At 44.8% G+C, this 57,671-nt stretch carries 58 protein-coding genes and 2 pseudogenes (2 of these 60 running past the window's edge); 40 read left to right on the top strand and 20 right to left on the bottom strand.

The annotated features are described in order from the left end of the window. Positions 1–151, top strand: the 3' portion of a protein-coding gene (locus tag ACFQU8_RS03940) for an AEC family transporter (RefSeq protein ID WP_382357871.1). It extends 788 nt beyond the left edge of the window; 151 of the gene's 939 nt are visible here — the last part of the coding sequence; its start codon lies beyond the left edge, outside the window; the stop codon is at positions 149–151. Positions 152–273: 122 nt separating this feature from the next. Here ACFQU8_RS03940 and ACFQU8_RS03935 read toward each other — a convergent pair whose 3' ends face one another. The 3 genes from ACFQU8_RS03935 to ACFQU8_RS03925 form a co-directional block, all read right to left on the bottom strand. Further along, positions 274–963 carry an ABC transporter ATP-binding protein gene (locus ACFQU8_RS03935; RefSeq protein ID WP_382357870.1) on the bottom strand — a complete coding sequence of 230 codons (690 nt, stop codon included), beginning with the start codon at positions 961–963 and terminating at the stop codon, positions 274–276. Positions 964–966: 3 nt separating this feature from the next. After that, on the bottom strand, positions 967–2,037 hold the full coding sequence (locus ACFQU8_RS03930; protein ID WP_382357869.1) for an ABC transporter permease: 1,071 nt from the start codon (positions 2,035–2,037) through the stop codon (positions 967–969). A 171-nt stretch (positions 2,038–2,208) separates the two neighbouring features. Further along, a complete protein-coding gene (locus ACFQU8_RS03925) occupies positions 2,209–2,805 on the bottom strand; it encodes a TetR/AcrR family transcriptional regulator (protein WP_382357868.1) in 597 nt (198 codons plus the stop codon). A gap of 380 nt (positions 2,806–3,185) precedes the next feature. Between ACFQU8_RS03925 and ACFQU8_RS03920 the strand changes: the two genes are divergently transcribed. The 7 genes from ACFQU8_RS03920 (at position 3,186) to ACFQU8_RS03890 (ending at position 9,719) form a co-directional block, all read left to right on the top strand. Beyond that, positions 3,186–3,944 (top strand): cytochrome c biogenesis CcdA family protein, encoded by a 759-nt coding sequence (locus ACFQU8_RS03920; RefSeq protein WP_382357867.1) that lies wholly within the window; start codon positions 3,186–3,188, stop codon positions 3,942–3,944. Positions 3,945–3,960: 16 nt separating this feature from the next. After that, positions 3,961–4,533 (top strand): TlpA family protein disulfide reductase, encoded by a 573-nt coding sequence (locus ACFQU8_RS03915; RefSeq protein ID WP_382357866.1) that lies wholly within the window; start codon positions 3,961–3,963, stop codon positions 4,531–4,533. 47 nt (positions 4,534–4,580) lie between these two features. Beyond that, complete coding sequence (locus ACFQU8_RS03910; protein WP_382357865.1) at positions 4,581–5,207, top strand: NAD(P)-dependent oxidoreductase; 627 nt, start codon at positions 4,581–4,583, stop codon at positions 5,205–5,207. A 276-nt stretch (positions 5,208–5,483) separates the two neighbouring features. After that, positions 5,484–6,632 (top strand): NAD-dependent epimerase/dehydratase family protein, encoded by a 1,149-nt coding sequence (locus ACFQU8_RS03905; RefSeq protein ID WP_382357864.1) that lies wholly within the window; start codon positions 5,484–5,486, stop codon positions 6,630–6,632. A 151-nt stretch (positions 6,633–6,783) separates the two neighbouring features. Continuing rightward, positions 6,784–7,938 carry a glycosyltransferase family 4 protein gene (locus ACFQU8_RS03900; protein WP_382357863.1) on the top strand — a complete coding sequence of 385 codons (1,155 nt, stop codon included), beginning with the start codon at positions 6,784–6,786 and terminating at the stop codon, positions 7,936–7,938. Positions 7,939–8,063: 125 nt separating this feature from the next. Continuing rightward, positions 8,064–8,507, top strand: coding sequence for a GtrA family protein (locus ACFQU8_RS03895; protein ID WP_382357862.1), 444 nt, complete (start codon positions 8,064–8,066; stop codon positions 8,505–8,507). A 162-nt stretch (positions 8,508–8,669) separates the two neighbouring features. Beyond that, a complete protein-coding gene (locus ACFQU8_RS03890) occupies positions 8,670–9,719 on the top strand; it encodes an enoyl-CoA hydratase/isomerase family protein (protein WP_382357861.1) in 1,050 nt (349 codons plus the stop codon). Between the two features lie 165 nt (positions 9,720–9,884). Here the strand turns inward: ACFQU8_RS03890 and ACFQU8_RS03885 are convergent, their stop codons facing one another. The 3 genes from ACFQU8_RS03885 to ACFQU8_RS03875 all read right to left on the bottom strand — a co-directional run bounded on the left by ACFQU8_RS03885 (position 9,885) and on the right by ACFQU8_RS03875 (position 11,236). Continuing rightward, on the bottom strand, positions 9,885–10,238 hold the full coding sequence (locus ACFQU8_RS03885) for a SpoIIAA family protein (protein WP_382357860.1): 354 nt from the start codon (positions 10,236–10,238) through the stop codon (positions 9,885–9,887). A 158-nt stretch (positions 10,239–10,396) separates the two neighbouring features. Then, the gene (locus ACFQU8_RS03880; RefSeq protein ID WP_382357859.1) at positions 10,397–10,735 is read right to left on the bottom strand and encodes an ASCH domain-containing protein; all 339 of its coding nucleotides are present in this window, start codon (positions 10,733–10,735) and stop codon (positions 10,397–10,399) included. Between the two features lie 228 nt (positions 10,736–10,963). Continuing rightward, positions 10,964–11,236 (bottom strand): DUF378 domain-containing protein, encoded by a 273-nt coding sequence (locus ACFQU8_RS03875; protein WP_382357858.1) that lies wholly within the window; start codon positions 11,234–11,236, stop codon positions 10,964–10,966. A gap of 356 nt (positions 11,237–11,592) precedes the next feature. Here ACFQU8_RS03875 and sph point away from each other — a divergent pair, with 356 nt between their 5' ends. Then, on the top strand, positions 11,593–12,579 hold the full coding sequence (gene sph / locus ACFQU8_RS03870) for a sphingomyelin phosphodiesterase (RefSeq protein ID WP_382357857.1): 987 nt from the start codon (positions 11,593–11,595) through the stop codon (positions 12,577–12,579). An 89-nt stretch (positions 12,580–12,668) separates the two neighbouring features. Here sph and cls read toward each other — a convergent pair whose 3' ends face one another. The 3 genes from cls to ACFQU8_RS03855 form a co-directional block, all read right to left on the bottom strand. Then, positions 12,669–14,141 carry a cardiolipin synthase gene (cls, locus tag ACFQU8_RS03865; protein ID WP_382357856.1) on the bottom strand — a complete coding sequence of 491 codons (1,473 nt, stop codon included), beginning with the start codon at positions 14,139–14,141 and terminating at the stop codon, positions 12,669–12,671. 278 nt (positions 14,142–14,419) lie between these two features. Then, positions 14,420–15,181 (bottom strand): glucose 1-dehydrogenase, encoded by a 762-nt coding sequence (locus ACFQU8_RS03860; protein ID WP_382357855.1) that lies wholly within the window; start codon positions 15,179–15,181, stop codon positions 14,420–14,422. A 255-nt stretch (positions 15,182–15,436) separates the two neighbouring features. After that, entirely contained in the window at positions 15,437–16,588 is a 1,152-nt protein-coding gene (locus ACFQU8_RS03855) for a glycerate kinase (RefSeq protein ID WP_382357854.1), read from the bottom strand. 271 nt (positions 16,589–16,859) lie between these two features. Between ACFQU8_RS03855 and ACFQU8_RS03850 the strand changes: the two genes are divergently transcribed. Further along, positions 16,860–17,762 (top strand): nucleoside hydrolase, encoded by a 903-nt coding sequence (locus ACFQU8_RS03850; RefSeq protein WP_382357853.1) that lies wholly within the window; start codon positions 16,860–16,862, stop codon positions 17,760–17,762. Between the two features lie 213 nt (positions 17,763–17,975). Then, the gene (locus tag ACFQU8_RS03845; RefSeq protein ID WP_382357852.1) at positions 17,976–19,034 is read left to right on the top strand and encodes an HD-GYP domain-containing protein; all 1,059 of its coding nucleotides are present in this window, start codon (positions 17,976–17,978) and stop codon (positions 19,032–19,034) included. Between the two features lie 32 nt (positions 19,035–19,066). Here the strand turns inward: ACFQU8_RS03845 and ACFQU8_RS03840 are convergent, their stop codons facing one another. Next, a complete protein-coding gene (locus tag ACFQU8_RS03840) occupies positions 19,067–19,936 on the bottom strand; it encodes a LysR family transcriptional regulator (protein ID WP_382357851.1) in 870 nt (289 codons plus the stop codon). 198 nt (positions 19,937–20,134) lie between these two features. On the opposite strand from ACFQU8_RS03840, the gene mmgD reads away from it, so the two are divergent. The 4 genes from mmgD (at position 20,135) to ACFQU8_RS03820 (ending at position 25,325) form a co-directional block, all read left to right on the top strand. After that, positions 20,135–21,244, top strand: a complete 1,110-nt coding sequence (gene mmgD, locus ACFQU8_RS03835) for a citrate synthase (RefSeq protein ID WP_382357850.1) — start codon at positions 20,135–20,137, stop codon at positions 21,242–21,244. A 90-nt stretch (positions 21,245–21,334) separates the two neighbouring features. Beyond that, a complete protein-coding gene (locus ACFQU8_RS03830; RefSeq protein WP_382357849.1) occupies positions 21,335–22,768 on the top strand; it encodes a bifunctional 2-methylcitrate dehydratase/aconitate hydratase in 1,434 nt (477 codons plus the stop codon). A gap of 308 nt (positions 22,769–23,076) precedes the next feature. Beyond that, positions 23,077–23,985: a methylisocitrate lyase gene (gene prpB / locus ACFQU8_RS03825; protein WP_382357848.1), complete on the top strand. Its 909-nt coding sequence runs from the start codon at positions 23,077–23,079 to the stop codon at positions 23,983–23,985. Between the two features lie 236 nt (positions 23,986–24,221). Further along, positions 24,222–25,325: a class II histone deacetylase gene (locus tag ACFQU8_RS03820; protein ID WP_382357847.1), complete on the top strand. Its 1,104-nt coding sequence runs from the start codon at positions 24,222–24,224 to the stop codon at positions 25,323–25,325. 128 nt (positions 25,326–25,453) lie between these two features. Here the strand turns inward: ACFQU8_RS03820 and folE are convergent, their stop codons facing one another. Next, complete coding sequence (gene folE, locus ACFQU8_RS03815; protein WP_382357846.1) at positions 25,454–26,026, bottom strand: GTP cyclohydrolase I FolE; 573 nt, start codon at positions 26,024–26,026, stop codon at positions 25,454–25,456. A gap of 345 nt (positions 26,027–26,371) precedes the next feature. Between folE and ACFQU8_RS03810 the strand changes: the two genes are divergently transcribed. Both ACFQU8_RS03810 and ACFQU8_RS03805 read left to right on the top strand, forming a co-directional pair. Further along, positions 26,372–27,763, top strand: a complete 1,392-nt coding sequence (locus ACFQU8_RS03810) for a hypothetical protein (protein ID WP_382357845.1) — start codon at positions 26,372–26,374, stop codon at positions 27,761–27,763. 184 nt (positions 27,764–27,947) lie between these two features. Next, positions 27,948–29,282, top strand: coding sequence for a diguanylate cyclase domain-containing protein (locus ACFQU8_RS03805; RefSeq protein WP_382357844.1), 1,335 nt, complete (start codon positions 27,948–27,950; stop codon positions 29,280–29,282). Positions 29,283–29,364: 82 nt separating this feature from the next. Here ACFQU8_RS03805 and ACFQU8_RS03800 read toward each other — a convergent pair whose 3' ends face one another. Both ACFQU8_RS03800 and ACFQU8_RS03795 read right to left on the bottom strand, forming a co-directional pair. Next, positions 29,365–29,523 carry a hypothetical protein gene (locus ACFQU8_RS03800; RefSeq protein WP_382357843.1) on the bottom strand — a complete coding sequence of 53 codons (159 nt, stop codon included), beginning with the start codon at positions 29,521–29,523 and terminating at the stop codon, positions 29,365–29,367. Between the two features lie 78 nt (positions 29,524–29,601). Then, positions 29,602–30,717: an NAD(P)/FAD-dependent oxidoreductase gene (locus ACFQU8_RS03795; RefSeq protein ID WP_382357842.1), complete on the bottom strand. Its 1,116-nt coding sequence runs from the start codon at positions 30,715–30,717 to the stop codon at positions 29,602–29,604. A 101-nt stretch (positions 30,718–30,818) separates the two neighbouring features. Between ACFQU8_RS03795 and ACFQU8_RS03790 the strand changes: the two genes are divergently transcribed. Next, on the top strand, positions 30,819–31,325 hold the full coding sequence (locus tag ACFQU8_RS03790) for a hypothetical protein (protein ID WP_382357841.1): 507 nt from the start codon (positions 30,819–30,821) through the stop codon (positions 31,323–31,325). Positions 31,326–31,500: 175 nt separating this feature from the next. Further along, entirely contained in the window at positions 31,501–32,433 is a 933-nt protein-coding gene (locus ACFQU8_RS03785; RefSeq protein ID WP_382357840.1) for a manganese-dependent inorganic pyrophosphatase, read from the top strand. A gap of 245 nt (positions 32,434–32,678) precedes the next feature. On the opposite strand, the gene menC is transcribed toward ACFQU8_RS03785, so the two are convergent. Then, entirely contained in the window at positions 32,679–33,794 is a 1,116-nt protein-coding gene (gene menC, locus ACFQU8_RS03780; protein WP_382357839.1) for an o-succinylbenzoate synthase, read from the bottom strand. A gap of 167 nt (positions 33,795–33,961) precedes the next feature. On the opposite strand from menC, the gene ACFQU8_RS03775 reads away from it, so the two are divergent. The 6 genes from ACFQU8_RS03775 (at position 33,962) to ACFQU8_RS03750 (ending at position 38,957) form a co-directional block, all read left to right on the top strand. Then, positions 33,962–34,561, top strand: a complete 600-nt coding sequence (locus ACFQU8_RS03775) for a Dph6-related ATP pyrophosphatase (protein WP_382357838.1) — start codon at positions 33,962–33,964, stop codon at positions 34,559–34,561. Between the two features lie 31 nt (positions 34,562–34,592). Then, the gene (locus tag ACFQU8_RS03770) at positions 34,593–35,147 is read left to right on the top strand and encodes an SLOG family protein (RefSeq protein WP_382357837.1); all 555 of its coding nucleotides are present in this window, start codon (positions 34,593–34,595) and stop codon (positions 35,145–35,147) included. 136 nt (positions 35,148–35,283) lie between these two features. Then, positions 35,284–35,436, top strand: coding sequence for a small acid-soluble spore protein P (locus tag ACFQU8_RS03765; protein ID WP_382357836.1), 153 nt, complete (start codon positions 35,284–35,286; stop codon positions 35,434–35,436). Between the two features lie 137 nt (positions 35,437–35,573). Then, on the top strand, positions 35,574–36,353 hold the full coding sequence (locus tag ACFQU8_RS03760; protein WP_382357835.1) for an ABC transporter ATP-binding protein: 780 nt from the start codon (positions 35,574–35,576) through the stop codon (positions 36,351–36,353). Between the two features lie 8 nt (positions 36,354–36,361). Then, complete coding sequence (locus tag ACFQU8_RS03755; RefSeq protein ID WP_382357834.1) at positions 36,362–38,104, top strand: putative ABC transporter permease subunit; 1,743 nt, start codon at positions 36,362–36,364, stop codon at positions 38,102–38,104. A gap of 70 nt (positions 38,105–38,174) precedes the next feature. Continuing rightward, positions 38,175–38,957: an HAD family hydrolase gene (locus ACFQU8_RS03750; RefSeq protein ID WP_382357833.1), complete on the top strand. Its 783-nt coding sequence runs from the start codon at positions 38,175–38,177 to the stop codon at positions 38,955–38,957. Between the two features lie 185 nt (positions 38,958–39,142). On the opposite strand, the gene ACFQU8_RS03745 is transcribed toward ACFQU8_RS03750, so the two are convergent. Next, complete coding sequence (locus ACFQU8_RS03745; protein WP_382357832.1) at positions 39,143–39,574, bottom strand: DUF5392 family protein; 432 nt, start codon at positions 39,572–39,574, stop codon at positions 39,143–39,145. A 155-nt stretch (positions 39,575–39,729) separates the two neighbouring features. Here ACFQU8_RS03745 and ACFQU8_RS03740 point away from each other — a divergent pair, with 155 nt between their 5' ends. The 4 genes from ACFQU8_RS03740 (at position 39,730) to ACFQU8_RS03725 (ending at position 42,899) form a co-directional block, all read left to right on the top strand. Further along, on the top strand, positions 39,730–40,062 hold the full coding sequence (locus ACFQU8_RS03740; RefSeq protein ID WP_382357830.1) for a tRNA-binding protein: 333 nt from the start codon (positions 39,730–39,732) through the stop codon (positions 40,060–40,062). 69 nt (positions 40,063–40,131) lie between these two features. After that, positions 40,132–40,518, top strand: coding sequence for a VOC family protein (locus ACFQU8_RS03735; protein ID WP_382357829.1), 387 nt, complete (start codon positions 40,132–40,134; stop codon positions 40,516–40,518). Between the two features lie 41 nt (positions 40,519–40,559). Continuing rightward, positions 40,560–41,942, top strand: coding sequence for an FAD-binding oxidoreductase (locus ACFQU8_RS03730; RefSeq protein WP_382357921.1), 1,383 nt, complete (start codon positions 40,560–40,562; stop codon positions 41,940–41,942). 78 nt (positions 41,943–42,020) lie between these two features. Further along, a complete protein-coding gene (locus tag ACFQU8_RS03725; RefSeq protein ID WP_382357828.1) occupies positions 42,021–42,899 on the top strand; it encodes a cytochrome c oxidase assembly protein in 879 nt (292 codons plus the stop codon). A 51-nt stretch (positions 42,900–42,950) separates the two neighbouring features. On the opposite strand, the gene ACFQU8_RS03720 is transcribed toward ACFQU8_RS03725, so the two are convergent. From ACFQU8_RS03720 to ACFQU8_RS14220, 3 genes and pseudogenes are all read right to left on the bottom strand, one after another. Then, a complete protein-coding gene (locus ACFQU8_RS03720) occupies positions 42,951–43,145 on the bottom strand; it encodes a Spo0E family sporulation regulatory protein-aspartic acid phosphatase (protein ID WP_382357827.1) in 195 nt (64 codons plus the stop codon). Positions 43,146–43,403: 258 nt separating this feature from the next. After that, positions 43,404–44,108: an NAD-dependent protein deacylase gene (locus tag ACFQU8_RS03715; RefSeq protein WP_382357826.1), complete on the bottom strand. Its 705-nt coding sequence runs from the start codon at positions 44,106–44,108 to the stop codon at positions 43,404–43,406. A 175-nt stretch (positions 44,109–44,283) separates the two neighbouring features. Further along, a pseudogene (locus ACFQU8_RS14220) lies at positions 44,284–44,622 on the bottom strand (hypothetical protein). A 120-nt stretch (positions 44,623–44,742) separates the two neighbouring features. Here ACFQU8_RS14220 and rocD point away from each other — a divergent pair. From rocD to ACFQU8_RS03695, 3 genes and pseudogenes are all read left to right on the top strand, one after another. Continuing rightward, a pseudogene (gene rocD / locus ACFQU8_RS03705) lies at positions 44,743–45,874 on the top strand (ornithine--oxo-acid transaminase); the annotation flags it as partial. A gap of 35 nt (positions 45,875–45,909) precedes the next feature. Beyond that, complete coding sequence (locus tag ACFQU8_RS03700; protein ID WP_382357824.1) at positions 45,910–47,181, top strand: Glu/Leu/Phe/Val family dehydrogenase; 1,272 nt, start codon at positions 45,910–45,912, stop codon at positions 47,179–47,181. 227 nt (positions 47,182–47,408) lie between these two features. Next, positions 47,409–48,824 carry a hypothetical protein gene (locus ACFQU8_RS03695; protein WP_382357823.1) on the top strand — a complete coding sequence of 472 codons (1,416 nt, stop codon included), beginning with the start codon at positions 47,409–47,411 and terminating at the stop codon, positions 48,822–48,824. Positions 48,825–48,933: 109 nt separating this feature from the next. Here ACFQU8_RS03695 and ACFQU8_RS03690 read toward each other — a convergent pair whose 3' ends face one another. Beyond that, positions 48,934–49,383: a FixH family protein gene (locus tag ACFQU8_RS03690; RefSeq protein ID WP_382357822.1), complete on the bottom strand. Its 450-nt coding sequence runs from the start codon at positions 49,381–49,383 to the stop codon at positions 48,934–48,936. A gap of 274 nt (positions 49,384–49,657) precedes the next feature. On the opposite strand from ACFQU8_RS03690, the gene ACFQU8_RS03685 reads away from it, so the two are divergent. From ACFQU8_RS03685 to nagE, 4 genes are all read left to right on the top strand, one after another. Beyond that, on the top strand, positions 49,658–50,269 hold the full coding sequence (locus ACFQU8_RS03685) for an SAM-dependent methyltransferase (protein WP_382357821.1): 612 nt from the start codon (positions 49,658–49,660) through the stop codon (positions 50,267–50,269). A 251-nt stretch (positions 50,270–50,520) separates the two neighbouring features. Beyond that, positions 50,521–51,015, top strand: a complete 495-nt coding sequence (locus ACFQU8_RS03680; protein WP_382357820.1) for a PTS sugar transporter subunit IIA — start codon at positions 50,521–50,523, stop codon at positions 51,013–51,015. Between the two features lie 30 nt (positions 51,016–51,045). Continuing rightward, entirely contained in the window at positions 51,046–51,864 is an 819-nt protein-coding gene (locus ACFQU8_RS03675) for a PRD domain-containing protein (protein ID WP_382357819.1), read from the top strand. Positions 51,865–52,003: 139 nt separating this feature from the next. After that, positions 52,004–53,488 carry an N-acetylglucosamine-specific PTS transporter subunit IIBC gene (gene nagE / locus ACFQU8_RS03670; RefSeq protein WP_382357818.1) on the top strand — a complete coding sequence of 495 codons (1,485 nt, stop codon included), beginning with the start codon at positions 52,004–52,006 and terminating at the stop codon, positions 53,486–53,488. Positions 53,489–53,554: 66 nt separating this feature from the next. On the opposite strand, the gene ACFQU8_RS03665 is transcribed toward nagE, so the two are convergent. Then, entirely contained in the window at positions 53,555–54,316 is a 762-nt protein-coding gene (locus ACFQU8_RS03665) for an NRDE family protein (RefSeq protein WP_382357817.1), read from the bottom strand. 348 nt (positions 54,317–54,664) lie between these two features. Between ACFQU8_RS03665 and ACFQU8_RS03660 the strand changes: the two genes are divergently transcribed. From ACFQU8_RS03660 to ACFQU8_RS03645, 4 genes are all read left to right on the top strand, one after another. Then, entirely contained in the window at positions 54,665–56,080 is a 1,416-nt protein-coding gene (locus ACFQU8_RS03660; protein ID WP_382357816.1) for an MDR family MFS transporter, read from the top strand. A gap of 90 nt (positions 56,081–56,170) precedes the next feature. Continuing rightward, complete coding sequence (locus ACFQU8_RS03655; RefSeq protein ID WP_382357814.1) at positions 56,171–56,791, top strand: 3'-5' exonuclease; 621 nt, start codon at positions 56,171–56,173, stop codon at positions 56,789–56,791. Positions 56,792–56,852: 61 nt separating this feature from the next. Then, complete coding sequence (locus tag ACFQU8_RS03650) at positions 56,853–57,452, top strand: short chain dehydrogenase (protein ID WP_382357812.1); 600 nt, start codon at positions 56,853–56,855, stop codon at positions 57,450–57,452. Between the two features lie 95 nt (positions 57,453–57,547). After that, on the top strand, positions 57,548–57,671 hold the 5' portion of the coding sequence (locus tag ACFQU8_RS03645; RefSeq protein ID WP_382357811.1) for a YdbC family protein. 98 nt of this gene lie beyond the right edge of the window; the window shows 124 of its 222 coding nt (coding positions 1–124); the start codon lies at positions 57,548–57,550; its stop codon lies beyond the right edge, outside the window.

Raw genomic sequence — 57,671 nt, 5'->3', positions numbered from 1 at the left:
TGGTATGCCTTCTGCTCCCACGATGTCGCTTTATGCACAAAAATTCGCGGCAGATGCCCATTTTGCCTCAATTGGGGTAATGATCTCCAGTATGTTCAGTATCATCACAATTCCGCTGTTATATGCCGTCGTTCATGTCATTTATATGTAATCCAGATTTATACGAGAAAAGGAGACATAAGAGAAATGATTAATTCTAAAGCTGAGTGACGTTAACATGAGGGGGGGGAGAAGCAACGGTGAGACCCCAGAGTGCGAGCACGAGGAGGCTCATCAGCTCTCCTCGGCACGCTGCTGCTGCAAATGCATGTCACCATCTGTGATCGCATAAACTTTATCGCAATATTCAAGCAGCCGGGTGTCATGGGTCACGACAAGTGTTGTCTTATTGCGTTTCTGGCTTAAATCCTGCAGCATTTTCATCACGTCAAACGCCCGCTCGGAATCCAGCGAAGCGGTCGGTTCATCAGCCAAAAGGATGCTGGGATCTCCGTACAGGGCTTTGGCAATCGCAACACGCTGCTGTTCACCACCGGACAACTCAGAGGGATACTTGGTTCGCAGCGATTCAATTCCCAGTGACTGATAGACATCCAGCAAAGCCTCTTTAGAAAGATTATGTGACTTTACTTTATCCAGCAATTCCATTTGTTCATCAACTGTCAGGAAGGGGACCAGATTGGATGCCTGCAGGATAAAGCCGATTTCCTGCAGACGAATCTGTGATCGCTTCTTTTCTGTAAGCTGTGTTACGTTGCGTCCATTAATGGTCACTTCACCGTGACTGGGTGACTGCAGCCCGCCAGCGATTGTCAGAAAAGTACTTTTGCCGGATCCTGATGGGCCGATCACCACAATCAGTTCACCGCTTTCGGCTGTGAAATCAATCTGTTTCAAGGCCTCAACGACGGTACGGCCTGAGCCAAAAACTTTATCGACGTTATGCATTTCGAGTGCTGGCATCTTTTAACCTCCTATCGCTTGCAATGGATTTATTTTGGCAATTGTCCGGACTGAAATAAAAGTACCGACTATTGATACGGCAATCAAAACCATTCCGTAAAGCAGCATGGTTAAATAATCAAATTGGATCGGGACGGCGGACGGTAAAAAGAATCCGGTCACAATTGTCAGCAGAAAACCGGTCACAACCCCGGCCAGCGCGAGTTGAGACGTCTGGATTATGACGGAATTGGCCAAGTACCGGCCAGGAATGCCTTGGGCTTTCATAACCCCGAACATACTGATTTTCTGAATCGTCAGGACGTATAGGAAAATAGCTAAAATGACAGCACAGATAATAAATAGAAAATAAATCATAAAGGTGAGCGTCAGATTTTGTGCCGTATAGCCTGGAAGATTCTCAATGAACGTTGGGATACCCACAACTTCCAGTGCGTCATCTGCAACTGAAACATCGTCTAAATGATCGTCACGAACAACAAAACCGTTAACCGGCATACCCTGGCTGTCGCGAACTTCTCCTGAACGCACGTGCTGCATTGTTCCAAAGTCTGTGTATAAAGCCGGTGCTGCATTAAAGCGGGCATTATCAGTCAAGCCTGTAATTGTCAGGGTCTCGTCGGATGATGATATGTTTAGTTCATCGCCAATCGAAAATCCTTCATCCAGTAATGAGTCATCCGCAATTACCTCGCCTTCTTTTGCAAACGCTTTGCCTTTAGTAACGTCAGGTGCAATAAAGGCGTCCTGCTGAAGACCAAGGAGCGAGACATTGGATTTATGATCCCCGTCACTGGCAATCGCACTTAGCTGACCTATTGCCGCTGATTCATCAAACATATCACTGCTGATAGTATCTTCGTTCATTGTGGAACGGGGAAGTCGTTTATCAGATTCCTTTGTCAGGACGATGCCATCTGCGTCCCATTTGTCAACAGCCTCCCGATTTAACTGCTCCAGCCCATTGGCGAGTCCCGATAAAACGAACACGAGATACGAGACAAGTACCAGAATCCCCATTATCAGGGCGTAGCGCAGTTTGTTATACTTAATTTCCTTCCATGCTAAGAACATGAAACCTCCCCCTTGCTTAAAATCAGATTCATTTATCATTTGATAAGCGAATCATACAAAAAGTCATACTCAGATCATTTATAAAGAAGTGCCTATAAACATATCATAATGCTGAGTACTTATCAATTGATAAACTGCTGCTAAGTTTAAAACACGCTAGTCGATGCTGGTTTAGTCAGGCTTTTGTGTCCCATGTAATATGAGGTCAACAAGCGAGGCATACCTGCCGGTCAGAGAATCCGACTCCTTGGATCCGCCTGCTGACATGTCTTGCCCGACGGTTAATAAACAGAAACGTGCAGCTGCATCAGGCGTGATCGTATCTCTTAATAAGTTATCCAGTTTCATCTCTTCAAATATACGAACGAATGGTTCTAAATATGTTTGCTTCCAGAGGAAATAAATATAGCGCTGATTATCCTCGCTGAATTCTACAAAAATATCATGAATCATCATCATGATGCTTGTCGGATGCTCCTCTGACAATACTTCAAGCATGGTTTCTAAGCGTTTAGCCGTTGTTTCTTCAGAAATGGCTTCCAATTTTGACTGGATACTCGAAACAAACATCTCAAGCATCGCAATGTACAAGGTCTGTTTGTTGGGATAATGATAGTACAGTGCAGGCTGTGATATGCCGCATTTGGCAGCAATATCCCGTGTTGTCACAGCGCGATAGCCTTTTTCCATGAATAACTGCTGGGCAGCGTTTAATATTTGCTCATTTGTCTGTTGTAATGTTTCATGTTTCGTCTGTGAACGTTTCATAAATGACTCCCTTTTATCATTGTAGTTTAATGACAGGTGACAAAATACTGTTTAACACGTATAACGGTTTAGTTTATTATAGCATGTTTCTGCTTCATGTGACCGCAGTCTCCAGTTATGCTATGATTATTTAGAGAATGTTTATCTCAAAATTCAAGCAGCAGTTCTTTCTGTGATCGTTTTAGTATGGCCTTATAATGAATTGTCATATTATCGTTGCAAAATAGACAATTCTTTTCATCAAATTTTAACACAGACCTTGTATGATAAAAGATGGGAACCATTAAAATGGCTAAACTGTTCAGATTGATTATAGCAATTACATAAGTGAACAGCACGTTTTTCAAGAGCGTTAGTTCAGGATAGAAAGAGGGATGAACATGGGTGGAATTGATGCCGATACGATGTTGATTGCAGGTATGCTTCTGGCGGCAGGGGCCGGCGCGTTGTCATTTTTATCGCCCTGTGTGCTGCCAATTTTCCCTGCGTATATGTCTTATATCACGGGTATTAGTGTCAAAGAACTGCAAGGCGAGAAGAATGCCAAAATCCGCCGCCAGCTATTAATGCACGCGTTATTCTTTTTATTGGCCGTCTCACTGGTTTTCCTCAGTCTGGGTGCTGGCGCATCCTTTTTGGGGGAATGGATCAAAAACTTATTAATGGGTGATTCCGGCCTGTTCATACAGCGCATCGCAGGGATTTTCATTATCGTTATGGGATTGTTTGTGGCAGGGTGGATTAACATTCCAGCCCTAATGAAAGAAAAGCGATTCCAATATTCGAAAAAAAGCGTTGGTTATGCAGGAACATTTTTTGTTGGTCTTGGCTTTGCTGCGGGCTGGACACCGTGTATAGGTCCGATTTTTGCATCGATTCTGCTTCTGGCTGCAAGTAATCCAGGTCAGGGCATTTTTTACACAATTATGTATGTCATCGGATTTTCACTGCCGTTTCTCGTGTTGACCTTCTTCCTGGGATCGACGAAGTGGATTGTCCGGCACAGTGGTATTATCATGAAAATAGGCGGCGCTATTATGATTATCATGGGCTTAATCCTATTCTTTGGTCTAATGCCGCGTATTACCCAGTTTTTGCTTGAACTGGTAGAAGGTACATGGTTATCACAATTAGGATAATTTGGAGGAGTCATCAATGAAAAAAGCCGTACTGATTGTGCTGATAGCAGGCATGGCAAGCTGGGCTGTCTATGACTTTGTCAGTCCAGCTGCGGATACAGCTGATAAAGAAGAGGATACCGGCGAATCTTCCAGCGGCGAGACTGCTGGTGATGAGTCTGATGAAGGTGGACTGTCCAAAGGTGATCTGGCACCTGACTTCGAGCTGAAGACCCTGAAGGGAGATGCGGTCCGCCTTTCCGATTATCAGGGCGAGCGTGTTATCGTTAATTTCTGGGCAAGCTGGTGTGCACCGTGCCGGGATGAGATACCTGACCTGCAAAAACTTTATGATAATAAAGATGTCGAAATTTTAGCCGTAAATTTGACGCGTTCGGAAGAGAGTCAAGAAAAAGTTCGTGACTTTGTTGATAATTATGAGATGAGCTTCCCGAAACCGATGGACAAAGATGGCGATGTTGCCGAGAAATATAAAGTTCGCGCTTATCCGACATCTTATATGATTAATTCAGATGGCCGTATCCAATTCAAGGTCAGAGGTCCAATGCCATATGATGTCATGACTGAAGAATTAGCCAAGATTGAGTGAATCGACTAATACAGGGAATGCTGCCAATTATTCAGGGAGGATAAGATATGAATATACTGCTATTAGGGGCAACTGGACGCGTGGGATCAGAACTGCTTCAGAGAGCACTCGATGATGGTCACGAGGTTGTGGCACTGGTCCGGTCACAGGCGAAATTAAACGCAGCCAGTCCGCATTTATATACGATACAAGGCGATGTGCTTCAGAGCGCTGATTTGGAAAGGGCTATGAGAGCCATTCCTGTCGATAGCGTCGTGAGCGCCCTGGGAACTGATAAAAATAATACGCTGTCGCGCGTGACACCATCATTGATCAGCCTTATGGATAAACATGCGGTGAGACGGATTATAACGGTCGGCACAGCCGGTATCTTGAACAGCAGGAACGATCCAGGGTTATACCGCTTTCAGGCAAATGAATCCAAACGCAAAACAACAACCGCGGCTGAGGATCATCTGGCTGCCTATCGTCATGTTAAGGCGTCCGATCTTGATTGGACGATCGTCTGCCCGACCTATTTACCTGCGGGCGATGAATACGGCAACTACCGTGTTCGAAAAAACTGGCTGCCTGAAGACGGACAAAAAATTACAGTACCAGATGCAGCGGCGTTTGTTTATTCGCAAATTGCCAGTTCCGAGTATAGTCAAAGCCGCGCAGGCATTGCTTATTAATGTCATGACGCAGTCGCACATAGAAAGTATGCCCCTTAAGCAGCGTGAAACTTTTCTCTCGATGCCTAAGGGGTATTTGTCATGGTGTTACGCGTGCTCATTGCTCATATACCAGTCATGTGTCTGTTTGACTTAACTCTTATTTGTAAAATAGCATGTAATTATGATAACTTTTATATGAAATTATATTTTGTGGAAGTATGTATATCATTGTACCTTGTTTATTATGGATAGTACCGGGCATAATAACTATAAAGCTAAAATGGAGGCAATAATGTGAAAATTGTAGTAGCAGGGGGAGACGGCTTTTGTGGATGGCCGACTGCTTTATACTTATCAAAGCAGGGCCATGATATTGCTGTTATTGATAATATGGTGAGAAGAGAGATGGATAACGAACTTCATTCCAATTCGCTTACACCTATTGCTTCACTTGAAGATCGTGTGGCCAAATGGAAGGAAATGACTGGTAATGACATCCGAACGTATAAGGGCGATTTGACCCATTATGACTTTTTACGGGAGGTTCTCTTGACTGAGAAGCCTGATGCGTTTGTGCATTTTGCTGAACAGCGCTCGGCTCCCTACTCCATGATTGATCGCGAGCATGCCGTATATACACAGACTAATAATGTGACAGGAACGCTGAACGTTTTGTATGGCATCAAGGAGATCGTACCGGATTGCCATTTAATTAAGCTTGGCACAATGGGAGAATATGGAACGCCGAACATCCCGATTGAAGAAGGCTACATTGAGATTGAGCATAAAGGCAGAAAAGATACGCTGCCATATCCAAAGCAGCCGGGATCTTTTTATCACCTTTCCAAAGTGCATGACAGTCACAATATTACCTTTGCCTGTAAAATCTGGGGTATCCGGGCGACCGATTTGAATCAGGGTGTTGTGTACGGCCTTGACACTGACGAAACGAAAATGGATCCGCTTCTTACTAACCGTTTGGATTATGACGCTGTTTTCGGCACGGCCTTTAATCGCTTTATCATACAGGCGGCTGCCGGCCATGATTTGACGGTTTACGGAAAAGGGGGACAGACACGCGGCTTTTTAAACATTAAGGACACGGTTCGCTGTATTGAGATTGCCGCAGAAAACCCCGCTGACAGAGGCGAGTTTCAGGTGTTCAACCAATTCACGGAAGAATTTTCTGTTAGTGAACTAGCTGAAAAAGTGCAGAAAGTCGCTCAGGAAGAGGGTCTCAAACCAAATGTGGCTCATCTTGACAATCCGCGGGTTGAAGAGGAGGAACATTTCTTTGAGGCGGCTAATACGAAATTGAAAGATCTCGGTCTTGAACCGCATTTGCTGGATGATGACGTGGTCAGGGAAATACTCCGTACAGTCATGCAGCATGAAAACCGCGTTATTCAGAAAAATATTATGCCGCAAGTATCCTGGAAATAACGTAGCATTCCAACATTAATGCCTATGCCGCACTGATACAAAAGGCGATCGGCATCTGTATCGTTTTGCCGTCCGTTACTTGCGGGATCAAAATATAGTTGATAAAGACTTGCTTTTGGCAAATTGTTGTATGAAAGAGGAAGTGTCGTAATTGAAAATTGCTATTATAACTGAAACATTCGTGCCCTCCACCGATGGCGTGGTCACGCGTTTAAAAGCGTGCATTCGTTATTTTCAGAAACAGGGACATGACGTCCAGGTTATCGCACCTGATCTTGGCGTCTATGAATTCGAGGGAGTCGAGATCAAGGGTGTTCCGGCCAGGACACTTCTTCTCTATCGCTCGAAGAAATTTGCACTTCCCACTAAACAAGTGAAAGGACTGCTTGAGGCGTATGATCCTGACGTCGTTCATGTTGTCAATCCGGCGCTGGTTGGCATGTCCGGTGTTCATTATGCCAAAAAACTTGGCTATCCTTTGATCGCCTCTTTCCATACGCAAGTTCCCAAATATGCGGATTACTACCACGTTCCAATGTTCAAAGGTCTTCTGTGGTGGTACTTTCGCAAGCTTCATAATAAGGCAGATTTAAACCTATGCACCTCTGAGACAGTAAAAGAGGAGCTGCTTGAGCAGAATATTCACAATGTGCATGTATGGAAACGTGGCGTGGATACAGAACTGCTTCGTCCCGATAAGTATGATAAAGACATGCGGGATAGGCTCTCGAATGGGAATCCTGATAAAACACTGCTTCTGTTTGTAGGCCGTCTTGCTCCAGAGAAGGAAATTGAAAAAATTAAATCGGTTCTGGATGCCTCCGATGAGTTTGTACTGGCCATTGCGGGTGATGGCCCGCACCGGAAATCGCTTGAGAAGCATTTTACAGGAACAAACACAGTATTCACTGGCTTTTTGCATGGTGAAGAGCTTGCTAAAGCCTATGCGTCCTCGGATGTGTTTGTCTTTCCATCGACTTCTGAAACACTTGGGCTCGTTATTACGGAAGCGATGGCTTCAGGACTGCCGCTTGTTGCTGCGAAAAGCGGCCCGACCTGTGAACAGATTGCGGATAACCGCACCGGACTGCTTTATGATAAGGATAAACCTCATGATTTTACCAATACGGTCTTGCGTTTTGCAGATGAGACATTGCGAAAGCGCCTTGCTAAAAATGCGCGCAGCGATATAGCAGAAATGGGCTGGGAGGCTCAGTCGAAGCAGGTACTTGATTACTATAAGGCAATCGCCGGAATAGAGGGCGTGACGTTAAAGCAAGATAATTCGGATCACTCCAGCTTGTAAATGGTAAGTAGAAGGCAGCAGTGAATGAACCGCTTGATAAGTGACCAGCAGTACGTTTAAGCTTCTGCCATCCGTCCACATTTGCAGGCGTAAACTTACAAGAGGAATAATGAAGAGGAATGCTCATGGCACAGCAAAAACAAAAGAAAGGTCCCAAGCAATTTCTGCAGTTTGGTACTGTTGGCATTGCGAATGCAGCTATTGATATCGGGGCATTGAATTTATTACTGATTTTATTTCATACAGACGTTAAATGGTTGCTGTTAGTGTATAACACCATAGCTTATATGCTGGCTATAGCTAACAGTTATTACTGGAATGCCCGGTTCACATTTAAGCATTCAGCTGAAGGAAGCAACCGCCAGCGTATACTGTTTATCGTTCAGGGGCTGGTCAGTCTTGTTGTGAGTAACCTCGTGTTTCTTGGTGCTAATGAACTGCTGCAGCTCATCGATACTAATAATTGGCTGCGCTATAATGTTTCCAAAGGCTTAGCTATGTTTCTTTCATTTTTGGCAAGTTTTTTTATGGTGAAATATTTTGTTTTCAAGGATTACGGCAAACATTAAGGGAGTCACAGGGCAAAAGATCAGGAATGCAGACGGCATTTCTGGTTTTTTATTATCACTTAGTCAGCTTATCTAAGCATAACTGTTATTTATAAACCTTTGTCATTATATACAGAAATGTAGTAACATTACTAATAGACTATACATAAAGGGGTGTTGACTATGACAGAGGATGGTGTTTCGTTCCAGCGACATGAAAACGGCGTTGCCACAATCACGCTTAATCAGCCTGAAACATTGAACGCGTTAACGCTTGATATGCTTATACCTATGCGTGACAAACTGCGGAAATGGCGGGATGACGATACGATCAAGCTTGTTCTTCTGGAAGGAGCGGGATCAAAAGGCTTCAGTTCAGGTGGTGATATGAAGACACTCTATCAAGCCATCAATCAGTCTGAGGCATTAGAAGAAGCCGAGCGTTTTTTCGAAGTGGAGTATAAGACCGATGAATTAGTGGCTTCTTTCCCTAAACAGATTGTTGTGTGTATGGATGGCGTCGTGATGGGAGGCGGCGTCGGGTTGAGCTATGGTGCCAGTCACCGGATTGTGACTGAAAAGACAAAATGGGCCATGCCTGAGATGAACCTTGGCTTCTTCCCTGACGTAGGTGCTGCTTATTTTCTGAATCAAGCACCTGGCTATACCGGCCGTTATCTCGCATTGACAGCCCAGGTGCTCAGGGCGGCTGATGTTTTGTATATAAACGCTGCTGATTATATGATAGCAAGTGATAAGCTTGATGATCTTAAGCACGCTATAGCAGTCACTAATTGGCACCGGCCAAACCGGGATGAAATTCTGGACAATCTTTTGCAGTCTTATTCCATGCAGCCTGAGCAGCCTGCCACTTTGGCTGAATTGCAAACCGAAATCGATGCCCATTTCGCGTTTGAGTCCGTCGAGACGATTGTTGCTGCCTTAGATCAGGCAGATACACCATTTGCACGCGAAACAATGGATACGATGTTAAGCAAATCACCTGTGTCGCTGAAAGTAGCCCTCGCACAGCTGATAAAGGGCGAAACGAATGACTTGCGCGGCTGTCTGGAAGTGGACCGCACGCTAGCGAGAAACTTTATGCAGCATAATGATTTTTTCGAGGGTGTTCGTTCGGTTCTCATTGATAAAGATCAAGCGCCGCAATATGATTACCGGCAGCTGTCTGATGTGTCCGATGAACTGGTTAACAGCTTTTTTCAGAATCACTAGGATAGAACAAAACGAGTCAAAGACGTATGCCATTTGAAATAAGCGGACAGATCTAGGTAAGACCCCCGGAATGGGGTCTCACCAGCCGCCTGCGGAAAGCGATGTTTATTTCCGGAGCGATTAGACAGGCAAGCGTCATTTTGGCTGTTTGTACCTGCTCGTCCCTTACGCACGAAGCCAATTTCTGGCGTCTTCCAATTCTTCTAACGGGTACTGGTTCAATTCGACACTGGGAATGAGCTTTTGAATCGTTTCGTCAATACCAGTGAACGTCTCATCAGCTACGATCGCGCTCTTGTTGATGCTATTCAGATAAAGAACAATCTTGAGTGCTTCCATGACTGCTTTTGGTGTATTGCCGTCGATGTTCTTAAAAATAAATAGGATATTGACCGGTTCCTCTTGCAGTGTTTTTGCTTTCAGTGCATCCTTGAATTTCTGCAAGTCCTCTTGAGTTGCTGTTTTCTGAGTCGTGATTTCAAGCAGCTCACCCTGTTCTTCGCCGTTCGCTTCTAACATAGTAGACATCCTTTCATGCGTCTTACTTATTCTTAAGTATTATTGGATAAAAACGATCAGTCCATACAAAATCTTTTCATTTCTTGCGTTTGCTATGCCGCATACCACGCATGGCAATAAAAAAAGGCTGCCATCATCAGGCAGTCTTTTTCGCAAATTTATTGTTTCTTCAATTCGTGTGCCCAGATAACGCCTTCGGGCTCCCATACTTCACCTTCGTGAATTGAATTGATGGCGTCTTTATATTCTTCCAGGCTGCTATAGCCTTCCTGTTTTGCTTCTTCATCGGTTATGGTTTTAAGTTTTTGCGGATAAATATTAGCCACAACGAAGGTTTGTCCGTTCAGCACCAATTCGTCTCCTGGATCGGCATAACGGTCATTTCGCCGTTCTGACGTCTTATCGCCATCTATGATTTTCTGGATATCGTTTTGACGTGTGACCAGCTTGTTAATATCATATTTTTCCGGCCAGTCTTGTTTGTTTTCATAAACCATGCGTCACCCACTCCTTTAATAAGATCTACACATCAGTATAGCACGTAAAAATGAACACCATGTGAACAGTATTTTACATTTTTTATTCATATTCGCAGATATATTTTGTCTAATTACTTATACGTAATTCCCTTTTAAGGCTTTTCTTAAACATTTGAACGAAATAAATGAGACTGCTCCAAATTGTGGCAGCAGTCTCATCAAATTCAACGATTGTGCGCTGTGTTTTTATTCCTTGTCACGAAATGTCTCGTTATCTTCACTGAATTCTGTGGCATAATTGGTGTTATAATTGTAATCATCACCCTCGATTGGGGCAAACAATGATGGCAGGCAGAGTACGCCGCCGATCCCAACTAGCGTATATACCACTCTTGACAGTGCCGCATCTTGTCCACCGAAGAGGGCTGCTACTAAGTCAAATTGAAACAAACCAATAAGCAGCCAGTTAATCGCACCGACGATGATGAGTGCTAAGGAAATGCGTTTAACTGTTTCCATTTTTTTCCTCCTAACATGAGTCAGGTTATATTGTGAGCCAAATGAAAATGCGAGCAAAAATTTGTCCAGTGCAGTGCACTTAAGCTTATTGTTTGAAATGGTGCCTTATATTATGCATTGGGTAACAATTGTCAAGGTGTTTTGGTTTATAGAGGCATCGTTATAGTTGAACTTTTAATTTTATCAAAACAAGCTAACTTGACAATAAATTTTAAACCTTTAGAATTATGTTTAGCCATGTTTATTAAGTATTTTCTAAATAAAATTAACAAATTATTTAGCATAGCATGTAATAATTTGGTTCCTTTCAGCGTTTTGCCGGGGGAAGAAACAAATTGAAGGAGGACGTTTAATTTATGCGTAAAATATTAGGTACTGTCATTGTTGGATGTATTTCGGGGATATTACTGTTAGCAAATTCTGCTGTACAAGCAGATGCAAACCAAAGTTACCCGGGAGATTTTGAAATTCTTTCTCATAATGTTTATATGATGTCACAAGCTATATACCCTAATTGGGGTCAAAATCAAAGAGCGGAACTTATTTCTGACGCTGATTATGTGCAAAACCATGATGTCATTATATTTAATGAACTGTTTGATAATGAAGCATCTGGAATATTGCTGGATGGTATTAGGAAACAATATCCTTACCAAACACCAGTGTTAGGAAGAAGTACCAAAGGCTGGGATGAAACAACAGGCAATTATTCTCATGCTGCTTCAGAAGATGGCGGCGTTTCGATTGTAAGTAAATGGCCGATTGCTGAACAAATCCAGCATGTGTTTAAAGATGGATGCGGTGTCGAAGCATTAAGTAATAAAGGATTTATATATATTAAAATTATGAAAAATAATGAGCCATATCATGTCATTGGCACACATGTTCAGTCAACAGACGAAACCTTATGCTCACAGGGGGAGCCGGCAAAAATAAGGGCATCTCAAATGAACGAAATAAAAAGTTTTATCAGTAAAAAACATATACCGGAAGATGAAGTAGTGTTCATAGGCGGTGACTTAAATGCTATGAAGCAGACAAATGAATATGGTGCAATGCTGCAGAATTTGAATGTTAGTGAACCGGATAATTATAAAGGATTTAATGCTACATGGGATCCGACATCCAATTCTATAGCCAATGAAAATTATCCAGATCTTAATGGGCAGCATTTAGATTATGTGTTTATTGAAAGAAATCATGCACAGCCGAATCACTGGGAGATAGAAACTAAAAAGGTGAAGTCTCCAGTTTGGTCGGTTACTTCGTGGGGACAAACTTACAAGTATAACGACTACTCAGACCACTACCCAGTTATTGGCACAACTAAATCATCTGAGTGATTGATTATGTTAAGCAAAACCGGCTGATACTTTTGAGAAGTACAGCCGGTTGCTCATTTACAACATTAAACGACAGCATGACTGGATTCTTATAAAATGGGCGACAGCAGACGTGAAACAGATTCTTTTAATTTCACCATCATTGGACGCTTATGATACTCCTCTAATGTCAGTTCTTTCGCGAGATGAATATCCTGTTCAAAAACCCGCCGTAATTCGGTGGACGCTGCTTGATCATATAAAAAAGCGTTCACTTCAAAGTTAAGCCGGAAGCTTCGGATATCAAAATTTGCTGTACCTACTGATGACATCGTATCATCTGCCACCAGTGTTTTTGCATGGATAAACCCATTTTCGTAAACATAAACTCTGGCACCTGCTTTCAGCAGATCACCGACATTGGACATGGTGGCCCAGTAAACAAACATATGATCTGGTTTATCTGGTATCATAATCCTTACATCTATCCCAGATAAAGAGGCAATTTCCACCGCATTCAATAACGCTTCACTCGGAATAAAGTAGGGCGTCTGCAGATAAACATATTCTTTGGCCGAAAGAATCATTTTCACATAGCCGTTCCGGATTTGCTGCCATTCCGTATCAGGACCGCTCGCCACAATCTGTGCACCAACATTTCCAGCCTCTGGGGTGTCAGGGAAATAACGCTCCTGATAAATGAAAGGATGCCGTTTGGAAGCTTGATTCCAGTCCAGAATAAAACGTGTCTGCAGGGCATGGACAACTTGCCCTTGTGTTCTTAGATGGGTATCCCGCCAGTAGCCAAACTTATCATTCAGACCGAGATATTCATCTCCCACATTAAACCCGCCAATATAGCCGATCCCGCCATCAATAATGGCTAGTTTTCGGTGGTTACGGTAATTAAGGTGCAAATGCGGGAAAAAGACGGCCACCAGGCCACCAGCTTGTTTCAGGTCACTGAAAAAGTTAGCTGATAAGCCTCTTGATCCCATGTAATCATAGAGAATACGCACATCAATGCCCTGTCTGGCTTTTTCCGTTAAGGCACTGAGCAATTCTTTTCCTAAACCATCTTCGTGAATAATATAATATTGTATATGGATATGATCAGTGGCATGCTTAATATCTGCCAATAGAGCATTAAATTTTTCCCGGCCATCAGTGTAGATGGTCACCGCATTATCCTGGGTGAGAATAGCGCCACTGTTGACAAGATGCATATAAATATTATCTTTGTAAGCTGCACTGTCCTCGTTTTTAAACGGAAAGGAACCATTCTTGATAGCTTCAGTCTGTTCAGTAATCCGGTTTGTGATGCCCATTTTTTCCTCATCAGGCCAGTAAAACAGGTGTTTGCGGGAAAAATTCTGGTTGAAAATAAGATAAAGAATAAATCCGATCACTGGAAGGAACATCAAAACCATTAGCCAAGCCCAAGTGGAATTTGGGTTTTGACGCTCGAAAAATATAACGACAATTGCAAAGATAATATTGACAATAAAGATACCGCTTATAATAAAGGATGTAATATCCACTTCAGCCTCCTCAATAGCAATCAACTGGGACGATAGGTTCATTTACCAAACAAAGTTCGAATAACCCGATTAAATCGCTCCGGAAGTATATGTCGTTGCGCTGGCGACTCCGAGGTCTTATCTATGTCGCTGCCGCCGCAGGGATCTCCATATATATCACAAGTTTAATACATTCAGCCTGAATTGAACAGGTTAAGTTTTTTAAGCTTAACGCCGTACAGGCAAAAAAGGACCCCAACCATTAGAGTTATTCTAATACTTGGGGTGTCAGGGCACTCATTGGATAAGGGCACTGTTCAGTTGTGGTCAATGCGACTGGTTTATTCGGCTGTTTCGCCGCCATCTACAGGCAGGTTTACGCCGGTAATATAGGCTGCTTTATCGGAGCATAGAAATACAGCAGCATTCGCCTGATCTTCTGGTGTCCCCATATGTCCAATTGGTATGGATGCTTCAAATTCTTTAGCCTGTTCAGGTGATTCACTGGACCAGGAGTCAACACTTGCTGTACGTGTCATGCCTGGACAAATTGAGTTCACACGAACACCTTCTTTGCCGGATTCAAGTGCAACTGTTTTGGTGAGGCCGTTGACGCCCCATTTTGCAGAGGTGTAGGCTGCGAGTCCGGGAGTTCCAGCTAGTCCGCCAGTAGAAGCTGTGTTGACAATGGCACCTTTCCCCGATTTTTTCATAGCGGCAACTTCATATTTCAGGCTGTAATACATGCCATCGAGTGTAACACTCATAGCTTTTCGCCAATTTTTGGCTTCTGTCTCGGTAACGGGTGCTGTAGGGGCACCGATCCCAGCATTGTTGTGGGCCCAGTCAAGGCTTCCATAAGTATTAACGGCTGTATCGATAAGGTTTTCGACTTCGGTTTCTTCAGCGACATTGCATTTAACAAACATTGCTTCGCCGCCATCTTCTTTAATCAGACGTACCGTTTCGTTGCCGGCGTCCTCGTCAAGATCCGATACAACTACTTTTGCCCCTTCTTTGGCAAAGGCAAGCGCACTGGCTCGTCCAATTCCTGCTCCGCCGGCGGTAATAACACCAACTTTGTTTTCCATTAATTTTTCCATGCTTATAACCTCCTTACGCCATCATACGAACATATGCGTTTTGTTTGTTATGGCGATTTGTTACTTTTAATGAAATCCGTTACATCATCTTTATTCCGGATTATATTCACACAATTCATCGTCTATTGTGTTAATCCACCTTTAATATGCATCTGAATCCAAGTTGTTGTCAAACATTTTGACATTAAAATATTTGAGGCAAATAATGATGGGACAGTGGCGAATTGCAAGAGGCTGGTTTCCCATTACTGACAGTCAGTCATACGGCCATTTGAGTACGCTGGCGATATTCTTAGATGTTGCTTCCAAGGATGTCTCTCCATTTCGTAATGTCTGCTGTAAGGGTTGGCCGGGTTCGTTAACAATACTGAATATGGCGTCTATCCCGTGTTTCAGGACGTCTTCATAGTCAGTTCCTAAAGTGCCGCACAGCGCGATGACGGGCACATGATAATGTTTAGCAGCTTGCGCGACGCCGACTGGGGTTTTCCCATAGATCGTCTGCCTGTCGATTTTCCCTTCGCCTGTTATCACTAAATCTGCATGCTTAACCCGTTCATAGAAGCGCGTTTCTTCAAGCACAATCTGAATGCCGGGTTCTAGTGCGGCGTTTAAGAAAGCCAATAAACTGGCCCCTAATCCACCGGCGGCTCCAGCACCTGGTACAGCCTTCACATTGTGTCCGGTTACGCTGGCAAGCACGTTATGGTAATGGTTTAATGCTTGATCCAGTGTTGCCACCGAGATATCATCTGCACCTTTTTGCGGGCCATATACAGCACTAGCGCCTGTTGGCCCTAAGAGAGGGTTATCCACGTCACAGGCAACAGAGATATGCGTGCTCTGAAGTCTGGCATCAATATGGGTCACATCAATATCTGCAAGTTCAAGCAGTGGGCTGGCTCCGTGCTTTAATGGCTGTGCCTGCTCGTCATAGAAACGACCGCCGAGTGCTTGTATCATGCCAGCCCCGCCATCATTGGTGGCGCTGCCCCCAATACCGAGAATAATTTTGCTGACGCCATGATTGAGGGCAGCCTTGATAAGCTCGCCGGTGCCATAGGTTGTGGTAACCAGAGGATTGCGCTGGTTTTCAGGCACGAGATGCAGACCAGATGCTTCGGCCATTTCGATAATAGCTGTTGACTGGTCACCAGAAATGGCATACGTTGCTGTGACGGCATCGCCAAGTGGTCCGGTGACGAATGTCTCATAAATGCGGCCGCCGAGTGCATCAGCCAATGACTGCATCGTTCCTTCGCCTCCATCGGCCATGGGAAGCGAATCGAACTTCCAGGTATCAGGGACAATCGAGCGGAACCCTCTGATAATAGCCTCTGATGCCTGTTGTGCTGTCATGCTCTCTTTGAATGAGTCAGGTGCTATTAAAATTTGTTTGTTTAACATAGTTATCAACTCCATTTTACAAAGCCACTGGAGGTCAGTGAAGAACGATTACTCCTGTGTAGGAGACGGGAAAACGATCTGAGGATCCACCTCACCTTTAGTTGTTATTATAGAATAAATAACTAGTTGACGCCAGGTGGTAAGCCCCTTTTAGCGATTAAGCCATGTCTGGTGTCTAATAGTGTAAGCGCGTTTTTATCAGTGTCTGTCTGTCCAAACATGTTATAATATCTAAGTGTTTGGCTAATGAGAGATATAGGAGGACAAGACAATGAGACCCATTATTATTGATACAGATCCCGGAATTGATGATGTTGTAGCCATCACAACGGCACTATTTTCCGAGAAGCTCGATGTTAGATTGCTAAGCACGGTTGGAGGCAATGTTGGCATTGAGAATACGACAAAGAATACGATTGACCTGGTAACGTTTTTAGGAGAAGACACCCCTATTGCCAAAGGGGCCAGCGAGCCGCTTCTCGGTGAGACCAGAACAGCGTCAACAGTGCACGGCGCGAGTGGAATAGGCACATATCAATTCAATGTCGAAGGAAACAAGTCTCTATTAACAAAAGTAAATGCGATTGAAGAATTGCACAATCGTATTATCAACGCTCACGAACCTGTCACGCTTGTCGCAATAGGGCCGCTGACGAACATAGCTTTATTATTCAAGGCATTTCCGGAGGTTAAGGCCAATATTGAGCAAGTCGTGTTAATGGGAGGAGCTGTCGAAGGCGGTAATGCGACACCGGTTGCAGAGTTTAATATTTATGCTGATCCGCATGCCGCTAAAATTGTATTTGATTCAGATGTTGAGGTCGTGATGTGCGGACTTGATGGCACCAGCAAGACCAGCGTGTCTGCAGCTGATTTGGAAAAGGTGAGACATCAGGGCGCTGTCGGCGAAATGATGTATGAGATGCTCGTACATCTTAAAAAAGGTGGCGGTTATACGGATGAAGCCATTGCGATACATGACATGTGCACGATTATGTATTTAACACATCCGGAATTATTTACGACGAAACGCGCTAAAGTCAATGTCGCGACTGAGGGGCCAGCAGCTGGCTGCACGGTAACGCATTTCCAGGAAGATGGTAACGTCTCTGTCTGCGTCGATACGGATACAGAAACATTCAGAGAGGAATTCTTAAAGGTGTTTGCGGATTAAAACTGTGGGCAAAACAGCTTCCGCTTGCTCGTCACGGGCGGAAGTTGTTTTGAGCGCAGACGCATTTCAGGCTGCATTAGCCTTTTAATGAGAAAGTTCGTTTACTGGTTACGTGAAAATGTGTTGAGAGTTTTATAAAAGTTTTGACATCACTTAATAGAATTAATATAGTTATGATAGTTCTATTAAATTGAAGAAGGGGGGGATATTTAAATGACCCTTATTAATATCAAAAGCGTCCGGACAGGTGATGTTTTAGAAAATGACCTTTACCGGGAAGACGCTCTGGTTGTCAAGAAAGGGAACAGTCTGTCCCGTAATGTTATTTCAAAATTAAAGGAATGGGGCGTCACCTCGGTTGATGTGAGACAATATGATAGTCAAACGCCTCCTGCAGATACCAAAAAGCACATAACCCCTCCTCATGTTCTCTCATTAAAACAACAATTTTTCCAGGATTTAATGTCCATTGGCCATGAATATCGGTATGGTCTTGCCCTTCCTGATACTAAAGATTATCAATGGCTAGAAGGTTTATTCGTCAAGTTCATGTCAAACAGCCGTGTCCGTCAGCTTATGGAGCATTTGCGGCGTGTTGATGAAGACACCTACCAGCACTCTTTTGATGTTTTCATTCTGGGAGCCATGTTTGCCAGAAGAAGGGGGCTCAGCGATATCGAGAATTTCGCTCTTGGCTGCCTGTTGCATGATATTGGAAAACTCGAAATCCCAAGCACCATTCTCAATAAAGAAGCCAAACTGACAGCCTCCGAATATGAAGAAGTCAAGCGTCATCCATTACATGGCTATCAAATACTGAAACGCCATCATTTCGACGAGGATATTGCTGTGCTGGCGAGATCTCATCATGAGCGTATGGATGGCAGTGGTTATCCGGATGGGTTAACAGCTGAAGCATTTACGGAAGCGCTGAAGCTTATTCATATTGCTGATGTTTATTCCGCTTTGACGTTAAACCGTCCCTATCGAGAGGCATTTGGTGCCGCATCTGCTGTAACGATGATTCTTCGAGAATGTCCGGCAATTGAGGACAAATACTTCTACCAATTCTTCAGTATGCTGACTATTTTCCCCGTCAAATCAATTGTTAAATTAACAAACGGTGTCCAGGCCCGGGTGATTGGTGTCAGCGATGAAGCCCCTACTTTTCCCAAATTACAGAATCTCGATAGCACTAGTAAGGTTGCTATACCCTTGAATCGGGCCATTGATATTGAGCACATCATTCAATTAGCTCCTGTTAGTGACTGACCCACGCATGTCATATCCATTTTTAAGTTACCTTACAGCGCTTTGACATCAATTGTACGGAGGAAATTGACGAATGCGCGAACGATATTCAGCTGGAGTGAATCATCATGGTAGTACATCCAGGTTTTTCGTGTAATGGCCTCACCTGACGGATAATGCAGCGGTGTCGTTATAATATCTGTATGTTCACGGACGACAAGGTTTGCAAGTATTGCGTAGCCAAGCCCGTTAATAATCATTTCTTTACACGTTTCCACCTGATTCACCTGAATGTTGATATTAGGATGCTGCTTATAATTTTTGTACCACCAGTTATCGATGATCGCCCACATTTTTTCGTCCGTATTATAGTCAATGCGGGGCAGTTGAGGAAGGGTGCTCCAGGTGAATTCCCAAGGGGAGGCAATGCAGATATCTTCCTCATAGAGCAGTTCTTTATGGTCCTTCCAGCTGTAATCACCTTTAATAAATCCAATATGAACATCATGGTTTAAAAGCCTGCGGTACATTTCACTGCTCCAGCCGGTAATTACCTGGAATTCAACATTTGGATACTTCTGTTTAAACAGGCGCAGTAATTTGGGCATTTTATTGAGGGCAAAAAAATTCGATACCCCAACTCTTAACGTACCGGCGACTTGCTGTTTCATATTGCTCAGTTTTTCCTCAATGTGTACCTGTTCAGAGAGCATTTTTCGCGCATGGCGGGCAAGCACTTCCCCTTCTGGTGTAAACGTTATGCCGCGTTGCTTTCGAATGATTAAAGTGACGCCGTAATAATCTTCGAGGCTTCGGATGCGTGATGTTAAGGTCGGCTGTGACAGAAACAGGCGCCGGGCAGCCTGTGTAATATTTTCGGTCGCGAAAAGCGCATCCAGTATTTCCCAATCCTGAAGTTTCATAGGACACATGATCCCCCTCATAAATCACTCAAAAAGCTGATATTGAAAAATTCTATGTCTGATGATTCAAATTATATATTTTTCTGATTGCTATTGCAACTTTATAATAGGCTTATAGACAGGTTAACAGGGCAATGTCCCGTTATTTTTTAAAAACGTGAAAGGGATTTCAATACGGAGGGGAGAAGGAGGAATAGGATGAAAACGGATGATACGTTTGTTCCAGGTCTGGAAGGTGTTGTTGCATCGGAAACAGGGATTTCTCTTTTGGATACCGAACAGGAAAAAATCATTATCAGGGGTTATGATTTAATTGATCTGTCAAAACGGAAGACGTATGCAGATCTGATTTATCTATTGCTGGAGGGAATCCTGCCAGCAGATGCTGAGCGGCAGGCGGTTGAGGAGCAATTGAAGAGTCATTATGAACTTCCCGCCGCGGTCATGGATATTTTGAAATTATTGCCGGAAGGTACTCATCCAATGGACGGACAGCGTACAGCCCTGTCGGCGCTGGCAGGCTATGACGAAGCGCTTGATGACCGTTCACTGGAAGCGAATAAACAAAGAGCCTATCGCATTTTAGGGCAGCTGCCCGCAATTACGGTCAACAGTTACCGCATTCTTAATAACCAGGATCCGGTTGAACCAGATACGGCACTTCCGTACAGTGCCAACTTTTTATACATGATCACGGGTAAGAAGCCGACCGAACTCGAAGCTCAAATTTTTGATCGCTCCCTTTTACTGTACAGTGAGCACGAGATGCCGAACTCGACCTTCACCTCACGTGTTATAGCATCCACTCACTCAGATATGTACGGTGCCTTGTCAGGGGCTGTTGCGTCGCTTAAAGGGGATTTGCATGGCGGTGCTAATGAAGCGGTTATGCACATGCTGGAGCAGGCCCAGTCGGCTAATGACTTCGTTGATATGTTAAAAAACAAACTGGCAAATAAAGAAAAAGTTATGGGCTTCGGGCACCGGGTTTACATGAAGAAAATGGATCCAAGAGCAAAGATGATGAAAGAATCACTAAAGCAGCTCTGTGATTTGCATGGTGATTCAAGCTTGCTCGAGATGTGTGAAGCAGGGGAAAAACTTATGGCTGAGGAAAAAGGCTTGTATCCAAACCTTGATTACTATGCAGCACCGGTTTACTGGATGCTCGGGGTTCCGATTCCGCTTTACACGCCGATTTTTTTCAGTTCCAGGACAGCTGGACTGTGCGCTCATATCATTGAACAGCATGACAACAATCGTCTATTCCGGCCAAGAGTCAAATATACTGGCGACCGGAATTTATAAAAAAACAGAGAATACGATTATAAAGCCAGGTTAGACGCATACGGCATCAGGTGCGATCACTGCCTGGTTCGGAAAGGACGGAAGCTGCGAATGGTTAAAGTAGAGGACAAGAAGACGACGGATGCTATCCTGGAAGATATTACGGATTATGTGCTGAATCAGGATATTACAAGTGAGGAGGCTTTTTCGACCGCTCATTATACGTTTCTTGATGCATTGGGATGCGGCATCTTAGGGTTAAGCTACCCGGAATGCACGAAACTTCTGGGCCCGATTGTTCCTGGCACTGTTGTTCCTAATGGGACTCGGGTGCCGGGGACACCGCACGTGCTGGACCCGGTTCAGGGTGCTTTTAATATTGGCACCATGATTCGCTGGCTTGATTATAACGATACATGGCTGGCTGCTGAGTGGGGGCATCCATCCGACAATCTGGGCGGTATTTTAGCTGCTGCGGATTACGTGAGTCAAGAGCGTCTCGCAAAAGGCCAGAACCCTATTGAAGTTAAGGAAGTACTGGAAATGATGATCAAGGCACATGAGATTCAGGGCATCCTTGCACTGGAAAACAGCCTGAACCGTGTCGGGCTTGATCACGTTCTGTATGTTAAAGTTGCCACAACAGCTGTTGTCACTAAACTGCTGGGCGGCGGACGCACCGAAATTATGAATGCCTTGTCCAATGCGTGGATCGATAATGCCAGTCTTAGGACATACCGGCATGCGCCGAATGCCGGATCTCGGAAATCCTGGGCTGCTGGAGATGCTACAAGCCGGGGTGTTCGCTTGGCGTTAATGGCTCTCAGTGGTGAAATGGGCTACGAGACCCCATTAAGTGCTCCGGGATGGGGTTTTCAGGATGTTTTGTTCAACCAGCAGGAACTGACACTCAGCGAGCCACTGGGCAGCTATGTGATGGAGAATGTCCTGTTTAAAGTATCTTATCCAGCTGAATTTCATGCACAGACTGCCGCAGAAGCTGCGGTCCAGCTTCATTCACAAGTGAAAGATCATCTGGATGAGATTGACAAGATCACGATCACGACACATGAATCAGCCATCCGCATTATTGATAAGCAGGGCCCGCTCTATAATCCGGCAGATCGTGATCATTGTATCCAGTACATCACGGCTGTAGCTTTGATGAAAGGCGGCGTTACAGCCGAAGATTATGAGGAAGAGGCGGCTGCTGATCCAATTATTGATGAACTGCGCGGGAAAATGGTGCTTGAGGAAAACGAAGCTTATACGAAAGATTATCTGGATCCAGCTAAACGCTCAATCGCCAATGCAGTGCAGATCCATTTCACAGACGGAACCTCCACCGAAAATGTGGTGTATGAGTACCCATTGGGTCATCGGTTCCGCCGGGAAGAAGCAATGCCGCAGCTGCGTGAAAAATACATGCATAATCTGGGGACACAGTACGCGCCTAAACAGTTGGAAGCGATCGAAGAAGCAAGTTATAATTATGAGCGATTAGCGACTATGCCGGTCAATGAATTTGTGTCACTATTTGTATAATGAAAGCACAACAGGGGCTGGGACAAAACTTAAGTGATCAACCCTGAAAGTGAACAAAGCTCAAATTTAGCGAAGGAAATATACGTCGACTCCTGCGGGAGCAAAGGATAGGTGAGACCCCACAGTGCGAAGCACGAGGAGGCTCACCAGCCGCCCGCGGAGAAGATGTTTATTTCCGGAGCGGGATTATGGCTCTAACTATTTATGCCAGTTGTTCGGCTTTTAATTGATAAAAATACTTTTGACCCAACTCCAACTCCAAATACATTTAGTGATGGAACGGTTTTGGAGAAAGGAGACTTTTGAAAATGGTATGGATAGTTGATCAGTCTGCAACACAGGAAACATTAGCCAATCAGTTTAAGGAACTGATCAAACAGGATACAATCTTGCAAATGCCCGGTGCCCATGATGCAATGGCCGCACTGGTCGCGAAAAAGACGGGCTTTTCAGCCTTGTACTTATCAGGCGGGGCCTATACAGCAAGTATCGGCATGCCTGATTTAGGGATAACGACTTCAACCGAAATGGCGGACCGGGCCAAAGAGCTTGTCCGGGCGGCAAATCTGCCAGTTCTGGTTGATATTGATACCGGATTTGGCGGTGTCTTGAATGTTGCCCGGACAGCGGTGGAAATGATAGAAGCCAAGGTAGCGGCCGTACAGATTGAAGACCAGCAGCTCCCGAAAAAGTGTGGGCATTTGAACGGGAAACAGCTTGTTGCGAAAGAAGAACTGGCACAAAAGATTAAAGCGATCAAAAAAGTGGCGCCGTCACTCGTTGTGGTTGCCCGGACAGATGCCAAAGCAATTGAAGGCATTGATGCAGCCGTTGAGCGTGCACAATTCTATGTCGATGCAGGCGCTGATGCTATTTTTCCTGAAGCGATGCAGACAGAAGAGGAATTTCGCCTATTTGCGGAGAAATTGGATGCACCGCTCCTTGCCAACATGACGGAATTTGGCAAAACACCTTATTTCACAGCTCAGGCATTTCAGGACATGGGCTTCAGTATGGTGATTTATCCGGTCACGTCCTTAAGAGTCGCTGCGAAAGCCTATGAGCGGATCTTTCAGATGATTATGGACGAGGGCACTCAGAAGAATGGGCTGGACGATATGCAGACACGAGAAGAATTGTACGAGATTAATTCTCTGTCTGAATTCGAAGAGCTGGACGGTAATATTGCCAAAACTGTGCTGGATGATGACGAGTAACTGAGATTGATATACAGCTAAGCGGATGCTGCGGGATAAAACCACAGCATCTTTTTTTAGTTTTAATGCTGAATGCAGTATATAGGTTTGAATCACTATCCCCCTGAATTTTATAAATGGCGTTCTTTTTACCATAGCAATTAAATATTATAGAAGTAACTATTTATGAGGAATCAACCTTACCTGGTAACTATTAATGATAATGCTATGTAATCTGAAAAACAGGAGGGATAGTCATGGCAAATAAGACAGGCTTTATATCGCACGAGAGTTACTTTTGGCATCAAACCGGAAATGGCGCTTTAAATTTGCGTTCAGGCGGATCGGTGCAGCCGGATACCCACGCTGAAAATCCGGAGACGAAGCGGCGCGTGAAAAATTTGCTGGAGCGGACCGATTTTATGAATAAACTAGAGCCCATCACACCGCGATCGGCAAGGCGGACAGAAGTCGAGATGAATCATCAATCAGCTTATATAGATTATGTCGAACAATTAAGTGACGCGGGTGACGGTGATGCAGGTTTTCATGCGACTGTCGGCCCGGACTCTTTTGAGATTGCGCTAAGATCAGCAGGCGGTGCCATAACCGCGATTGATTCAGTGATGCAAGACAGGGTGCAGACAGCATATGCCCTTGTCCGGCCGCCGGGTCATCATGCCGAACCCGATAAAGGAGCAGGTTTTTGTCTTTTTAACAATGTTGCCATTGCAGCGAATTATGCCCGTAAAACATACGGCGTTAAGCGAATCGCTATCGTGGACTGGGATGTCCATCACGGGAATGGGACTGAAACAGCTTTTTATCATGATCCAGATGTTTTATTTATGTCTGTTCATCAGGAACATATCTTTCCTAAAGACCGCGGCATGATGACAGACGTGGGTGCCGGGGATAGCGAAGGAAAGAATGTCAATATAGAACTTCCGGCTGGCACAGGAAATGAGGGCTATATGTATACGTTCGATAACGTTATTGAGCCGATTATCGACCAGTTTCAGCCTGAGCTGATTCTTATATCGGCCGGTCAGGATGCCAGCCGTTTTGATCCGCTGGGGCGGATGCTGGTGACCGCAGAAGGCTATTATAACATGACAGTCCGGATGAAATCGTTAGCTGCTAAACATTGTAGTGGGCGCTTGGTCGCCTGTCATGAGGGCGGGTACAGCACGGCCTACGTTCCCTTTTGTACATTGCGGATTATAGAAGCACTCAGGGGTGAAACAAGCGGTATTGCTGATCCGTTTGACCAGGGATTTCATGAAGGTCCGATTTATCCGCACCAGAAAGAGGCGGTGCACCAGGCTGTGGACATTCAATCGGCGTATTGGCAATTATGATAATGTGTTGTGAAGGATACACCATTTATTTCCCGGGATGTGTTTAAGTCCTGGGAAATAAAATGGACTCAGATCAGCTTTAACCTGTTCAACCAATACGGCTGCTTTCAGCTTAGCAGCTTTATTATTTAGCTGTTATTCCCGTTAATCAAACTAAGCACTTCTGCCCGTGATGAGGCATCTTCCTGGAAAATACCCCGGACAGCTGAGGTGACGGTTTTGGAACCAGGTTTCTTAATCCCGCGCATGGTCATGCACATATGCTCAGCTTCAACGACAACTATAACACCATGCGGATCGAGTGTTTCTCTCATGGAATCCGCAATGGTTGATGTTACGCGTTCCTGCAGCTGCGGCCGGCTGGTGACGGTCTCAACGGCTCTTGCCAGTTTGCTTAACCCGGTTACCCGGCCGCCCTTCGGTATGTAGCCGACGTGCGCCACACCGTAAAACGGCAGGAGATGGTGCTCACACATGGAGTAAAAGGGAATGTCTTTGATTAAGACAAGTTCCTCATGGTCTTCGCCAAAAATGGTAGCGAAATATTCTTTAGGGTCCTGTTCCAACCCCTGAAAGACTTCTTCATACATGCGGGCCATGCGGCTTGGTGTATCAACCAGGCCTTCCCGCTCAGGGTCTTCGCCAATTGCTTCTAAAATCATATGTGCTGCCTTCTCAATTTTTTCGTGATCAACTGCCATGTTATGACCTCCTCTTATCTGTTATAGGATTGTGCACTGCTAACCATAACATACGTCAACATACGGCTGAATTCGATTTTTTGCTAGGGATCAAGGCATTTGCTCCCCGCGCTGATGTTAAACGCTTCCACTGAGTATGATATACTAACAGTTATGCGATTGTACCTGGAAAAAGGGAGACAGGATAAGTTCATCTACCTGAGAATGAGCCCGGTAATAGAACAAACCACCTCACAGCGTATGAGTTGTTATCGTTCAGAGTCTGGTCATACCGGATAAGCTTTCACAGACTCATATAATAATCTGCTATGTTATAATAGGTTAAAAAGGCAGGGGGAATAACGTATGATGACCGATCAGTTTCAGATTTACACAAACAGCCAGAAGGCGCTTAAGCTGCGAGCCGACAGAATAACACTTTATCAAGGTGCCCAGATTATCGAAGCCTGCAGCAGCAATCAAAGTGTTTATTATCTCTTCTTTTATAAACATCACTACCTGACAGCTGTTAAGGCAAAGAAACTGCGGCGTTATTCGTTTATCGCGTCTGCTTTTAAATACGGTATGGTTTCGAGCGCCCCACATCCGTTTATCGATACCCTTCTGTCGGAAAATGCACCATGCCGCATCACAGGCTTCGACCCTTTGCTCCAGAAGCTTGATAAGCATTATACGCCCCAGGAGAAAGCCTTTATCCTAACATTTTTTGAATCATTCATTTCTAAAAAACGCTTATTTAATGAAATCCTCTCAGTATTTTATGGTTATCGCCGCAAAGGGCAAATGTTTCTGGGCTACCGGATCATTCGGATTTTAATGGATTTCGCGCCAGACCACAGTCTTGTCCGGGAGCTGTCAAACGACAGACAGTTTCGGAAATATGCCGATTTATATAGTGCAAAAGCTGACAAATTGTTGTCTGACGACCTGATTTTTGCGGAGAAAGTCTTTTATGCTGAAAGGAACCATTATTTTTCAAGACTCATAAATCTGCTGGACACCCAATCCAGATGGATGGATATGACAGACCTGTATCGTGAAGCCTTAATCGGGACGGCATCAGATGAACACTATCAGGCGCTTAAAGCAATGCTTGATACGTATTTGACCACTGAGCAGCGCACATATATACTGGAAGACTTGTATCGTTTCCTCCCTCATTACCCTCCGCTGAAACAAGACCTGCTGACGGCTTTTATTGAAGCGGCTGACATCGTGAATATTTTGCATCTGTACAATGATCCTGATTTAACCCTTAATAAGCAGCAGGCTCAAGCAATCAGCGACTTACTTGAAAAGCTGGATGTCAATACAGCGTCACTTACCCCGACCTCATTGCGGACCTTGTTTGAATTAACACTTCAACTAAACCCGAAAGCAGCTCAACAGCTTATTCATGACGATGTTTCAATGCTGCTGAACACACATGGCCCATGTGATGTGAAAGAGCTTTTGGAGCCGTTTTATGATCGCCCTGCCGTTCATCCCATCTATCAAAAAATTGACTATCTGCTGATTCATCAGGATGACTTGGATCACATGCAGGTACTGGGTGAATTATACTATGAATTCGGCCAGTCCGAGCAGGCTATCGACTGTTTCAGCTGGGAGACTGAACTCAAGCCAGACGACCCGAAACCACCGAAATGGCTGGCTAAAGTTTATCGGGCTTTAGATATGACGCAGGAATCGGAAGCCTACGAGCAGTTAAGTGTTAATCTGCAAAAAAGAGTGTAACGTATCAGTCAGTATAAAAGTTTAGTTCTTTCATCACAATATGTTTATATTTTCTGAAATGAAAATCGGGAAATAGGCAAAAAAGACTAGAAAAATTTTAAAAAAACGCTATAATGTAAGTGGCGCTTCGATTTCGAAGATCTTTCAATATTAAAATTAAATAAATGAAGTGGGGGGGTTCTGATTGCAATCGTCTGATGCATCATTATTTCAAAGAGTATTGGCCAAAGGGATTGGCGAAATTGTATTCGTTATCACTGTTGATGAACAGGGGAGATTTTACTATGATTTTTTAAATCAAGCCGCTAAGGAGTGGACGGGCCTGACAGCAGATGTGATTGGGCAGACAATTCATGATGTTTATCCTGTCACTATAGCCGATCATTTAGTGCAGCAATACCGGAAAGTTCTTGAAACAGAAGATATTGTTACATACGAGGATCATTATGAGTCGACAGCAGGGACCAAATATTCGGAAACGACACTCACACCTCTGTTTACTGACGGGCGATGCAGTCATATCGCAGCTCTTGTCCGGGATGTCAGTGATCAAAAAGCAAATGAGCGTAAGCTGCGTCGTTCATTGGATAAATTGACGGAAAATAAACAAAAATTCCGGGAAAGCGAAAATCGGCTGCGTATTATTACTGATAATACCAATGACTTAATCACGATGATTGATCATGACGGCTACATTACTTATGTATCACCGTCCTATGAAAAAATATTGGAGCACGATGCTGAGGAGTATATTGGGAAACACTTTCTTCACAACATTCACCCAGATGATACGAAACCACTCGTGGAGTCGTTCAGACATTCAGTCGAAACACATATCGTGTGGCAGGATCAGTTCAGACAAAGGAACCGGTCAGGGGAGTATATCTGGTCAGAACTGCGCGGAACGCCGGTGTATGATGCGAACAATGCTTTCACGCATATGGTAGTTGTCACCCGAAATATTACGATTTGGAAGGACTATGAACTGAAACTGCAGTATATGGCTTATCATGATCCATTAACAGGTCTTCCGAACCGTCGTTACTTTATGGAGCAGCTTTCATGGCAGCTGGAAGATATGGCTGGACGCACTGACTGTTTAGCCATTATGATGATGGATCTGGATCAATTTAAAACAATCAATGACCAGTTGGGACATCACATCGGGGATCAAACGATTCAGGAATTCGCTGAACGTGTCAATAAAAATGTTCGGGGCAATGATTTGCTGGCTCGTCACGGCGGTGATGAATTTATGCTGTTGCTGCCTGGTATTGAGGGGACATGTGATGTGCTTAAAGTGGTGGATCGCATTCAGCAAGCCGTCAACCAAGCGTGGTGTATTGGGCAGCACGAATTTACCACAACTTCCAGTCTGGGAATTGTTATATCATCATCCAGTACCCCCGAGTCATCCAGGACCTTGCTGGAAGAGGCTGATAATCAGCTTTATAAAGCTAAACAGTCCGGAAAAAATGGTTATCAGATTTACGATTTCAAATGCGATGATCAAAGTTGAATAGGCCGGAGCGCATGTTAGTTCCGGTCTCGCTTGGGACCATCAGTATGATTTTATAAGGGGCTGTGCTGAAAGCCGGCGGCTATATGACATGATCTGAGTGCCATATGATCTCGTTTGGCGCTGAAGATGTATTACGGTCAATATCGTGCTCATCAATGAAATATTGCAGTCCAAACCAGCCGGCAATCATCACGATCAGTGTAATGACAATAAGCAGAAAAACAATTTTTTTCCCCACAGAGCATGCCTCCTTATTATCTCTAATATAAGATTAGCAAATCATTCCTTTTCTGTAAATTTATTTCACATATCTTTCTTAATGGTCTATAGCGCCGGCGGGATCATAATTTGCCAAATTAATTGCCAATTCATCCCCAAGTGCCAGATGGGCCAGCTGACGGCCGATAAATGGGCCGGTGGTGAGTCCCGAAGACCCAAGGCCATTGCCGATAAGCAGTCCGTCGATACCAGGTATGGGGCCTATAACTGGCAAAAATCCCGGAGTATGCGGTCTGAACCCGACACGTGCCTCTAGCACTGTACTCGTCTCGAGGCCTGGTGCAACATTCAGCGCCTTCGTTAAAATTTCTTGCATTCCGCCGGCTGTGACACGGCTATCGAATCCAGCATCATCTTCATGCGTCGCTCCAATGATGATCCGGTCGTCCCAGGTCAGCATGAATTGATCATTTGGAGGCATGACAACAGGCCAGTCAGATGTATCTGTGCTGGGGGATTGCAGATGCAGAATTTGCGCTTTTTGCGATGTGCCGTTAAACTTAATATTCAAGGGTGCGAGCAGCTCATGCATCCAAGCGCCGCACGCAGCGATGACTTGATCAGCCTCGATTGATTCGCCGTTAACGGTTACACCGGTGATCCTTGAGCCGTTTTGGATAAGCTGTGCGTCCCCGTGAATGATAGTTGCATGATGTTTCTGAGCTCCTCTTATAAGGGCGTCCCGCATAGCGCGGCCATGGACACGGGCAGCACCGCTGACATGGACGGAGGCGTAATCTTCACTGAGATGTGGGAATTGTTTGTTCGTCTCCTGGGCATCAAGCAGTGTGACATCGCCGATTTCCGGAGCATCTTCCCGGCGCTTCAGAGCTCGCTCTTTTTTGGCGATGAGCTTTTGTTCATCGGTATGAATGCTGATAGCACCGGTTTGGGCATAGCCTGTTCTGGTCTCACCATCAGCTGCGAGTTCCTGAATTAATCTGTGATAAATGCGTGCGCCGCCTTTTGCCAGTTCATACCATGCTTTATTCCGGCGCTGGGAGAGCCATGGACAAATAATGCCAGCTGCTGCATCAGTTGCCTGGCCGTCATCATGCCGGTCAATTATGACTACCTCTGCGCCTGTTTTTGCCAGTTCGTAAGCTGTGGAAGCACCTAATATACCGGCGCCAATTATAACGATTTTATTCATGGAATCATCCTTTCTGAATGTCGCCAACGGCTATGAAACGAACGTAAGATACTTAATTAATGATACATAACAAATTTGTATAGGAAAAGGGGGTCACGCACGTGTATCGAAATAATATTGCCAGACTGCTGTTTGCCATCGGCACTGCCCATATGATTGCAGGTCTGATAATCGGCCTGATCAGTACGGCGATGAATGTGTTCTATACAGGGTCAGGCTGGTCTAACTTTTTTGTCTGGACGGCCGGCGGTTTTATTGCAGGGATGCTGTTCATTGGTTTTGCGGAAAATATTCGTCTGCTTCAGCAGATTAATCACAAACTTGGCCCGGATACCAATCGGCAGGAAGTGTCTCAGTATATTGCTGATTCAAACATTACGAAGAATTTAGACGAAGCTATTAAAGCAAGCATCTATGACCATTATCCGGATGAGACAATTGTTGCCATTGTTCCTTCTCCAAAAGACGATTACTTTTTAGTCCATTTTCAGGACGGGCAGGAAGATTATGTGCGCGTTGTTTATACGGGCGGATCGGAAGTTGAAGAAACGAATGATTCGTCCATCAGACAATCGGTTATTCAATGGTATAACAGCAGAAACAGCTGATGCGTACGCCGCGTTCCACGACTTGACTAACGATTTAATTCACCTGGAGGTTTATAACGCCATTTTTAAACATCACAGTGACATGGAACGACACAAATTAGTATTCATTCACCATATTTTTATGATAATCTTATAACTGGAAATACGATAAACGGAATTAAAGGAGTAATCGATAATGCGTAAGACGTTAATTTTCGGGCATAAAAGTCCGGATACCGATACGATTTGCTCAGCACTTGTCTATGCTGATCTAAAAAGTGTACTGGGTGTTGAGGCACAGCCTGCCCGCCTGGGTGACGTTAATCAAGAAACACAATATGCGCTGGATTACTTTGGCGCCGAGGCTCCGGAGCGGATTGAAGAAGTCGGCGGCGATGTCAGCGATGTTATTTTAGTGGATCATAATGAAAGTCAGCAAAGCGCTGATAACCTACAGGACTTCCGGATTTCAGAGGTGATTGATCATCACCGCGTAGCCAATTTTGAAACGAAAGAACCGCTTTATATGCGTGTGGAACCTGTCGGCTGTACGGCAACGATTTTAAATGACATGTATAAAGAAAAAGGTGTCGTTGTATCGCCGAAAAATGCGGGGCTCTTGCTGTCAGCAATTATGTCGGATTCGCTGCTCCTCAAGTCCCCGACCTGCACCGAAGCTGACCGGGAGGCGGCGTATGAGCTGGCAGGTATTGCTGGCGTTGATGTGGAGACATATGGCCTGGATATGCTGAAGGCTGGAGCAGACTTAAGTGATAAATCAGCCTATGACTTGACCACGATGGATGCAAAAGAGTTTACAATGGGCGATGCCAAAGTTCAGATTGCGCAGGTAAATGCTGTGGATACGAACCAGATTTATGAATCACAGGCTGCCATTGAAAAGGAAATTGACCAGCTGATCAAGGACAATGGTCTTGACTTATTCCTGTTCGTTGCCACTGATATTCTGGAGAATGACTCAGATGTTCTCGTATTGGGCACAGCTACAGACCGTGCCGAACAAGCCTTTGACGTTTCTTTGGATGACAATAATCGAGCATTCTTAAAAGGGGTCGTTTCCCGCAAGAAGCAGGTTGTTATTCCTTTAACTGAAGCATTCACAAAATAGGAACCATTCAAAGCAGGGCTGGGACAATAGTTAAATGATTCGCTCTAAAAACGAACAAGATCCAGATTTAGTGTGAGGAAAAGACGGAGACGCCCGCGGAAAGCAATGCCTGCTTTCGGAGCGGGCTTTCTCTAACTATTTATGCGAGCTGTTCAGGTTTTATGTGATGAAAATAAGCTTGTTCCAGCCCCGTTTTATGCAGGTGCATGTGCACAGCTCTGCGTCCGGTCTGTGAACCGTGCCTTTTATAAATCAAATACCATTTCATCGATCATATAGGCTTCCAGTGCTTCTTGATCGATCTCATAGCCAATACCTGGTTTATCTGGGGCCGTAATCGTGCCGTTATGAACGATCACCTCAGGCTGAATAATATCACGTTCCCAGTAAAGTGATGAGCCAGCTGTATCGCCGGGCAGGTTAAATTGCGGCAGGGTTGTTAAAGCAATATTGTGCGCCCGGCCGACACCGGCTTCCAGCATTCCCCCGCACCATACATCAATACCACGCTCGCGGCACAGGTCGTGAATAGCCAAGGCCTCAGTTAACCCGCCGACACGGCCAATTTTCACATTGATGACCCTGCAGCTGCCCAGATCAATCGCCTTACGCGCATCAGCAGCTGAGTGAATGCTCTCATCCAGACATATAGGTGTTTGGATCAATGCCTGCAGTTGCGCATGATCAGTGATATCGTCATGTGCCAGCGGTTGTTCGATCATCATCAAATTAAATTCATCCAGTTGTTTAAGCCGGTTAAGGTCCTGAAGCGTGTAAGCTGAATTGGCATCGGCCATGATAGGGATATCGGGAAATTGCTTCCGGACTTCCCGAAGGGTTTTAACGTCTGAACCCGGTTTGATTTTAAGTTTAATACGCTTATAGCCCTGCTGGATATGATCCCCCACCTTCTGCAGCAGATCGTCTATGGTTGGCTGGATTCCGATACTGATGCCTGCGTCAATTTCCGATTTATGGCCGCCAAGCACCTCAGCAAGTGTCTGGTTTTTCCGCTTGGCGTCAAGATCCCAAATCGCTCCTTCAAGAGCCGCTTTCGCCATATTATTCCGCTTAATGGGGCTGAAAATCTCACGAACATCGTGTGGATGACTAATTGTGTTTTCGTGTAATAGCGGGATTAAAAAGTCCTTCATAACATGGGCATTCGTTTCCACGGTTTCCTCGGTATACCAGGGTGCTGGAAAGGCGACTGATTCGCCAAAACCGCTTCTCTCCTCTGTGTCAATCGCTTCAGTTATGAAAAAATCCTTATCCCGCATCTCCCCGAAACTGGTCGTGAAGGGGTGATTGAGTTTCATACGTAAACGTTTTAGTTTGATCTGTGTGATTGGAATGGGCATGGATTCATCCTCCTGACTTATTCAGCAGTTACTATAGCTATGCATAACCAGCGTATCGAAAATGGCAGGGTCCGTCCAGCTGGTAAACGCAGCGATAAAACTGCTAGCATGGCTATAGAAGTAAGTATATAATGAATGAAAACATGCTGGTAAAGGGGGAGGTAGTGGTGCCAAAGCAAGTAGCCCTGTCGTTCAGCGGCGGGAAGGACAGTTGTCTGGCGCTCTATTATTTGCAGAAGCAGGGTGTGGACGTTAAGTGTTTACTGACGACGGTATTGGAGGACAGCAAGGAAACAGTAGCCCATAACGAAAAACTGGAACGTGTCGAACGGCAAGCGGAGCGGCTGGACATTCCTGTTTATTTTATTGAGACGAATTTTCCCACGTATGAGGATGATTTTATCTGGTATATCAGCGACATGAAACAGCGCTACGGTATTGACGGCATGGCTTTTGGCGATATTTATCTGCAGGGTCACCGTGAATGGGGCGAGAAGCTGGCTGCACGGGCTGGTGTCGAGCCTGTTTACCCCCTATGGTCGGAACAAGCGAAAGCTGCGGGATGGCTATGTGACTTTATCGCTCTGGGTTTTGAAGCGGAGGTTATTAAGGTGGATTCCGAAAAACTTCCGCAAAACTGGGCTGGCCGTAAACTGGATCAGTCATTTGTTTCCGATATCATGACTTATTCGGATGTTTGTCCAATGGGCGAATCAGGCGAGTATCATACGTATGTCCATGACGGCCCTATTTTCAGGCCGGATTGATCGGGTAAAAAACCCGGAAAGGCGGAAGGTTATGAAAGTGCTTCTGGTAACAGGTTATAAACCAATGGAAATTAATATCTTTCAGCCGGATGATGAACGGATTAACATCATTAAGGCGGCGATTGAACAACGATTGATTGGCTTGATCGACGAAGGGCTTGAGTGGGTGCTGATTTCCGGCAAAAGGGGTGTTGAACAATGGGCCGGTGAAGTGGCGCTAAATCTGCGCGACCAATATGGTCTTAAACTGGCGCTTATCCCGCCGTTTGAACATCAGGACGGGCGCTGGCCTGAGTCAATTCAGGAACTTTATCAGGGGCTTATGGCTTCTGCTGATTTTTACAAACCGCTTTATCAAGGCGATTATCGTGGGCCTTACCAGTATCAGGCGAGCAACAAGTGGCTGGTTGCTAAAAGTGATAGCTGTCTGATGCTTTTGGATGAGGATTTCCAGGGCAGTAATCAGTATATTTATCAGGAAATCCAGACATACGAAGGGGATTATCCGTTGTACCAGATTACGCCCGCTGATCTTGAGGACATAAAAGATGATGAGCAAATGACAGATCCCGACTATTGGCAGTGAGTTTATTTTTACCGTCTGACCGCTCATTTAAACGGGAAAGCCGAAAATGCGGTAATCATATAATTTCCTGATTTTCTGCAGGATAAATTCATTATTTCCTCAAACGCTAAGCAGGAACCACAAAGGAGGCAAATGAATGGGTGGCAAACCGAAAGGACCTAAGCAGCAGAAAGAACCGGACTTGCCAGAGAGCCCAAAACAGCCTTATGGTGAACCGCTAAAGGGATCTCACAAGGATAAACAGCGCAATCATTCAGGACAAAAGCATAATCCGCATCACGGTTTGTAAGGATCTTATTAAAAAAGCACACACGCCGCTGTGTGCTTTTTAATGCTCTGGTAATGACGCAAAAGTCTATAAATCGCACCGGCATCAGTTGTTAATTTCTGCTATAATGGAATGAAACATTTTGGGGAGGAAGAATCATGCATGCGGCACTTGAATTGACGAATCTTGCTAAATCATATCGGAAACATCAGGCCGTCCAGGATTTGAATCTTGCCGTGCAAAAAGGGGAATTGTTTGGATTTCTTGGACCAAATGGTGCAGGCAAAACGACAACGATTAAAATGCTCACCGGATTGCTGGAGCCGACGAATGGTTCCGCAGAAATTTCGGGTATCGATATCTGGCAGCATCCGCTGAAAGCGAAAGAAAAGCTTGCTTATGTACCGGATCAGCCCAATCTTTATCCCAAATTAACCGGATGGGACTATCTTGAATTTGTTGCATCCGTTTTTCAGCTGCAGAAAGACTGGTTCCAGGAAAGGGCGAATGAACTTCTGGCCAGTTTCAATCTCACGGAACAGGCGAATGACCTTATCGAAAGTTATTCACACGGGATGAAACAAAAAATAGCCTTATGCGGTGCACTGATCCACGAGCCGGATGTGCTGTTTATGGACGAGCCGACGGTGGGACTTGATCCGAAAAGTGCCCGCACGCTGAAAAATCTTCTCCAGCAATTGTGCGCGAGCGGAATGACCGTGTTTTTATCGACCCACATTCTTGAAATAGCTGAAGAAATGTGTGACCGCGTAGGAATCATTTATGAAGGCGAAGTGATTGCGCTGGGAACCATGGATGAGCTGCGGGGCGGTGACGATGCCGATAAAAGTCTGGAAGATATCTTTCTTGAATTGACCGGCGGTGAGGATCAGCAGGCGATTATCAGTGAAATGACCAATCATGGTGATGCAACATGATGAAGGCCATGTTAAAAAATCAGTGGAAAATGATGCTTAATTCCATTAAAACACAGCCTGGTAAAAATTATGTCAGTTATGGCATCGTGTTTGCGGTCCTTGCGATGTTACTGCTATGGCTCTCGATGGGGATCTGGTTTATACACGATCTCATCACCGAGCCTGTTTTCACCGGTATGCTTTCATACGGATTTTTGCTGAGCATTGGACTTATTTTGCTGCTGGGCATGCCTCAAGTGTTTAAACAGCTGTATTCAGCGACAGATTTGAATTTGTTATTTACCATGCCCATTCCGACACGGATTATCTTTTGGGTTAAATATTTACAAAGCTTTGCCGGGATTCCCTTACTTGTATTTGTGTTTTTAATCATCCCTGTTTACGTTTATGGCGCGGCGACCGGTGTCAGCTGGCTGTATTACCCGGTTGTGATGCTTGTACTAATAGCCTTCGTTGTTATAGGTCTTTCACTTGCCTACCTGGCTAATTTGCTGCTGGTTCAGATTATTCCTGCAGCGAAAGCCAGCGAGTTTATGACTGTTATGAGTTTGCTTTCCGGCCTGCTGACATATGGTCTGTTTATGCTGCCCACACTGCTGAACGAACGTCCATTGTCTGAATTGATTTTGGAAGGATTGCCGTTATTTCCAGAATGGGCTCCCGTAACATGGGGGAGTCAGGCGATTATAGCAGCATCAGCCGGTTCGCTTGATTTTCTGCTGCCGTTTCTTATGATACTGACACTTGCTGCTGTCATCGTTATGCTGACGCTGGCACTGGTGGAAAAAGGATTCCGCACAGGCTGGGTGCGATTGAATGAAGGCGGTGGGAAAAAGCAGCGAAAAGGTTCCCGGAAGACGGCTCGGTCTCAATTGCATCACCCGGCGATCGCTGTCGGCAAAAAAGAATGGCTGACCGTTAAGCGCGATATGCGTGAATGGCTCGTGTTTATGCCGCTTGTCTTTTTTCTTGTGTTTGGTTTTGTTGGTGCCCTGTCAGGCGGAGCGGATCTCAGTGATTTGCGGGGTTCCGCGGAAATAAGCTGGCCGATTGCTCAAGTTTTATTGCTGTTTATGTACGCCATGTTTAACGGCCAATTGGCTGCTTCGGCTATTGCGCGGGAAGCCTTATCCATTTGGCTGCTGCGTGTCTTGCCGCTATCTGGCAGACATATTGCGCTTGGCAAGCTGTGGATCAGCTGGCTGCTGTCATTTTTACTTTTAACAGTGATTGAGATCATTATAGGCCTCTTTTTAGGGTGGTCCGTTACACAGTTTCTCACTGGTATTGCTATAAAAGCTGTGATAACAACTGGCATCAGCAGCATTGGCATATGGTTTGGAACAATCGGTGCCAAATATAACCCGTCAAATCCGCAGAACAGATTAACCTTTGGCACCAGTTTTATGCTTATCATCGTTTCATTCGTGTATCTATTCGTAACACTGATTCCATTTATTATCGTCCTGATACCGGTTGACGCGATGAATGTTACCGGCTCAGCCAGCCAAAGCAGCCTAGGAATTTTCAGCATGGTATCAAGTTTGATTCATACGCTTTTGAGCTGGAAAGCAGCTTATCCGGTTATGGTTATGGCATCCGGTATTATTCTGATGGCTGCTGTCTCCTTAGGTATTGCGTATTTGTTCATCGTGATGAGTGCACGTCGCCTAGATCAGGGTATTGAAATTGATATGGTGCAGAGTGCTGCGTCAAAACCATCACTTGGAAACAAATCTGGCCGTCTTTAACTCATTTTCAAAGGGGAATTGTGTTATTATTTAGTCAGCAGATAAACATCTCAGGGAGGGGGGTGAGTCTATGCTTAAGGCTATTTTTCTGGATTTGGATAATACCTTGATATGGGATAAAAAAAGTGTCGATGAAGCATTAAAAACAGCGTGTGAGCTGGCTGCAGAAAAATCGGATGCTGATCCAGGGCAGCTGGAACAAGCGATCCGGGAACGAGCGCCAGAGTTGTTTACATCCTTCGATACATATAATCTTGGCGATAGAATAGGCATTAGCCCTTTGGAAGGGTTATGGGCTGATGCTGATAATGAGCACCCAGGTGTCCAGCTGACAAAAATGCTGCCAGAATACAGAAGGAAAACCTGGACAACAGCCTTACAGCAGGCAGAGGTTGATGATCCGCATTTAGCAGGCGAGATCGCTGAAACGTTTAAACAAGAACGCGAGACCCGTCAGTTTGTCTATGAGGAAACATTTGAGGTATTAAATAAACTGCGGGAACATTACCAGCTGCTTTTGCTGACGAACGGGTTAACGGGACTCCAGCAGAAAAAATTGAGCATAACACCGGCATTAAAAGCCTATTTTGACCAGATTGTCATATCTGGATCGTATGGAAAGGGAAAACCGGATCCAGCTATTTTTGAGCATGCGTGTGGCTTAACGTCTGTTCATCAGAATGAGGCATTGATGGTGGGCGATAATCCTTATACCGATATAGCGGGGGCAGCAAGAGCAGGTATTCCGTCCGTGTGGCTTAATCATCATGCAGAGGATGTGCAGGATGTGAGGCCGACTTATGAGGTATCACGGTTGAGCGAGCTGCTGGAAGTCGTGGCGAAATTGAAGTGAAATAAAAACAGCGACCATACAACAAGCAGGTGCACAAGGGGTGTGCCTGCTTGTTGTATGGTCGCTCTATATGCGGACAGGCTGCACGTTCACTTCTCGCTGTGCAATTCCTTTTCTGCGTATTGTGTCAGGTCGGTTTCGCTGACAGCAATTGTTGAAAGCAGCTCCTTTATATCACATTTTTATTATTTCTGCCGCTGATGTTCATCTGACAGGAAGTTAAAGAAGGTTTGCAGACTAGACCTTGGTTTGGCTTTAATCTCATTAATATATTGATCTTTCATATAATCATTCACAAGCTCACTGGATTTAATACGCTGAATGATATGATCCATCCCTATTTGCCGTATTTCTTTGTTCACATGTCTGGATTCCTTGAACAAGGCAGCGCCAATAGCTCCTAAAAGTGCGTAGATACCGAGTGACAGCAGCATGTCTGATTGGTATCCCGTGATGACGAGCATAATAAACAGATTAATAATTGAAATAATCAGAAATGGGATGGCAATCATCATATATTTCGTGCTTTTATTCAGTTGTGGCTTAACCAGTTCATCAATAGCCTCCAATTCCTTCTCAATGAATTGAGGCATGTTTTTAAACGTCCATTGACTCATATACGTTATCCGCTCCTTAAGTTTATTATATAATGCTTTCGTCGGTCTGTCATGTTAAATGCCTCTGGAGAAAACTGCGGCATAGGCAGGAAAATAACGATCGTTAAGCGAATTATATTATAAACCAATTAAGTGACATAACTGGAGGTGTGAACATGGCAACACTTGATGACTTTAATCAACTTGATATGCGTGTCGGAACAGTTTTAAAAGCTGAACCTCTTCAGGGAGCGAAAAAACCAGCCATTAAACTGCAGATCGATTTTGGGGAGGAACTGGGGCGAAAACAATCGTCAGCGCAAATCACCAATCGTTATAGACCTGAACAGATTGTCGGACGTCAAGTCGTCGGTGTCGTTAATATGCTGCCAATGCGCGTTGCTGGATTTAAATCAGAAGTACTGGTGCTTGGCGGTGTTCAGAACGAACATGATGTCATGCTGCTGCGGCCGGACGAGCCAGTCACCAATGGCACGCATGTATCGTAGGAAAAACGATCGTATGTAAACGAATAGGGCATTCCTGATATACTGGAGTCATTAGAATGGAGGATCAATATGCGGATTAAAATAACCAGTGTTTTTGTAGATGATCTGGAAAAAGCTTTAACGTTTTACACAGAGGTTCTCGGGTTTCAGAAAAAAATGGATACAACGGCAGGTGCGGCTAGATGGATAACGGTTGTCTCACCTGAGGAACCGGACGGTGTTGAATTGCTTTTGGAGCCGAATGACAGTGAGGCAGCACAGACATATCAGCAAGCAATTTACGAGCAGGGTGTTCCGATGACATCATTTGTTGTCGATGATCTTCAGGACGAATATACCCGCCTCGCTGATCAGGGTGTTGTCTTTTTTGCAGAGCCGACTGAAGCAGGTCCAGTGACATTTGCCGTTTTTGATGATACATGCGGCAACTTGATTCAGCTTTCGCAGGCACGGTAGTGAATACCTGCCGGTCATTACCAAAAGGGAGTGTGAAGATTATGCCGGGAACGGGAACAACGATGCAGCTTGTGACAGAGCTGCAGACAATCTTAGCGGAAGAACGTGTCACTGCCAACGATACGCTTTTGGCGCAGCACAGTTCTGATGAATCGTACCACACAGCACATTTGCCGGACATTGTTGTGTTTCCGGAAACAGCTGAGGAGATCCGTGCGGTAATCAATTGTGCGGATGCCTATGATGTGCCTGTTACACCATATGGTTACGGATCCAGTTTAGAGGCCAGTGTTATTCCGCAACAGGGTGGTATCGTCGTTGATTTTGCCAACATGGATAAAATTTTAAATGTAAGAGAAAATGATTTCCTTGTCACAGTGCAGCCGGGTGTTACTCGCTCGCAACTGGAGAAAGAACTTAAGAAATACGGACTGTTTTTCCCTGTTGATCCCGGCGCAGATGCGACACTTGGGGGTATGGCAGCAACGAATGCCAGTGGGACGACATCCGTTAAGTATGGCATCATGCGGGATAACGTACGTGATTTGGAAGTTGTTACGGCTGATGGATCGATCATCCACACCGGTAATTTGGCTGCCAAATCGTCGTCAGGCTATCACCTGAATGGGTTGTTCGTTGGGTCAGAAGGGACATTGGGCTGTTTTAGTGAACTGACATTGCAAGTAACTGGCATTCCGGAACATATTCTGGCGGGAAGAGCCGAATTCACAAGTGTTGATGATGCGGTGAACGCCGTGATTGCCATTATGCAGTCGGGTATCCCTGTAGCTCGGGTGGAACTCGTCGATGAAGAAGCTATTACGCAGATGAATCTATACAGCGAAACCGACTATCCGGAAGTGCCTACATTATTTCTGGAGCTGCATGGCAATGAAGCCGGATTGCAGCAAGACGTACAATTTATGGAAAATATCGTCACTGATATGAATTGCCGGCAAGTGGAATTTGAAACGGATACAGCTGGCCGCAACAAATTGTGGGAAGCCCGTCACAATGCAGCTTATGCCTTTATTCATAATCACCCAGGCCGAAAACAGATGGTAACGGATGTCTGTGTTCCTATTTCCGAGCTGGCCGGTGCCATTAAGGATGCGCGCACCGCCATTTCTGATTCAGGCCTTCCGGGCGGCATTGTCGGCCATGTTGGGGACGGAAATTATCATATTTTATTGATGCTGAATCCGGATGACCCGGACGCTATTGAGCGGGCTGATATGCTGAATGAACGGATTGTCAGTTATGCGCTTGAACGTGGTGGCACATGCACTGGCGAGCACGGTGTCGGCACGGGTAAACGAAAATATCAGGAGCGGGAACATGGTGAGGCGCTCCGAGTCATGCGCAGCATCAAACAAGCACTCGATCCGCATGATAGACTGAATCCAGGGAAAGTTATCGAGTAACGCCGGTGAAGCCATAAAACATAAATCTCTGCATCTCTAACAAATCAAGACGCCAATCCAGATTAGGGGTGATACATGATGCACCATGTATTGGCGAATCATGCATGGTATGAGCTGACTGGCCCTGTGACACTGGTGGTAACAGGGCTTTTGTGTTACTGGTATATCAGCAAAATGATTAGATCGCCTCATGTTTCGGCGACATATACACAGCGGATGTATTTTTTTCTGGCTATCAGTTTGTTTTTCCTTGTCAAAGGGACACCATTTGCTGTGATTGCCGACCATTATTTGTTCAGTGCTCTGTTATCTCAGCTCTCGTTTATGGCGTTTGTCATCATGCCGTTGTTTATTCTCAGTTTGCCTGAGCAGTATGTAGCGGCCTTTTTTTGGAATCACCGGCGTGCGGAAGCGGCGAGGCTGATACTGAATCATCCATGGTTTTTGGCAATCATGTTTAACGTCCTTATCTCGATTTATCTGATTCCGCCGGTTTTTAGCGTTATTCATGAAAGCACATCATTGCAGCTTCTCTTTGAGGTATTGTTTATGAGTCTTGCCTTTTTGACATGGTGGGTGATTATTCAGCCATTGACTGCAGTGGCCGGTCACAGTTACTTTAAACGAATTGTTCTCGTATTTTTTATGGCGATGTTTTTGATGCCGGCTGGATTTTATCTGCTGGTCGCACAAGAACCAATGTACGGAACATATGCTACTGCATCAAGTGCCCTGTTGCCAGTTTTGACAGCGGTTTATGATCAGCAGGCGGCAGGCGGTGTGCTGAAAATTTTACAGCTTACCAGCTATGCATTTGCGTTGTATTATCTGCTGAAAAGATGGGGGTTGCGTGAAGAAAAGGATGAAGGCAACGTCAATGACGATACACGTGTTGTCCAGGGAGTTGTCATCCAATTGAATGAATACAACCAGCAGAAAAAAGGCAGAAAACGGTGAAAACCTGTCCGTTTAGTGACCATAACGGAAAATATCTGTGATGGAGCTTGACTATCCTGTCAGCACGAAGAATTGACAATCGCTATGTTTCTTTAAATTCAGCAGGTTATCAAGCTGTCTGCTGCATCTCAGGGTTCTTTCGTCGTTTAAGCCATAAGTCATGCCGGTATCGACCAATTTTTGACGTTTATCAGCAATAGCCGTCAGCAGATCTTCACGGCTCTGTGCAAGCGTAGTATGATGCATCGTCCTCATGCTCCCTTTCAAATGGTGTGAGTTTGGGGCGTTTATTTCTCAAAACGCACAAGAACTATTATGGCATCTTGAAATTAAAATGCAATCGCTTCGGCAATAAAAGTCATAACATTACAGAAAGCGACAGGACTTATTTGAAAGCTGATGCATGATGAGCCATTGTCAGCCGAACAGAAGACTTCACCGAATGAGCTGCAATCTGTGGGGCATGCAGGCTTCGCCGTTCACACTTGTGTCCCAATTTTATCACTAGCGATGCCATTCCTGTAATACGTCACCAATGTTTCGTCTGTTAATCACGTGATCGGCATAGCTGTCAAGTTCTGTCGGATCACGATTGACAATTACGAGCCGGGCGCCATTTTCCCGGGCAAGAAGCGGTAACTGATTGGCTGGTGATACACTTAATGAAGACCCCAGCACAATAAACAGATCGGCTTTTTCCGCTTCAGAAACGGCAAACTGGAAGGCCTTCTGTGGCAGTGTTTCTCCGAAAAGAACAAGAGAAGGCCGTAAAACACCACCGCACGTGCAATAATAGACGTGATTAACGTAGGCCTGACTGTCATATTCCCAGCCGCAGGATTGACAATGCAGTTTTGTTAGTGAGCCATGAAGCTCCGCAACATTGTGACTGCCAGCTTTCTGGTGAAAGCCATCGACGTTCTGAGTAATGATGGATTTAACCTGATTTTCCTTTTCCCACGCCGCTAAAATAGCATGGCCTTTATGAGGTTGGTAGTCCTGAACTTTGAGCACGCGACTCCGGTAAAAATCGATAAATTCTTCAACATTGTTATTCAAGGCTTCGGTACTGGCAACCTGGCTTGGATCTTTTTGCTGCCATAAGCCTTCGTTAGCGGAACGGAAATCAGGCAGACCGCTCTCAGTGGACATGCCAGCGCCGGTGAATACAACAGTATAATGTGAGTTAGTAAGCCACTCCTTGACCATAGGACATTCCTCCTGTTACGTGATTACTATAAAACGTGTTGACGCGTCATGCGAATCCTGTGTATGGCCCTTGCAGCTAGGTTACTGGACGTATGAACCCGTTTATTAAAGGCCAAACTTCCGCATCCGCCGATTGCGCTTTGAGCGACTGTTTCTCTGCGTTCTCATGTGTGTTTTATAAATCAGCTGCGAATTCACGCGGTTCCTGCTGATATTTTCCCCGCAGGTTGACGGGTAGACTGTCAACTGTGATAATATCATCATCGAGGATCAAATTCATAGTACCTTCGATTGTGTGTTCCAGTTCCCGGACGTTTCCGGGCTAATCATGCTCTTGGAGGATTTGTCTGACGCGTGAACTGATTCCTTTAATATCCATTTCAAATGAGGCATTGTACTTGTCGATAAACTTCTGTGTTAAAAGGTCAATATCTTCTTTTCGTTCACGCAGCAGCGGGACAAATAGTGACACAGGGTATATGCCAAATAAATTTGCACTTATAAATCTTAACATATCATGAAAGTCTGCCATATCAAAAGAAGGTATATTTGGCATGGATTTTGCTATTAAACTGGTGTATAATAAATAGGGAGGTCCTTTTGTTATGAGCGAATCAAAAGCAATCATTAACAGACGGAAAACTATGGTGCGCCAAATTATAAACCACTTCCAGTCGTGATCTCGGAAGCAGAAGGTGTATGGGTGAACGATCCTGAGGGCAATCAATACATGGCTATGTTAAGCTCTTATTTGGCGCTCAATCATGGCCATCGTCATCCCAAAGTCATGAGGACTCTTCAAAAGCAGGCAGGGCGTGTTACACTGACATCCCGTGCTTTTCATAATGATCAGCTTGGCCCATTTTATGAGAAAGTATCAAAAGTAACCGGCAAAACTATGGTGCTGCCAATGAACTCAGGCACTTAAGCAGTCGAGACAGCTCTTAAGGCAGCACGCCGCTGGAGTTACGATAAAAAAAGGATTCCTGAAGATCAGGCCGAAATCATAGCATGTGACGATAACTTCCACGGTCATACGATGGCGCCTGTTTCATTATCCACCGACCCCGATAACAAATGCGGATATGGTCCGATCTTCCAGGGCTAAAGGTGATTTCATACGGTGGTATTGAAGCACTGAAAGAGGCTATAACACCTAATACGGCTGCATTTCTGATGGAGCCAATTCAAAGCGAGGCAGGCATCAATATTCCGCCAGCAGAAGGTTTTTCTGAAAGAGGCATATGATGTGTGCCGTGATCAGAATGTGCTGTAGTTTCAGTCAGGATTTGGACGGACAGGCAAAATGTTGAATCCGATGTTTATATACTCGGTAAAGCACCTGGCGGCGGTGTTATGCCAATATCATGTATTGCGGCAAATTGCGATGTGCTGGATGTCTTTAACCCAGGATCACATGGCTCAACATTCGGGGGCAATTCGCTGGCGTATGCTGTGTCTGTCACAGCTCTCGATGTCATTGAAGAAGAACATTTAGCGGAACGGTCCCTTAAACTCGGGAATCATTTCCTGGAAAAACTAAAAGGGCTTGATAATCCTGCTATTAAGGAAGTGCGCGGAAGAGGACTGTTTGTGGGCGTCGAGCTTTATGAACCGGCAAGAAGTTGTTGTGAGGCACTGAAAGAAGCCGGTCTGCTTTGCAAAGAGACACATGAAATTGTTATTTGATTTGCACCCCCCGCTGATTATTAGTGAGGAAGATCTATTGGGCAATTGATAAAATTTATCAAGTCTTGTCCAACTAAGTAATCATTACAAGTCAAGGAAGTGAAGCATACCAATGGTTAATAAAACGGAGAATGAACAAACGGGTGAATCCGTTGATTTGATGGATTCAACACAGGTTACGATTAAAGAGGCGCTCGATAATCTGGGTTATCCCGATGAGGTCTACCAATTATTGAAAGAACCAATGCGGACGCTTACAGTGCGGTTTCCTGTTCGTATGGATGACGGAAAAGTCCAGATATTTACGGGTTATCGTGTTCAACACAGTGATGCAGTTGGACCGACAAAAGGCGGCGTCCGTTTTCATCCGGATGTCAATGAGACAGAGGTTAAAGCATTGGCTATATGGATGAGCATGAAGAGCGGTATTCTGGATATTCCGTACGGCGGCGGCAAAGGCGGTATCATTTGTGATCCGCGGGAGATGTCTTTCCGGGAAATAGAAGGCATCAGTCGTGAATATGTCCGCGCAATCAGCCAGATTGTCGGACCAACAAAAGATATTCCGGCACCCGACGTGTTTACAAACTCGCAGATTATGGCTTGGATGGTTGACGAATACAGCAAGATCAGTGAGTTTGATTCACCAGGGTTTATTACCGGAAAGCCAATTGCACTGGGTGGCTCACAAGGCCGTGATACGGCAACGGCTAAAGGCGTTACTATCTGTGTTGAAGAAGCAGCCCGGAAGCGTGGCATGGATCTGCACGGGGCGAAGATCATTGTCCAGGGATTCGGTAATGCCGGCAGTTATTTGTCGAAATTTATGCATGATGAAGGTGCGAAAGTTGTCGGCATTTCAGACGCATACGGTGCCATTTACGATGCAAATGGTCTTGATGTTGATTACTTGCTGGAAAAGCGGGACAGCTTCGGTACAGTAACCAATCAATTTGACAATCCTATATCGAATAAGGAATTGTTTTCCCAGGACTGTGACATCCTTATTCCGGCTGCAATTGCTAATCAGATTACAGAGGAAAATGCCCGGGATATCAAGGCATCTATTATTGTGGAAGCCGCAAATGGTCCCACGACACGCGAAGCTACAAAAATTCTGACAGATCGCGGTGTTTTGCTCGTTCCGGATGTGCTTGCAAGTTCCGGTGGCGTGACTGTATCCTACTTTGAGTGGGTACAGAATAACCAAGGCTATTACTGGAGTGCTGAAAACGTTGCCAATATGCTGCAGTCGAACCTTGTCAATGCGTTTAATAAAGTTTATGACGCATCTGAAACACACAAGGTCAATATGCGATTGGCAGCCTTTATGGTAGGCATCCGCAGATTGGCTGAGGCTGTTCGATTCCGCGGCTGGGTCTAAGTCACTGCATGAGCGCTCAAACATGTTTAGTCAGACATGTTTGGGCGCTTGTTATGTTTATGGATGAAGACGCAGCATAGATATATCTCAGCACGATCGCCAGACACTGAGATTAGAGAGTGTTGTTTTTAAATGTGTGGCTCAATGCATGTCTTTTAGCCATATTTGGCAACAGCTTCAAAACTGAGTAACATAAGGTCCGGAATACGTTTGAGAGGAACATCAAAATGAATGTCACCACAGACGCAAAACTGCTCAGATTTGTTATTTTTCTTTATGTGCTGCTGTATTTTGTTAATTACTTTCTTAAAATGGATGTGCTAACAGCTATTCAAGCGACTCTGGGGCTGATCATGCTGGTTCTGGCAGGTGTCAGTTTCAGGGTTAAGCACTTTAAACTCCCGCTTTTCCTTTTTCTGACAGGGTCTGTCATTATGGTGTTGTTTACAGACGGCCCTTTTCTAGGAAATCTGCAAAGCGGGCTGCTGCAAATGAGCAATATTATTGGTCTTTTGGCTGTTGTTCCGATGATCAGCTGGGTATTGCGGTCAGAGCCTTATATTGAGGAAATAATCGGTCTGGCACACAACTTTCTCAACACGAGTCGTAAATTCTACTCGGGCATACTGGTGTTCACACATATTATTGCCTATTTCTTATTGTTTGGCTCCATCCCGATGATGTATGAATTTGTTAATAACATTTTAAAAAATGAGCGGGGCGAGGCATGGGAAAAATTTAAGGGAACTGCTTTGTTGCGCGCGTTCGCTCTTTCGACTCTGTGGGTTATCAGCATTCCCAGCTTCGCTTATGCAGTCGAGGCACTGGATGCGTCATTATTTACGACGATGATGCAAGGCTTAATCACGGCTGCAGCAGCAATGATCGTAGCAATTGGGTTTTCTTACGCTGAAGAGAGACACTATTCGGTTGATTTGACCGCTGCTATTAATACAGAACTTGACAGGATGCGGGAAGATGCTTCAGACAAAAAACAACAGATACGAAAGGCGCTGGAATTCGGCTTTCTGTTCATCTCGCTTTTTGGCACTATTTTTTTCATTTACTCGATTATGAATGTGGAACTGATGGTATTGATTCCAATCGTCATTTTAATTTGGTCGACTAGCTATTTTCTGATTAAGAAGCGGCCAAAAAGGCAGCTCGACGAGGCACAGGACTATTACCGGTACGGTCTATCCGGAAAGGGGTACCAGTTTAGTGTTCTGACAGCAGCAGGTGTCCTCATATTCGGCTTAAATCAAATGGGTATTGGAACAGTGATCGTCGATGGTATTTATGCGCTGCAGGAGTTTGTCCCTTTTATTAATATATTGTACTTCCTGCCGCTAATTGTTATCGTGCTTGGCTTTATGGGACTTGGACCACTTACCGTTATGGTGCTTGTCGCGGGGATTCTTGAAGATATTTCATTGCCTTATCCGCCTGAACTTGTCGTTCTTGCAGTTACGTCAGGCAGTGCTATTTCGATTTTGGTGTCACCGCTGCTTATGCCGGTTATTGTATTAAGTGACACGAACGGCCTGAGCCCTTTGAAGAATGGATTCAAGCATAATTATAAATATGCGATTGTGCTTTATGTTATGGTTCAGATCTATATTCAGTTTATGGTGTATGTTTAGAACACCCCATTTACTATTGGGGTTAAAACAGGTTTATTCTTTTAAGTAACCACTGCGATTATGCCAGGACTGAGACCTGTTATTTAAGGTCACAGCCTGCTTTAGCGATTTAGTGATTGTCACTGCCATTAGCGGTATCAGAATTTTCTTCTGCGTCCCCAACCACTATGGCTTCCTTAGGCATTGTGTGCAGTTCTCGTGCTGACGTATGTGCATATATTTCGTAAACCGCATTATCCTCAAAAGTTACGTCAGCTGTGTAAATTCCGTTTCCCTGGTTAGCTGCTTGCACCATGGAACTGCTGTCTTTATGATCTTGTTTCCAATATTCGAATTGGACTTCCTCTGCATCTTTGACTAACTCATCGCCGTATGTAACGGTCGCTTTTAATGTAACTGTCTCACCCGCCTCTGCTGTTTCGGGCGGATCGAAGTCAACATGAAGGGCGGCCGGTTCTTCATGTTCATCGTCTGCTGTGCTGTCACTGCCCTCACTGCTGCATGCACTGAGCAAAGCCAATGTCAATATGATCAGGGCGGCCCAAATATATTTCTTCATGCTTTGTCCCCCGTTTCTTCTTATACCGAGATTAACACGATTATAGAAAATCAAGTGCTATAAAGCAATCATGTTTGTGTGCATAAATATGAATCTTTTGTGACGGAATTTTGGACTGCAGATGACGCACGCTGTCTACAGGCTTTTCAAATCGTATGTTATGATATGGTTAATGAGAGCCTTCTGCTGTGCTGGATGGATCCTCTGTATGTATCATTAGATGCCGCATCATGGTGATCCCGCCACGATTATTATCGTTTAAAGGAGTTCGGTTATGAAGGAATACCGTTATGACAAGTTATTAAATATCAAAACCCGCCGAAAAAAATGGATACATGCAGACCTGCATCATAACCCCTATGAACCGACACCCTATCATGCGCTGGAAACGTTATGTCATAATTATCATATTACGAGTCATGATCAAATCGTGGACTTCGGCTGCGGAAAAGGTCGTCTGAATTTTTTTAGTCATTATTATTATCAGGCGTCTGTCACCGGTGTGGAAATGAATTACAAACTTTTTAAAGAAGCTATTAAAAATCGCTATCGTTATATGGAGCAAACAAAGCAGGCTACCGACCCTATTTCCTTTCATTGCTGTTTAGCGGAAGACTACAGAATTGATCCGGCAGATAACCGGTTTTATTTTTTTAATCCCTTTTCGATTCAAGTGTTCAAGCAGGTGGTTAATAATATTCTGCATTCGGCTGCGCAATCCGCACGGGAGATTGAACTGATTATGTATTATGCATCAAACGCATATATTAGGTTTCTGGATGGTGAAACTGCTTTTGAACGGCAAAAGGAGATCGTACTGCCGGAGATGATTAATCGGGATCCCTATGAACGGTTTAACATTTATCGATTGACGGGTACTGAATAAGGTTGATGCTGACTGATGACAAGTGCTGAGCGGTTCTTCATGTGACTATTTTTTGAAATTATGGATTGTCATTTAAAATAAAGCGTGATAAACTAAAAATAACTGGATAGATGACACATGTTACTGACATGATTAGGCATAGTGGTATATTACAAGGGGAAAGGGCGCCTTGTTTGCCGCTATATCTTTTTTTCTGCCTGCGTTTGAAGATTCATCCAGCGAATCAGCATCCCAGAGAAGGAGTTTTCGTTATGTTTAAAAACTTATTTAAGAAGGGCAATTCGAAAACAGAGATGGTAGCGCCTGTCGCTGGTGAGCTTATCTCACTGGAAGATGTGCCCGATCCAGTTTTCAGTCAAAAAATGATGGGTGATGGCATCGCGATCAAACCGTCCGATAACCAAATTGTAGCACCAGTGGATGGTGAGGTTGTTCAGTTGCCAGAGACGAAACATGCTGTTGGACTGCGGACAGAAGACGGCATTGAAGTTCTGGTTCATATTGGGCTTGAAACCGTCTCCCTTAATGGTGAAGGTTTTACACCGAATGTGAAAACAGGGGATCAGGTCGCTAAGGGTGATCCGCTTATGACCTGTGATTTCGATTATATTCGTGAGAACGCTTCAAGCGATATCACGCCGGTTGTTATCACGAATGGCCAGGATACTGATAAGACATTTACGATGACGGAAGAAAGCAACGGAAAAACAGGCGAAACGGTGATTATCACGGCGTCAGAAAAGTAGCTACGCAATGTGAAAGGGAGCGTGACCCGGATGACGATCCGAAAAATATTAAATAACAATGCCGTCATTGTTTGGGATGAAGACGAAGAAAAAATTGCGATCGGTTCGGGCATAGGCTTCAATAAACAAAAACATGACGTGGTAAATCCCCGAAAAATCGAGAAATTGTTTGTACTGAAAGAGAATGAACCATTACAGCAGCTATTGCTCCGAATTCCGGAAAAACACTTTATTGTGTCAGAAGATATTATTAACCATGCTGAACAACAGCTGAAGACGGATTTAAGTGATCATGTCCTGATCCAGCTTGCTGATCATATTTCCTTTGCTATCGAGCGTGAACAGAATGGCATTCAGCTGCAAAATGCCCTTTTGCGGGAGATTAAGGTGTTATACCGGCAGGAGTTTAAGATTGGTTTATGGGCTCTTCAGCATATTGAAACAGAGATCGGTATAGAAATGCCTGTGGATGAAGCGGCGTTTATTGCACTGTATCTTCATACAATGAAAATTGGAGGGGGTGATATACACGAAACGGTGCGTCAGACAACGATTGTTCAGAACATGGTGCAAGAGATCAGGAATTGTTTAAATGTTGTTATTGATGAGACGGACATTGCTTATGAACGGCTTGTGACACATTTGCAGTTTGCCTTAACACGAGCTAAAGATCAAAATAGTCATGTTATGGATGAAGACATGTTCAACATGATCAGACAAAAATACGATGCCGCTTATCAATGTGCTATGCATGTCGCTGAGGAAACAGAAAAGACACATGGTATTAGCTTGCCTGAAGAGGAACTTGGATACATTACACTGCATATTGAACGCTTGCGAACGCACTAATAGTATCGAATTCAAACAGTAAGATAACGTTAATATTTAGATTGTAATCGGATTCACCAGATGATTGTACTTCTTGCCATAAATCAGGCATGATTGTGGGTTCGTTAAATTTATCAAATGAATACAGGGGGGAATAAACATGATGAAATATCTGCAGAAGCTTGGTACGTCTTTAATGCTTCCTGTCGCAGTACTGCCCGCTGCCGCGCTTCTAATGGGTATCGGAAACTGGATAGCGAGCGCTGATGAAAATAATGTCATCGCCAATTTTCTCACAAATGGCGGTGATGCCATCCTCGGTCACTTGGGCATTCTGTTTGCTGTTGGTGTTGCTATCGGGATGTCTAAAGATCAGCATGGCTCGGCTGCATTAAGCGGACTTGTTGCCTATCTGGTAACCACAACAGTTCTTGGCGTCAGCGGGGTTGCTGGACTCCAGGGGATTGAGGAGAGCGCGGTTGATCCTGCTTTTGAAAATACTAAAAACGTTTTTATCGGGATTCTTTCAGGTCTCGGAGCCTCTATTATGTACAACAGATTCAGTCACGTGAAGCTGCCCGACGCACTTGCTTTCTTTAGCGGGAAGCGTTTAGTGCCGATCTTGAGTGCGGCACTCATGATGGTTGTTTCAGCTATTCTTTTCTTCGTATGGCCTGTTGTCTATAATGCATTGGTTTCGTTTGGCCAGTCCATCGTTGATCTGGATGCGGTTGGTGCCGGATTATACGGCTTCTTTAACCGTTTGCTCATTCCGACTGGTCTGCACCATGCCCTTAATAATGTGTTCTGGTTTGATGTGGCTGGCATTGATGATATCGCCAGTTTCTGGGCCAGTGAGGGCACAAAAGGAATTACCGGCCGCTACTTGGCTGGATTCTTCCCAGTTATGATGTTTGGTCTGCCTGCTGCTGCTTTAGCGATGTATCATACAGCTAAAACAAAACGGAAAAAACAGGCTGCGTCACTGCTGATGGCTGCTGCTTTCGCTTCATTTTTTACGGGTGTTACAGAGCCACTGGAATTCTCATTTATGTTCCTGGCACCTGCATTGTATGTTGTACACGCAGCCTTAACAGGGCTTTCATTATTTGTAGCAGCGTTGTTTCAGTGGACGGCCGGATTCAGTTTCAGCGCCGGTTTAGTTGACTACGTTTTAAGTCTCGGTGTGCCAATCGCAAACAAACCGCTTATGCTCATTCTGCAGGGTCTCGTATTTGCGGTGCTTTACTACTTTATATTCCGCTTCTTAATCAGTAAATTCAATATGAAAACACCAGGACGTGAAGATGACGAGCATGTAGAAGAAGAGGAAAGTGAAGCGACAGAGACTGAGGCTGCAGGTACTAAGGAAGATGCCAGTGCTTCCAAAAAGGATAAGACAACGGTTATGGCTGAGACCATTTATGAAGGTCTCGGCGGTGATGACAACGTCCGGAGTGTTGATAACTGTGTATCCCGCTTAAGACTGGAAGTTGATGATATGAACAACGTTAACCAGGCTAAAATCAAAGAAGCCGGAGTACCGGGCATCAATGTTGTCGGCGAGCATAGTATTCAGGTTGTTGTTGGAACACAAGTACAATTTGTAGCCGATGAAATCCTTAGAATACGGCAAAGAGAATAGCGTCGTATAAAAGCGAACAGCTGAATGCTGTTCGCTTTTATTAGAGTCTGGAAAACGCTCAGAAGTTTAACCGATTGTAAATGAAAATGGCTTTTCTATTTTAAAAGCCCCATTCTGATAGGTTCGTTCCGCAAATACAGCATGATTATTCCGGTCAATAAGCAAAACAGTTGAAGAACGGGTTCCATAACCGGATGTCTTAATAAAGATTGGTGAGAGCTGCCGATCAACATGAGTGATCTCTGATTCAGGCAAGTCGTTATCTGCAGCTTTTTCCGTATCAGACAAGATGTTAAACAACGGCTCGGTGGCCACATGCCTATGCTGGCCTGTATAGGCTGCCAGCCTGCTTGTTCCTTTCGATACTTTTGGCCATGGAGTATCCAAAAATGCATTGCTCAGTCCGTGAGTACCTTGTGAAACAGTCGCGATGTTGTTTTCAATATTGTTATAATATACGAGGTGATCGGGTGTTCCGGCGATTATATTAAAACCGGCATACCTATCCTTTGTTTCCTGCAGGCACAGCAAAAATTCGCTGGCCGACATGGTGTCATTGAGGAAATCCTTAACAATCGTTCCGCGTGATTCTGGATAAGTTTGATTGTCATTTGCATTTCGGCAGTTGGTTAATGCTGCAAATCGGCCGGTTTTGGTAATACCCAGCCAAGTCCCCATTCCCAGCAAATCTCTTCCAGCCAAAATGTGTGGATGGTCCTTCCAAAATTGAGCTGGTGCAGTAGGGCGCTGATGGAATTCGTCACGATTGGCAGCAAGAATTAATTTATATTGTGGATGGCTATGGAATTGAAAATTAATAAGACACATATTACCCCCCCTTTTTCCTCATTATAACTTTCAGCGTTAACCGTTCCTATAGATAATAACCATTCTTTGTGCGTTTTCTGTCCTTCAGTTAATAATTTCTTCTTTTATGTCAAAACGATAATTGCTAGAATTGTCGATGTGATTGCGCGCCTGCTGGGTTTTACTTTCTTCATTCATCTCCTCAATGCTGTTTTTCCAGTATAATGCGCATGTTGTGCTACCATGTGCACATTCATTTTATGATCAAACATAGTCTGCTATAATTAGCTGGTATGTTTCAACGTTGATTTGTTCCCGAGCAGATTGTGGGAACTTGTTTTATTTAATCAAAGAAAGAAGGTTCGTTATATGTCTGAAAATCAAGCGCTAGAATACTCACAATCGAAGGCAAAGCGAACGACACTCATGCTTGTGCTCATTTCGGGGGCATTTGCCGCCATCTTAAACCAGACGCTGTTGGCGACAGCGGTGCCGCGTATTATGATTGATATGGACCTTACAGAAAGTACGGCACAGTGGCTGAACTCCGTTTTCATGCTTGTTAACGGGATTATGATACCTGTTACAGCGCTGCTTGTCGGGCGTTTTACGACCAGACAGCTGTTCCTTTTTGCTCTGGGTTTATTTGGCGTGGGCACTGTTATTTGTGCGATCGCACCATCTTTCTTTATATTGATGGCTGGCCGGGTTATTCAGGCAGCCGGAGCCGGCATTATTATACCGTTGATGCAGACAATTTTAATGCTTCTCTATCCTGTGGAAAAACGCGGATCGGCCATGGGCATGTTCGGGCTTGTTATTGCCTTTGCGCCAGCGATTGGTCCTACCTTATCAGGCTGGCTGATTGACCATTACCAATGGCGTGTTCTGTTTTTAATCATTATCCCAATTGTAATTATCGATGTTATCGTTGCGTATTTTCTGCTCCGTAATGTCACCGAACAGACTTTTCCGAGAGTGGACGTGCCATCCATCATCATGTCAACACTCGGTTTTGGCGGTCTGCTGTACGGGTTCAGTGCTGCTGGAACAGATGCAGGCTGGGGCAGTCCGCAAGTGATTATTGGGATCATAGCTGGTGCTATTATCCTGACTATGTTTATTCTCAGGCAGCTTAAACTTGAAGAGCCGATTCTGGAATTCCGGATATTTAAGTACAATACGTTTGTGCTGGCAACAGCTCTTGGCATGGTCGTCTTTATGGCTATGATCGGTGCTCAGACTGTCCTGCCGATTCTGATGCAGAATATGCTGGGCTTCTCGGCATTGCAGTCAGGCATGGCGCTCTTGCCGGGTGCTGTCGTTATGGGTATTATGAACCCAGTAACCGGGCGGCTGTTTGATAAGTTTGGCGTCAAATATCTAGCGCTTATGGGGCTGACCATTCTGGCGGTAACGACATTTATGTTCTCAACGCTGTCACCGGATACCTCATTCGCCTATATTGCTATTCTGAATGCGGTACGGATGCTTGGTGTGGCAATGGTATTGATGCCGTCCACCACAGCAAGTCTCAACGAATTGCCGAATAAAGTGATGCCGCATGGAACAGCCATGAATAACACAATGCGTCAGATTTCTGGTGCTGTCGGTACAGCACTGATGGTAACGGTTATGTCCAATGCGGCACTGCCGGATCAAGGCGCATCAGGGCAAATCCATGGTGTGAATATATCCTTTATCGTTGTCGGTTTGATTGCGGTCGCCGGTATCGTTTTGGCCTTGTTTATGAAAAGTCCGCGAAGCAGCAAAAATGCTGGTTAGTCAGAAGAAAACTTCCGTCATGCAAATTGCTTGGCGGAAGTTTTTTGAAACAGGCGTTAATACGTCAGTTAGTATTAGCAGGAGAGAGGAGTGAGGTTAGTGCGATTTACAGCGATTGACTTTGAAACGGCTAACGCAAGCCGCAGCAGTCCCTGTGCAGTTGGACTGGCTGTTGTGGACGACGGTGTCATTGTCGATGAATTTTATAGTCTGATTAATCCGCTGATGACTTTTAGTTCATTTAATATTGGGGTACATGGTATTACAGCAGGAGACGTGTCGGACGCGCCTACCTTCGCCCAATTGTGGCCCACACTGGAGAGCTATTTGACCCAGCAAATGGTTGTGGCTCACAATGCCAGTTTTGATATGGGCGTCCTGCGGCATACACTGGATGCCTTTAACCTTGCCTATCCAGTGATGAACTATCTTTGTACATGCAATATCTCCCGGATTGTCTGGCCTGAGCTGTCTAACCATAAATTAAATACAGTTGCCCGTAAGCAGGGGATTCAATTTAATCATCACCATGCTCTGGAGGATGCCCGGGTCGCTGCAAAAATCCTGACAGCCGCTTTCAGGACATATGATACGGCTGAAATGGATATATTTCTAGAGAAGTGTCACCTGTCAAAAGGAAGAATTAATCAACAAGGATATGTTCCGCCGCGAAAGAAAAGCAAGAGAAAAAGCAGATCCATCTATTTATAACGGTTTCCTGTCCTTTTGATAATGTGGCTCGAACTTTTATGAACGAAAGGAGATGATGTGTGTGCGTATACTGGTAGTTGGAGCAAGCGGCACCATTGGCGAGAAGGTAACGGAAAGTCTGGCATCCCGGCATGAGGTGTTTCGTGCCGGGCGGAATGGCGCTGACGTCTCTGTTGACATCATGTCACCGGAAAGTATTTCGGACATGTATAAAACAATTGGCCCTGTAGATGCGGTTATTAATGCATCAGGAGGTGCCAATTTTAAATCAGTTCCGGAATTAACGCCGGAATTGAATGAAAAAGGCATCGAAAGCAAGCTGAAAGGCCAGGTTAATCTTGTTCTTTTAGGTCAGGAATATATGAATGATTATGGAAGCTTCACCCTGACAACGGGCGTGATGATGGATGATCCGATTCCTTTCGGTTCCTCAGCTGCGATGGCAAACGGCGGTATTAAGGCGTTTGTAGCCTCTGCAGCGATTGAACTGCCAAGAGGTATCCGGATAAACAGTGTCAGTCCGAATATTGTTCAGGAATCCTGGGACCGAATTGGCCATTTATTTGCCGGTTTCACACCTGTGCCGGCAGAGCACGTTGCCCGTGGGTACCTAAAAAGTGTGGAAGGCGCACAAACTGGACAGAATTATAATATGTATTAAAATGCAGCTTGTCATTGGGAGCGTCTCCGTTTGTTCAGGAGACGCTGCTGCATCATTCGTTGTTGACTAGCGTATTGATTACAGGAGGAATAACGATGGCTGATATAAACTATGATATTGTCGACCATATTGCGGTATTATCTGAGTCGCCAAAGGGCTGGACGAAGGAATTAAACGTCGTCAGCTGGAATGGACGGGAGCCGAAATACGATTTGCGTG

It is taken from the genome of Lentibacillus kimchii (assembly GCF_042666895.1).
In the GTDB taxonomy this organism is placed as follows: Bacteria; Bacillota; Bacilli; order Bacillales; family Amphibacillaceae; genus Lentibacillus; species Lentibacillus kimchii.
Note: the sequence above shows the minus strand (reverse complement) of the source record. Positions and strands in the feature narration are given on the sequence as shown.

Excerpts from the sequence above, each read along its gene's own strand:
- ACFQU8_RS03935 (WP_382357870.1), bottom strand. The coding sequence starts at position 963 with ATGCCAGCACTCGAAATGCATAACGTCGATAAAGTTTTTGGCTCAGGC.
- ACFQU8_RS03930 (WP_382357869.1), bottom strand. The coding sequence starts at position 2,037 with ATGTTCTTAGCATGGAAGGAAATTAAGTATAACAAACTGCGCTACGCC.
- ACFQU8_RS03925 (WP_382357868.1), bottom strand. The coding sequence starts at position 2,805 with ATGAAACGTTCACAGACGAAACATGAAACATTACAACAGACAAATGAG.
- ACFQU8_RS03920 (WP_382357867.1), top strand. The coding sequence starts at position 3,186 with ATGGGTGGAATTGATGCCGATACGATGTTGATTGCAGGTATGCTTCTG.
- ACFQU8_RS03915 (WP_382357866.1), top strand. The coding sequence starts at position 3,961 with ATGAAAAAAGCCGTACTGATTGTGCTGATAGCAGGCATGGCAAGCTGG.
- ACFQU8_RS03910 (WP_382357865.1), top strand. The coding sequence starts at position 4,581 with ATGAATATACTGCTATTAGGGGCAACTGGACGCGTGGGATCAGAACTG.
- ACFQU8_RS03895 (WP_382357862.1), top strand. The coding sequence starts at position 8,064 with ATGGCACAGCAAAAACAAAAGAAAGGTCCCAAGCAATTTCTGCAGTTT.
- ACFQU8_RS03890 (WP_382357861.1), top strand. The coding sequence starts at position 8,670 with ATGACAGAGGATGGTGTTTCGTTCCAGCGACATGAAAACGGCGTTGCC.
- ACFQU8_RS03885 (WP_382357860.1), bottom strand. The coding sequence starts at position 10,238 with ATGTTAGAAGCGAACGGCGAAGAACAGGGTGAGCTGCTTGAAATCACG.
- ACFQU8_RS03880 (WP_382357859.1), bottom strand. The coding sequence starts at position 10,735 with ATGGTTTATGAAAACAAACAAGACTGGCCGGAAAAATATGATATTAAC.
- ACFQU8_RS03875 (WP_382357858.1), bottom strand. The coding sequence starts at position 11,236 with ATGGAAACAGTTAAACGCATTTCCTTAGCACTCATCATCGTCGGTGCG.
- sph (WP_382357857.1), top strand. The coding sequence starts at position 11,593 with ATGCGTAAAATATTAGGTACTGTCATTGTTGGATGTATTTCGGGGATA.
- cls (WP_382357856.1), bottom strand. The coding sequence starts at position 14,141 with ATGAACCTATCGTCCCAGTTGATTGCTATTGAGGAGGCTGAAGTGGAT.
- ACFQU8_RS03860 (WP_382357855.1), bottom strand. The coding sequence starts at position 15,181 with ATGGAAAAATTAATGGAAAACAAAGTTGGTGTTATTACCGCCGGCGGA.
- ACFQU8_RS03855 (WP_382357854.1), bottom strand. The coding sequence starts at position 16,588 with ATGTTAAACAAACAAATTTTAATAGCACCTGACTCATTCAAAGAGAGC.
- ACFQU8_RS03850 (WP_382357853.1), top strand. The coding sequence starts at position 16,860 with ATGAGACCCATTATTATTGATACAGATCCCGGAATTGATGATGTTGTA.
- ACFQU8_RS03845 (WP_382357852.1), top strand. The coding sequence starts at position 17,976 with ATGACCCTTATTAATATCAAAAGCGTCCGGACAGGTGATGTTTTAGAA.
- ACFQU8_RS03840 (WP_382357851.1), bottom strand. The coding sequence starts at position 19,936 with ATGAAACTTCAGGATTGGGAAATACTGGATGCGCTTTTCGCGACCGAA.
- mmgD (WP_382357850.1), top strand. The coding sequence starts at position 20,135 with ATGAAAACGGATGATACGTTTGTTCCAGGTCTGGAAGGTGTTGTTGCA.
- ACFQU8_RS03830 (WP_382357849.1), top strand. The coding sequence starts at position 21,335 with ATGGTTAAAGTAGAGGACAAGAAGACGACGGATGCTATCCTGGAAGAT.
- prpB (WP_382357848.1), top strand. The coding sequence starts at position 23,077 with ATGGTATGGATAGTTGATCAGTCTGCAACACAGGAAACATTAGCCAAT.
- ACFQU8_RS03820 (WP_382357847.1), top strand. The coding sequence starts at position 24,222 with ATGGCAAATAAGACAGGCTTTATATCGCACGAGAGTTACTTTTGGCAT.
- folE (WP_382357846.1), bottom strand. The coding sequence starts at position 26,026 with ATGGCAGTTGATCACGAAAAAATTGAGAAGGCAGCACATATGATTTTA.
- ACFQU8_RS03810 (WP_382357845.1), top strand. The coding sequence starts at position 26,372 with ATGATGACCGATCAGTTTCAGATTTACACAAACAGCCAGAAGGCGCTT.
- ACFQU8_RS03795 (WP_382357842.1), bottom strand. The coding sequence starts at position 30,717 with ATGAATAAAATCGTTATAATTGGCGCCGGTATATTAGGTGCTTCCACA.
- ACFQU8_RS03785 (WP_382357840.1), top strand. The coding sequence starts at position 31,501 with ATGCGTAAGACGTTAATTTTCGGGCATAAAAGTCCGGATACCGATACG.
- menC (WP_382357839.1), bottom strand. The coding sequence starts at position 33,794 with ATGCCCATTCCAATCACACAGATCAAACTAAAACGTTTACGTATGAAA.
- ACFQU8_RS03770 (WP_382357837.1), top strand. The coding sequence starts at position 34,593 with ATGAAAGTGCTTCTGGTAACAGGTTATAAACCAATGGAAATTAATATC.
- ACFQU8_RS03765 (WP_382357836.1), top strand. The coding sequence starts at position 35,284 with ATGGGTGGCAAACCGAAAGGACCTAAGCAGCAGAAAGAACCGGACTTG.
- ACFQU8_RS03760 (WP_382357835.1), top strand. The coding sequence starts at position 35,574 with ATGCATGCGGCACTTGAATTGACGAATCTTGCTAAATCATATCGGAAA.
- ACFQU8_RS03755 (WP_382357834.1), top strand. The coding sequence starts at position 36,362 with ATGTTAAAAAATCAGTGGAAAATGATGCTTAATTCCATTAAAACACAG.
- ACFQU8_RS03750 (WP_382357833.1), top strand. The coding sequence starts at position 38,175 with ATGCTTAAGGCTATTTTTCTGGATTTGGATAATACCTTGATATGGGAT.
- ACFQU8_RS03745 (WP_382357832.1), bottom strand. The coding sequence starts at position 39,574 with ATGAGTCAATGGACGTTTAAAAACATGCCTCAATTCATTGAGAAGGAA.
- ACFQU8_RS03740 (WP_382357830.1), top strand. The coding sequence starts at position 39,730 with ATGGCAACACTTGATGACTTTAATCAACTTGATATGCGTGTCGGAACA.
- ACFQU8_RS03735 (WP_382357829.1), top strand. The coding sequence starts at position 40,132 with ATGCGGATTAAAATAACCAGTGTTTTTGTAGATGATCTGGAAAAAGCT.
- ACFQU8_RS03730 (WP_382357921.1), top strand. The coding sequence starts at position 40,560 with ATGCCGGGAACGGGAACAACGATGCAGCTTGTGACAGAGCTGCAGACA.
- ACFQU8_RS03725 (WP_382357828.1), top strand. The coding sequence starts at position 42,021 with ATGCACCATGTATTGGCGAATCATGCATGGTATGAGCTGACTGGCCCT.
- ACFQU8_RS03720 (WP_382357827.1), bottom strand. The coding sequence starts at position 43,145 with ATGCATCATACTACGCTTGCACAGAGCCGTGAAGATCTGCTGACGGCT.
- ACFQU8_RS03715 (WP_382357826.1), bottom strand. The coding sequence starts at position 44,108 with ATGGTCAAGGAGTGGCTTACTAACTCACATTATACTGTTGTATTCACC.
- ACFQU8_RS03700 (WP_382357824.1), top strand. The coding sequence starts at position 45,910 with ATGGTTAATAAAACGGAGAATGAACAAACGGGTGAATCCGTTGATTTG.
- ACFQU8_RS03695 (WP_382357823.1), top strand. The coding sequence starts at position 47,409 with ATGAATGTCACCACAGACGCAAAACTGCTCAGATTTGTTATTTTTCTT.
- ACFQU8_RS03690 (WP_382357822.1), bottom strand. The coding sequence starts at position 49,383 with ATGAAGAAATATATTTGGGCCGCCCTGATCATATTGACATTGGCTTTG.
- ACFQU8_RS03685 (WP_382357821.1), top strand. The coding sequence starts at position 49,658 with ATGAAGGAATACCGTTATGACAAGTTATTAAATATCAAAACCCGCCGA.
- ACFQU8_RS03680 (WP_382357820.1), top strand. The coding sequence starts at position 50,521 with ATGTTTAAAAACTTATTTAAGAAGGGCAATTCGAAAACAGAGATGGTA.
- ACFQU8_RS03675 (WP_382357819.1), top strand. The coding sequence starts at position 51,046 with ATGACGATCCGAAAAATATTAAATAACAATGCCGTCATTGTTTGGGAT.
- nagE (WP_382357818.1), top strand. The coding sequence starts at position 52,004 with ATGATGAAATATCTGCAGAAGCTTGGTACGTCTTTAATGCTTCCTGTC.
- ACFQU8_RS03665 (WP_382357817.1), bottom strand. The coding sequence starts at position 54,316 with ATGTGTCTTATTAATTTTCAATTCCATAGCCATCCACAATATAAATTA.
- ACFQU8_RS03660 (WP_382357816.1), top strand. The coding sequence starts at position 54,665 with ATGTCTGAAAATCAAGCGCTAGAATACTCACAATCGAAGGCAAAGCGA.